This is a genomic window from Amycolatopsis xylanica, assembly GCF_900107045.1.
Taxonomy (GTDB): domain Bacteria; phylum Actinomycetota; class Actinomycetes; order Mycobacteriales; family Pseudonocardiaceae; genus Amycolatopsis; species Amycolatopsis xylanica.
Map to the genome: position 1 here is coordinate 344,396 of NZ_FNON01000008.1, position 56,531 is coordinate 400,926.

Sequence of the window (56,531 nt, forward strand, 5' to 3'; positions counted from 1 at the left end):
CGCGGACCGGGTGCCGGAGCGATACAGCTCGGCAAGGCTCACGGCCGCGAACTCGGCGGCGAGCCGGTCCGCCCAGTCCGGGCGGCCGACCAGCTCGTACATCACGCAGCCGGCGGCCGCGCCCGGCGGGCCCGCGATCGCGGTGAGCACGGCGGTGACGGCGTCGACAGCCCGGTCCATGCCGAGCTCATCGAGCAGGCAGGCGATCGGCTGCGTGAGATCCGCCCGCGCCGCACCGGCGTCGCGAGCCCGGCGGCGCAGTGCGCGGCGGACCACCAGCCCGGCCTTGACCTGGATCGACACGGGCCGCCATGACCGCCACCACGGCGGATCCTCCGCGTCCTCGCCCAGCAGCCTGGCGAGTTTCGCGATCGCGTCTTCACTGATCTTCGCGCTGTCCGATGTGGAGAGTCCGTCGAGCACGATCGGTAGCAGGGAACGGAAACTGACCTCGTGCGCGAGCCACGGCAGGTTCACCGGCGCGCCCGTCCGCGCGCGCAGCAGCGAGTCCATCCGGGCGTCCAGCGCCGCCAAGCCCTGTTCGCCGCCGAGGGTGCGCAGCTGGGTCATCCACGCCGACCGCACGCGTTTCCACGAGACCGGCGTACTCGGCCGGCGAAGCAGCAGGTCGCGCAGGCGGTCGGGCAGGGTGAGATCGGCGAAGTTGTCGGTGTTGGCCTGGGCGGCGGCATCGGCGTCGAACACCATCAGCTGCCGCTCGGTCTGCCAGAACACGCCGCCCGCGGCCGCGCTCGGCCCGCGCAGGTCGCGCAGCACATCGGTGTCCATCGGTACTCCGGTCGCCGGGGGCGGGGAGCGGACCGTGCGGCCGCTCCCCGCCGGTCGGTCAGATGTGGTGGTAGTAGTACCAGCGGTAATGCCGGTCGGACTTGCGGATGTTCAGCGCGGACAGCGTGGCGCGGAAGATCTTCGACAAGGTGCTCACCTCCCCTCGGGCAGGGAAACCAGGACCAGGGTGAACTTCGGTGGCGCGAGCGCCGCCGAGACCTGGGGCCGCGGCGACGCGGCGGCGACCTCGAGCCGGTAGGCCGAGGTGATCAGCCCGACGAGAGCCTCGACCACCTGCGTCGCGACGCCGGCGCCGGTGCAGGCGTGCGGTCCCCAGCCGAACGGGATGAACGCCTCCTGCCCCGCGCCCGAGGCCCACCGGTCCGGCCGGAACTCGTCCGGTTCGCTCCAGTGCGCGGGATCCCGGTGCACGAGGTAACTGCACACGACGACCTCGTCGGCGGGCTTCGCGGTGTGCGAGGCGAGCTGATGCTCCCGGGTGGGGACACGGCCGAACTGCCACGCCACCGGCCACAGCCGCAGCGCCTCGCGCACCACCCAGGCGGGGTGCGCGGGCTCGGACGCCGCCGTGCCCACGAGGTAGAGCGACCAGCCGAGCAGGAACCCGACCGAACCGGCGACCGCGAACAGGCAGGACAGGAAGACCTCGGCGAGGTCGGCGTCCCGCGTGCGCGCGGTCGCCGCGTCCGCGACGACGTCCAGCAGATCGGCGGGCTCGGCAGGGCGCCGAGCCCGCCGGGCGGCGAGCTCGGCGCCCAGAACCCGGGTCACGCGGGCGCGGAACCGGTGACGGGCGAGCCGGGAATACCGCTCGCGCGCCCCGGCCAGCACCGCCCGTTCGACGACCTGGTCCACCGTCTCCCGCAAGGCGGCCGAAGGCGTGTCCCCGATCAGCGCCGGGCGGAAATGCTCGTACACCAACCGGTTTCCCGCGTCCGGCCAGTCACCGCCGGGCGCCAGCCGGGAGACGAGCGCGGGCAGTTCGCCCGCGTGGGCGGCGGCGTACCGCCGCAGCAGCACCCGCGCCGCCCGTCCGATTTCGACCTGCGCCGACCGCGGGGCGAACATTCCCGTCCTGATCCGGAAGAAATCGGAATGCTCCCGGAAAAGACCGTCGTTGTTCGCCAATATCTCTTTCGCGAGCACCGGATCGGAAACGTAGATCTCACCCCGGCGCCGGGTGAACACCGAGCCGCGATCGTGCCGGAGTTTCCGGAGCACGTCCAGCGGATCAGCCGTCATGCGCACTCCTCGGAGAAACCCGGCAGGCAAAGGAAAACTGCCGCTCAGCTAACCTCCGCCGCCAAGAGGCTGTCAATACCCCTTCACACTGGCGGCCGAATGGGCTCCGAGCGCTTTCCTGCGTTCAGTTGCGGTTATTCTCGGCCAAATGGCGTCACCCGGAATTGCTTGGTGTCCGACCACTCGCTCTGCGTATCCGAACCCATTTCCGGATACGATGAATAGCATTCCCGCGACGGTATTTTTCCCGTCCGCTACCACGGGTAGCTCTTCTGGAGTGCCGCCGAGATCGGCCCGAGGTCGGCCGCGAGCTGCTCGATCTCAGCAGGGCTCAGAGCGTTGTACGGGGCCTCCGCGAGCCGATCGGTCAGCGCCTCGACCCGCTCCTTGGTGGCCCGGCCCTCGGCGGTGAGCCACCCGTCGGCCCCGATGAGCCCGCGGGCGCGCATACCGTCGATGACCGCGTCCAGCTGCGCGGCGGGCAGGTGATGGACCCGGCCGAACTTGTGCGCCGGCATGTCCATGGACAGCGCGAAGAGCACGTGGGCCTCGGTCCCGCCGATACCCTCGGTCAGCAAAGCGGCGTTGTGACCGTCACCGCGGTGCTCACGCACCAGGTTGGCCGCGTGCCACAGCCGGGCCACGGGCTCCTCCGGCACCGGCAGCGCGCGCACGGCCGCGTAGAGGGCACGCCCCTCCACCGGCGCGCTGGTCGCCGCCCGCGTCAGCAGCTCGGCGGCCCGCGCGACACTCGGGTCGTCGGCGAGGTCCCCGAGGATCCGCCGGATCGCCGAGGCACAGCCCCGCTCGCGCGCCTCCAACGCCGCCTCGGGCGTGGTCAGGTCCCACACCTTCGGCAGGTGGCGCGCCACCTCCCCCGGCGCGAAGTTGTAGAAGATCGCGTGAATCACCTCGGCGGGCGCCGCCGGACCGAACGGCGCGGCCCGCCCGGCGAAGTAGGCGTCCCACTGATTGCGCAGGCCCAGCGCCATCAGGGCGTCGTCGGCCCCATCGGCGAGGTAGGGCACGAGGCCAATGGGCTCGACCAGGTCGAACATGCGGCGGGCGACGGGCTCCGGGTGCGACATCTCATCCCCTGTGGTGGGTCGTGGCGGCGCTCTCGTGGCGGCCGCTCACCTACTCCACGATCGGCATACGCGGCATTCGACATCCGGTCCGAGAAATTTTCTCCGAGGTCACCCAGGTAATAATTTCACCCACGACCGAGGGGAGCTGACACCAGTGCCACGTCTTCACGTCGGCTGCGCGATGTGGACTCACAAGGCATGGCCGGGACGCTTCCTGCCGCAGTCACTGCCCGCCAAGGAGCGCCTGCGGGCCTACGCGGGCTGGTGCAACGCGGTCGAAGGCAACACCACCTTCTACGCGACCCCCACCCGCGACACGGTCACGACCTGGGCCCAGCAGACCGGCCCCGACTTCCGGTTCGTCCTGAAAATCCCCAAGGTCGTCACCCACGAGCGCCGCTTCACCGCGGTCGAGACCGAGATGCGCGCCTTCCTGGACGCGATCGAGCCCGTCGCCGACCGAGCGGTCCTCTGGACCCAGTTACCCAGCTCGTTCGGCCCATCGGACGTCGAAGCCCTCACCCGCTTCCTCCGCCGCCTCCCCGCCAACCGCCACCGCGCGGTCGAGGTCCGCCACCCGGCATTCTTCACGGACGCCAACGCGACCTCACTGCTGGAAGATGCACTCGCCGTAGCACAGGCCGAGTGGGTCCCCTTCGACACCACAGTCTTCTTCCAAAGCCCGCCGACCAGCGAAGCCGAGCAGGACGCCTGGGCCAAGAAACCCCGCCTCCCCCGGCGCACGCTGGCGCTGACCGGCCAGCCGATCGTCCGCTACCTGGGCCGCGACTCCGTCGAGGAGACGGTCAAGGGCTGGCAGCCCTGGTCCGAGCTGGTCGCCGGCTGGCTGAGCGAGGGCCGGTCGCCGACGGTGTTCCTCCACACCCCCGACAACAACGAGGCCCCCGCCTTGGCCCGCCGGTTCCACGACGACGTGCGAGCGCTGGTCCCCGATCTCGAGCCATTGCCCGAGCCGGAGCCGATCGAGCCCGCGACGCTGTTCTGAGCGTTTCGCTCAAGGGGCGAGCAATCCCAGAATGACCAGGTCGATGAATTCCCCGTTCACCCAGGCGGCGCCGCGCAAGGTTCCTTCGAGCGCGAACCCCGTCTGCTCGGCCGCCCGGATCATCCCGGCATTGTGGGCCAGCGTCTCGATCTGTAACCGGTGCAGGCCGCGCACCGCGAAGCCGTAGTGGCACAGCACCCGCACCACGTCGGTGCTCAGCCCACGACCACGGAAGGCCGGACGCAGCGAGAGTCCGAGGTGGGCTGTCCTGTTGTGCACATCGATGCCCCACAACAGCGCCTCACCCACCAGTTCGTCATCGGCGAGCTGCACGACTGAGAAGGCGACCACCTCGTCGGAGGGATCGGCGACGGCATAGGGCGACACAGCGGAACCCGGTGCGATGGGGCGCCACGGGCGTGAGCTGGCCAGTGCCTGCGTCGCGACATCGTCATAAAGCTCGGCGTGCAGAACAGGAACGTCGGTCTCGTGCCGGGCCCGCAACCCGACCTTGTCACCACGGAGCATCCCGTGTTCTTACCCGACGTGATCGAGCAGGACCAACCCGTTTTAATCGAACGCCATCACGAGGCTTTCAGGTGAGGACGTAGCGGTCGAAACCCAGCGCCACCAATCGCTCGTACGCGGCCCAGACAGCGGCCGGAATTTCCATCGGGGCCTGAAAACCGCGTTCGGCGTAGACCTTGATGCGCTGGAGGTCGCCGACCAGCAGCTCGATCGTGCGCGACTCCGAAACGTCGCCTTCGGTATAACCGGGCAGCGTGACGTCGGCCGTGCTGACCAGCCAGTCCACCTCGGGCCACTGCTTGCGTGCGGTCGCGACCGCACGCCTGGCCATGTACGGCTTGGCCACCAGTATCGCCCGCCGGACCTCGACGCCACGCGCTTCGAGCAGCGACCGGGTGCGGGTGATGTTCTCGCCGGTGTTGGTCGCCTCCTCCTCCAGCACCATCGCGGAACGGGGAACGCCAAGGCGTTCGGCGACGCCCGCGAACACCGAGGCTTCGGTCTCCGCCCAGGTTTCGGTGACCTTGCCCCTGCCACCCGAGAGCGCGACGAGCGGCGCCCAGCCGTCATGCCACACCCGGGCGGCGTGCTCGGCGACGCGGACGTCGTGACTGCCGAGCACCAGGATGACGTCGCTCTTCTCCAGCTCGGGCGCGAGCCGGTGGTACTCCCAGAGCACACCGGCGAGCGCGCGGACCTCAGCGGTGATGGTCATGCGTCCAGCCAGATGTAGGCGGCGAACCGGCCGGTTCGCCGGTCGCGCCGATACGAATAGAGCTCCGCGGATTCGATCGTGCACCGATCGTCGTGCCGGACGTCGCCGACGCCCGCCGACGCGAGCTGCGCGACGATACCGGCCCGGATGTCCAGCGACGGCTTACCTTCGCGCGTGGCCGACCACGCTTCCGGCAGCACGGCGGTGAATTCCGCGCGCACCTCATCGGAAAGCTCGTAGCAGCCACCACACGCCGACGGCCCCACGAGCGCGACCATCCCGGCGGGATCGGCGCCCCGCGCAGCCATGGCCCGGACCAGCGCGGGGACAACGCCTGCCGCCGTGCCTGCCCGGCCGGAGTGCGCCGCGCCGACCAGGCCGCCGCCCGCGATCAGCACCGGCGCGCAGTCGGCGACCAGCACGCCCAGCGCCAGGCCCGGCTGATCGGTGAAGATCGCGTCCAGCTCCGGCGCGTCCGCGCCGTACGGCCCGGTCACATACCCGACGTCCGCGCTGTGCACCTGCCGCATGAACACCACCCGCGCGGGGTCGATGCCCAGTTCCACCGCGGTCTTCGCCCGGTTGGCCAGCACGGTCCGCGCGTCATCACCGACCGCGCCGCCGAGATTGCGGCTGCCGAACGGCGCGGTGCTCCCGCCGCCATGCCGATCGGTGATCGCGACCTGGACTCGGTCAGTCAGCAGCAACCGCGGTTCCTTTCACTCGGCACCGAGGCTATCAAGCAGCTCTTCGAGCCGTTTCGTCGTACGCGCGCCCAGATCCGCGCTCAACGCCCTCGCCCGTTCCGCGTACGCGCGAGCGTCCTGGTGCTCCCCCACGGCGAGCAGGCACCCCGCGATCTCCGTCAACGCGCCGGCCTCCCCGCCTCGGCTATGCACATCGGAGCGGTAGGTCTCCAGCGATTCACGAGCCAGCTCAAGCGCTTCGCCAGGTCTGCCCGATTCACGGAGCACGGTGGCGAGCTGCCTCAGCGCGCCCGCCGTACCGAACCACGCCCGCGTCGACCGGTAGATGCCGAGTGCCTCGCGCAGCTGTGCCTCGGCATCGGCGAGCTTGCCGAGATCGGCGTTCAGCCCGGCCGCGACCCGGAGCACATCGGCCACGCCACCCGGGTTCCGGATCGTGGAGAAAATGGCCGCCGCCTCTTCCAGCAACGGCATCGCGTCATCCGGACGACCGGCCTGCACCAGTGCGGAGGCCATGTTGTTGAGCGTGTTGGCGATCCCGCGTTGATCACCGGCGTCCTGATAGACCTCCAACGCGCGCGGATAGCACTCCAGCGCCGCGTCGTAGTCTTCCCGCATCCGGTGGATCACCCCGATGTTGGCGAGGCTGCGTGCCTCCCCCAACGCGTAATTCAGGCTTCGGTACCGCTCGATGGCCTGCCGGTGGTGGTCGAGTGCCACCGGGTACTCGCCGACGACCCGGTGCACCATCGCGATCAGGTAATGCGACTCCGCCTGACCGTAGACGTCGCCGAGCTCGGTGTGCTCGGCCAGCGCGCGCCGGTGCTCCTCGAGCGCGCGGCCGTTCTGCCCGTTCATGCGGTGGCCGACGCCCGCGCGGTTGAGCATGTCCGCGGCTGCGACCAGATCGCCGAGCCGGAGGTAATGTTCCCGCGCGCCAAGGAATCCGTCGATCGCGGCGGCGTGGTTGCCGTGCGCGTTGTTGATGTCGCCGATGCGCGCGGTCATGTCGGCGACGGCCTGCGGGTCGTTGCCGATGCTGGCCACGCTCAGCCCGAGCCCGTACTGGTTGCCCGCGTCGGCGAGGTTGGCGCGCAGCCCGAGATAGTGCGCGATGGCGCGGGGAATCCGCCAGAAATACGGCTGCAGGTCGAACTCCGCCGCCATGCTCCGGCAGCGCAACAGGTTGTCCAGCTCCAGGTCGCACCAGCTGATCGCGGCCTGCTCGGAGTCGAACGACCTGGCCAGCGCGGGCACCTCGGTAACCTCGTCCTTGACCGGCCGGTGCGGCACCAGCGTGGCGTGCGCGGTCAGCGCGGTGTGCAGATAGCAGTCCAGCGCGCGGGCGGTGGCACGCTTGCGGTCCGGCCGTGGATCGGTCTCGCTCGCGCATTCCCTGGCGAACTGGCGCAGCAGGTCGTGCAGCCGGTACCGGTGCCGCGCGGGCTCACGCACCAGGCTGTACTCGACGAGCCGGTCCATCGCGTCCCGCCCGGCCGCCGGGCCGACCCCGCCGAGCGCCACCGCGACCGGCAGCCCGAGTTCACCGGGAACGTGCAGGCCGAGGCGCCGGAACACGATCTGCTCCGCCTCGGTCAGCCGCCGGTACGACAGCTCGAACGCCGCGCGGACCGACTTGTTCTCCGCACGCATCGCGCGCAGCCTGGTCTGCTCGTCCCTGAGTTCGTCGGCCATGTCGGCGACCGTCCAGCCGGGGCGCGCGGCCAGCCCGGCGGCCACCACCCGGATGGCGAGCGGCAGCCCGCCGCAGAGCCGGACGATCTCGTCGATGATCGCCGGATCGTCGCCGGGGCGCCGCGCGACGCCGGTGAACAACGCGACGGCGGGCTCGTGCGGCAGCACGTCGAGGCTGTAGCTCGCGGCGCCGCGGATGCGCAGACCGTCGAGACGGCGGCGGCTGGTCACCAGCACGAGTGAGCCGGTCGAGCCGGGAAGCAGCTGTTCCACCTGCTCGGTGGACGATGCGTTGTCGAGCACCACCAGCAGCCGTTTGCCGACCAGCGCGGCCCGCCAGACCTCGCCCCACTCGGCGTCACCCGACGGCTGGCTGGCCGGGCTCTTCTTGAGCATGGAAAGCAGGCGCGCCAACGCCTGCGACGGCTCGAGCTCCTCGTCGGTGTTGGCCTGCAGGTCGATGAACAACTGCCCATCCGGGTAGCGCCCCGCGAGCCGCCGAGCCAGTTCGACGGCCAGCGTCGTCTTGCCGATGCCCGCCATCCCGTCGATCGCGAGCACCGTCTTCGCGGTGACGAGCGCTTCCAGCTCGTCGAGCTCGTCCTGCCGTCCGGTGAAGTCCGGATCGGCGCCGATCAGCGTGTTCACCCCCTGCGCCTGCTTTTTCCGGCGGGCGCCGGAAACGCGGAACCAGGCGTTCGCCCATTCGCGCTGTTCTTCGCCGGTGGCGCCGAGCGCGATCACCATCGCGTCGAGCGTTTCCGACGGCACCAGCGTTTTCCCGCTGACATAGCTGTGCACAGTGGATTTACTCGACGGCGGCAGGCCGAGGCGTTTGGCCAATTCGGCCAGGCTGACCTTGGGTTTCCCGCTGCCCCGCGCGGCGCGCGCGGACAGCAGTGCGAGTTCGCGGACCAGGTCGTCCAGCTTTTCGACGCGCCGTGGATCGGGCCCATCGGTGTCTGCTGGACCGCTGCTCACATCACCCTCCCCGCTGGAGATCATACGTCCGGAATCGTCCGGGAACGTCCCGGATCGGCCGTCCCGGACGCCGATCGCGCGCCTACTGACGCCATGAACTCAACCGATTTCCCCAGCGCTCGATGGTTCAAGAGCAGCCGCTGCCTCGGTGCGACCGACTGTGTCGAGGTCGCTTTCCTGCCCGGTGGTGTCGCGGTGCGCGATTCCAAGGATCCCGGACCGGCCTTCGGTCTCAGCACCAGGCAATGGGCGGCGTTCACCGATGCGTGCCTGCGATCTCCGCGATGAACTCCGCCGATTCGGCCGGGCCGAGCGCGAGCGCGCCGACCCGGTCGAAGGTCGAGACGTAGCGGGCGACGCGGTCGGGATCGTGGATCAACTGCGCCTCGGTGAGATTGTTGGTATAGGCCACTTCCGGGTCCTCCGGGTCGGCGAAGCCGAGCACGATGAAGCCACCCGACTGCGCCGGATGCATCCCGGCGGCCAGTGGCAGCACGCGGACCGTCACGTCCGGCGCCGCCGCCCGCGCGATGAGCGATTCCAGCTGCGGACCCATGATCCCGGGCGCCGGTCTGCGCAACGCGGTCTCGTCGATGACGACCGAAAGCCGAGGCGGGTTCGCCCGGCGGAGGATCGCCTGCCGGGCGTGCCGCAGCTCGGCGAGCCGTTCGGCTTCGTCCTCGGTCGACCCGTACGCCAGCGCCAGCGCGTGTGCGTACTCGCGCGTCTGCAGCAGACCGGGGATCCACGAAGGCTGGTACTCGCGGATCTCGGTGGCCTCCTCCTCGTAGCCGACGTAGTGGTCGTAGCCGTCGAAGATGATGTCGGCGTAGGTGCGCCACCAGTCACGCTGACGCTGCCCGCGCGCCACCGAGAGCAGGGCCGTCTGCCGCGCGCCGAGCACGCGGTAGCAGTCGAGCATCTCGCGCAGATCGGGCGGGCGGACCGCGACTTGCCCGGTCTCGATGCGGCTCAGCTTGGCGGCCGAACAGTCCAGCCGTGCCGCCACCTCGTCCAGCGTCTTGCCCGCCTGTTCGCGCAGCCTGCGCAGTTCTTTACCCAGCCGGGCGCGGCTGGTCACCTGATCGGCCGAACCAGTCATGACGCTGAGTGCAAAACCCGGAAAAATGCAAACCTTGCAGGTTTCCGGCCTCGGCGATACCTTGATTTCATCGTGCAAGTCTTGCATAAAGAGGGGTTTTGATGAGCGAGGGCCTGCGCAAGCTGATCGAGGACCGCCTACCCGGGCTGATCGAGGACCACACGTCCTACCGAGTGCTGCAGTGGGTGTTCTGGCCGGTCACGGCGCTGTTGACGCTGGCGTTCGTCGCGACCGACCCGGTGTCCGGGTCGCTGATCATGGGCGCGCCGCTCCTGCTGATCGCACTCACTCGCCGGCAGGGGCTGGGCAAGGTACCCAAGCTGATCCTGATGGCCACCGCGGTGCTGTCGATCGTCCCCGCCGCGTTCCTCGGCCGGTACGAAGCGTCCGAGGAGCTGTCGACCGGCCTGATCTTCTTCGGCTTCGTGGTGTTCCTGGTCTGGGTGGCGGCGTTCCCGACAATGCTCGACAAAATCGACGACCTCCACCATTCCGTACGGAAGCCGGGTACGGACGAGTGGTACCGCGACGATCGCGCCGTCCACCGTGTGCTGCTGATCAGGCTGTGGATGGCGACGATCATCATGGTGATCGTCGGCGGGTTCGTCGCACCCGTCCTGTGCTTCGCCGCGCTGGTGTTCCGGCGCCGCTGGACCGCCGCCGTCGCCGGGATCGCCTGCGTGGTGGATGCCCTTGTCTCCTATCGATACGGCGCTTTCGAGTTCACCTCCGAGCCGATCGAGATCGTCGCGGGGCTGCTTGCCGGGCAACAGTGGAAGCAGGCGTTCTCGCACCCGCTCTGGGACCCGCGCGACCAGGTCGTCTACCTGTGACCGGCGCCGAATGGGTCCGCTCCGCGCTGGCTTCGATGCCGATGCCCCAAGCGCCGTCGGCCGGGCCATGGGATTGCTCGGCCGCGGCGTTGATCGCGCCCCGCCTGCCCGCGGGCGTCCGGCGGGTGGCCGGTTCGCTGGACCGCTTCGGCGCGGTACGGCTGAGCCCATGGCACATCGGGATCGACACCACGCGGGCGGTGCCGTGGCAGGCTGTGCTCGAGGTCAGGACCCGGCCGCTGCTCGACGTCATCGCGACCACGATCGGCGAGCAGGCCGCCAAGTTCGCTCCGCCGGTGCCCGGGATGCGGTACGCCGCGAACAAGGTGCTGCCCTATGTCGCCAACACGATCGCGTCGACTCTGCTCGTCTCGCTGCTCGACCGGCACGACGGGGCCGCCGTCGCCCAAGTTCCTTACGCGATAACGGTTCGCGGCAGGCGGAAACCGGAGACCACCACCGCGGGTCCGGTGTCCGCCGCCATCCTCTGCCTGCCGCAGGTGTCGGCCTGCCTGATCACCACGGCCGGGTGCTACGGGATCCCGATCGTCGGCGCGCAGGCGACCCTGCCGCCAGGCAGCGTCCACAGATTCGCCGAAAAACTACGCGACCGCGCGACCCAAGGAGGATCAGACGACCACACGGCCATCCCCGCCCAGGCTCCCGGACATCGACGAGGTGGGCCGGCTTTCCGATCCCGGCCAGGCCTGCACCGCTGACGTCCGCGGTGTTCGCATCGCGTCACTGGGCGTCCCGGTCGAGGTTGCCGTGGGCCGCCACCGAAAGGTACTGCCCGTCGGCCCAGGTCTTGAGGCGGTCGGCGTAGACCTGCTGGATCATGGGGTAGAAACCCTGTCCGAAAAGGACTCGAAGCGGCGGGTTGTCCATGTCGGCGATCTTGAGGAGCGTCTGGGCCGCGGCGGCCGGGTCGCCGGAGGGCTGTTTGTTCGTGAAGCCGGCCAGGCGCTGGCGGACGTCGTCGTAGGCCGGGTTCAGCTGGGCCAGGTGACCATTGTCCAGCGGGTTCGGGTTCTTGCCGTCCCTCGTGGCGAAACCGCCGGGCTCGATGATGGTCACCTTGATGCCGAAACCGGCGATCTCACCGGCGAGGGCCTCGTTCATGGCTTCCACAGCCCACTTGGAGACGTGGTAAGCGCCACCCAGCGGCACCGCGATGAGCCCGGCGGCCGAGGACAGCTGGATGATGTGCCCCGCGCCCTGCTCACGCAGGTAGGGCAGCGCGGCCTGGATGACCCACAGCGCACCGAACAGGTTGGTCTCCAGCTGATCTCGCATTTCCTGCTCGGTCAGCTCCTCGATCGCACCGACCTGGGCGTAACCGGCGTTGTTCACGACCACGTCCAACTGGCCGAAGTGTTCCTTGGCCCGCCGCACGCTCTCGAAGACCGCGGCTTTGTCGATCACGTCCATCTCGAGCGGGAGCACCGCGTCGCCGTACTCGGCGACCAGGTCGTCCAGGCTGCCGGCCTTCCGGGCGGTCGCGGCCACCTTGTCACCGCGGGCCAGTGCGGCCTCGACGAACTCGCGACCGAGACCGCGGGAAGAACCGGTGACGAACCAAACCTTGCTGTTCATGTCTTTCCCTTTCAGTGGAAGTGGTTACCAGGCCACGGGGCCGAGGCGGTCGATGAAGATCCCGGTCGGTCCGTCGGCGCCGAGCGTCGCGAGCTCGATGAACGGGTCGGTGCCCTCGGTGACCGTCAGCTGGCCTGTGTGGTTGTTCATGTCGGTGGCGGTGAACTTGCGGTTCGCGATCTCGCCGGGCGTGAGGGCGTTGAACTTGATGTCCGGGAACGCCTGGGCGTACCGGACGGTGATCATGTTCAGTGCCGCCTTGGACGAGCTGTAAGCGAGCTCGTGCATCTTCGAGACGGCCTGGTCCGGATCGGTGACGACCGCGAAGGAACCGCCACCGCTGGACACCATCACCACCCGCGGCTGGTCGGCTGCCTGCAGCAGGGGCAGGAACGCGTGCGTGACCCGAACCGGCCCGTACACGTTGGTGTCGTAGACGGAGTGGATCTCGTCGGCCGTCGCCTCCGCGGGGTGAACGACCCCGCCCGGCGCGCCTGCGTTGTTGATCAGCACGTCCAGCCGGTCGGTGTGCTCGCGAACCAGCCGTACGGCGTCGGCCACCGATTCGTCCGAGGTCACGTCCAGCGGGACCAAGACCACCCGCGCGCCGCCCGCGGCCAGCTGGTCGGCCGCCGCCTGTCCGCGACCTTCGTCGCGCGAGCCGAGAAAGATCGTCCAGCCCAGCTCGCCGAGCCTGCGGGCCGCCTCGAGACCGAGTCCCTTGTTGCCTCCGGTGATCAACACCGTGGTCTCTTCCGCGTTCGTCATGCCCACCAGACCCCGCCCCCCGCTCGGCTGTGACCAGTTGTGAACCACTTCACAGCCGGACACCTCTCGACCACATCGGCACGGCACGTGCCGTGCCGTTTGCACGATCCCGCGGTCGCCGCCGCCCTCAAGGAGCGCTTCATCCGCCCGCAAACGGAACGGACCGCCGCCCGGCTCAGGGGGGCGCAGGAGCAGGGGCAGGTCTCGCCCGAGACCGACCCTGGGGGCTCATTTTCCTGGCCGCATTGGTCATCCCCATTTCCTCGACCGCGCCGATACTGGCGGCGGTCCCCGCTGATGTCCTTCGCGGGCACGCGGTTGCGGACGCGCGCACCGAAACTGAAGCGGACCCGGCGCCGCCGGAAGCCGCAGATCACGCGCTGGTGGATGCGCACCGCGACGAAGGCACCTCTGGTCACCGTCGTGGTCGTGGTCGCCGGGCTGGCGATCTGCGCGATTCCGGCGCTCAGCCGCAGACCCAGCAATTTTGCCTCGAAGCCCCACGTCTGCGCCGCGCCAGAACAGGAGCCACAGCCTCACTTCTTTGATCGGCAGCAGGCCAGAGGTGCCGTGCGACCACTTTCAGTCACTGAGTCGAGACCAAAGTTCACCTTTACTGTCTAACTGACAATATGTAGGGTCGACGCCATGCCCGACGACGACTGGACCCCTCCGCCGGTACTGCTGGCCGTCGACCTGGTGATCTTCACCCTGATCGATTCGACGCTCCATGTGCTGCTCGTAGAACGGGGCATCGAACCGTTCCAGGGCGACTGGGCGTTGCCAGGAGGCTTCCTTGAGGACGAGCGAGAGGCTGTCCTCGCGGCCGCCCACCGCGAACTGATGGAAGAAGCGAATCTCGACGCAACCCAACTCCACCTCGAACAGCTAGGCGCCTACGGCGAGCCTGATCGCGATCCAAGGGGCCGTGTCGTCTCGGTGGCCTACCTGGCCATCGCGCCGGGGCTGCCGGAGCCACGGGCGGGCACCGACGCCGCTCATGCGAGGTGGGTACCGGTTCCCGATGTTCTAGGAGGCAGCATCAAACTGGCCTTCGACCACGAAACCATCCTCCACGAGGGTCTCGAACGGGCCCGCGCCCAACTCGAACACACCGCCATCGCCACGGCGTTCTGCGACGAGACCTTCACCATCAATGAGTTGCAACGGGTCTATGAAGCCGTGTGGGGTGTAGCACTCGACCTGCGGAACTTCTACCGGAAGATCCAGGCCGTCGACGACTTCATCGTGCCCGTAGGCGCTGAACGACGCACGGGCAAGGGCCGACCGGCCCGGCTGTTCAAGGCCGGGAGCCGGACCACGCTCTACCCACCTCTGGTACGCCCCAGCCCGGCCACCGCAAGTGAAGGGAACGGATGAACGACGACCTGGTGGTGATCCTCACCGCCTTCAACGAGGAGTACAAAGCCGTCCTGGACCGACTCGACAACGTGGAACAACACGTGCACGATCGCGGCACGCGCTTCGACATCGGCACCGTTCGCGGAACGACCTGCCACGTCGCGGTCAGCCTGGCGGGCAAGGGGAATCAACCAGCCGCGGTCATGGCCGAAAGGGCGATCGCGCACTTCTCACCGACCGCGCTGATGTTCGTCGGTGTCGCCGGCGCGTTGTGGGACACGCCGCTCGGCGACGTCGTGGTCGCTACACACGTCTACGGCTACCACGGCGGCACCAGCGAGGACGACGGGCTCAAGTCCAGGCCCAGGAGCTGGGAACTCGCACATGAGATAAGTCAGCTCGCCCAGCACATCGCGCGTACAGGAAATTGGAAGGACACCGCACCCGACGGCGCGGAAGTGCGTTTCGGTCCCATCGCCGCAGGCGAGATCGTGCAGAACTCTCGCTCTTCCAGGGAAGCGCGGTGGATCCGCGAGCACTACAACGACGCGCTGGCCGTGGAGATGGAAGGTGCCGGTGTCGCGCAAGCGGGACACCTCAACGGTGCCCCTGTGGTCATCGTGCGCGGCGTCAGCGACAAAGCGGACGGCTCGAAGACCTCCGAAGCGGACCAGAACTGGCAGCCGCGAGCCGCAGCCAACGCAGCAGAGTTCGCTACCTATCTCGCCACTGAACTGATCAAGGAAGGGAAACACGGCGCCATGAACACCAGAGCCACTCCTCCTCGCGAGCACGTCAGCGTCCACGGCACCGGTAGCACAATCGGCATGGTGGCGGGCAGTATCAGCAACAGCACAGTCTTTCAGAATGTATCCGGCCAGCCCGGCACCACCTCTGACCTCACCGCGGAACTCTCTTTGCTGCGCAAGGACTTCGAGGCAGAACACGCACGCGGGCAACTCGACGACGAAACGTACGAGATCGCATGCGGCCACCTCGACGCCGCAGGCAAAGCCCTCGCGTCCACTTCCCCGGAAAGCAAGAAGAAATTCGTGCTGGCTCTCAAGCAGTTCAGCGGACTGGTCGCGGAACTCACTGGACTAGTCGCGAAGGTCACCATGCTCGTCGCCGCCGCGAAAGGCATCTCATGACGCCACCCACAAGCCCCCTGCCGAACGTGAACGCGACCGACTCACACATCGGAATGATCGCAAGCGAAATCCACGACTCGACCGTCTACTTCGTACTTCCGGACGCTCCGCCCGAGAAGAAATACCGTGTCGGCGTCGCATACCTGCGCGACGGTGTCCCTTCGCGGGCGCGAGAGCTAATCGACCAAGCGCGCGCACTGGGACACGACAGCGCCGAAGTACGGTTCCACTGGATGCTGGCCATGCTCAGCAAGCGTTCATATCGCGACCTCACCGTCGACGAGCGGGAACTGCTGATCTCCACGTCGCGTGCCAGCGAGGCGTTCGCAGCCGACGACTGGACGAGGTCCCTGGGCACGGTGCACGACTTGCTCAGCTGCCTGGGCGACACGGGCAGCGACCCCGAGGACGCGCTACGGCAGCTGGCCGAGCTACCTCAACCGCAACGCGACCAGATAGTGCGGCACCTGGACCTCGTACTCACGGGCAGTCTCAAGGACCGGTTCTGGGCCGGAATCCGGCGCAACGCGGCCGAAACCCGCTCAAGCATGAACCGCGAGAATCGGGTTTGGGCCTACTTCGAAGTGCCACCAAGCAAACCCCGGACCCGTAAACCAGAACCGTCGCAGGTCACCCGGCGTGACCGCGTCCGCGCCCTGCTCGGCGAACTGGTCGCCGCGCTCGGCGCCGGCTATCTCGCCAAGACACTCCTCGTGGCCGCTCGGCCTCTGCCGATAGCCGCTTACCTGCTCGCGGCAATAGCCGCCTACTACGCCATCCAGAGCGGATTCCACTGGCGCTACCAAGTGCAGCGTCTCGCGGTCAAAGAGCGTCAATTCCGGAAAAGAGTCGAAAGCGGCTCACCTGGCGGGTTCGCCAGGAACGTGAGCGACTCATTCGACCACTACTTCCACCGCTACGCGCCCGACAAGGTTCACCGTGGGACCTGGCTAGCCGAGACAGCCGGCGTCCGCGCAGCACTCCGCAACGAGATCGTTGACGTCTACCGGGACCAGCGGGTCACCGTCGACAACGTCAAGTGGCTCATCCGGTACTGCATACGGGACGTGCGCGCCAAATGGCGCAATGACACGCTGTTCGAGCATCGAAAGCGCTATCGGGCTTCAGCCAAGACCAAGACCATCTGTGTGCTGTCTACGACCACGTTCGCGGGCATGGCCACCTATGTCGCCGCAGCGGCGTTGGATAGCGACCTGCTATTCACGCTGGTCGCTGCTCTGCTCTTCATGGTCGGCACGGCGACCAGCGTGCCCGCCTGGTCGTTCATCGTCAGTGAGCGTCGACGCGAGATCGAGGACACCGGCGACTACTGGGACGTACAGAACGCACGACAGCAGGAGTATGAACGCTGGAGCCGCAAGTTGGCGGACACCATGCCATCGGAAGCCGAGATGGAGAACTGGCTTAACGCCGACAAGACCATCGTGCTCGACGAGGCACTGAAGCACTACCGGCTGGCCTGGCGCGACGTGCTCACTCACGCGTTCCTGCAAACACCCGCCGAGAACTCCAGGCGAGCCCGGGTCACCGGCGGTCCGTACCGCTACTCGAACTACGACATCCGTCTGTTCCTGATCACCCTCGACGGCGTGCGTGAGGTGACCACCGGGCTCGATTTCGAGCACATCAAACTGGTCTACCTTGAGCGCACCAACTTCCGCTTCGATGCCGTCTCCTCAGTCCACGTCGTGACCCCGACAGAGCTCAGCTGCAACCTCGCGCTCACACTCATGAACGGCGAGCCGCGCGACATCCACGTCAGCAGTTACGTCCCTGCCGACAACCTAGCCAACGGGGTTGAGGGCTCGGTGGTAGAGATGAGTCTCGATGCCGCAGGGTTCGCTCACACTCTTCACATCCTCGAAGGCATCGCCGCGGAAGGAAAACACTGGATCGAACGCGACCCCTACCTCACGAAGCCCACGAACAGCCTGCACGAAGAGCTCAGCAGTACCAGCTGATCAGGTCTCGACCGCTACGCTCGTCGATGCCCAGCGCGGGCCGAGCCAGGCTCGTCCGTTCGACGGATGATCTTAAATCTATGAAACATTTCGCTCCTTTTGGCGATATCTACGCGAGCGGGTTGGCCGAAGTCGGAGGGGAAGTCTATGGGGCGTCGTCGGGGGTTTTTCGCCGAGATGCAGTATCAAGCGGCGAAAGCGCAACAAGAGCGAGCGCGGCAAGCCGCCGCGGCGGAACGTCAGCGGGTGCGGCTCGAACGTGAAATGCACCGCGCTCAAGTAGCCGCCGCTCAAGCCCACGAGCGTATGGTGCGGGCAAACGCGCAGGCCGCCGCGCAGGCAGAACGCGAAGCCAAACGTCTCCACATCGAAGCTCAGCAATCCAAGGCCGAGTCGCTCAACGCGAACCTCGTCGAAGAGCTCTCTGCCATCGATGGAATTCTCGAGTCGACGCTGGCTGTCGACGATTACGTCGATTTGGAAAAGCTTCGACGGATCGCCGAACACCCGCCTTTCCGGTCAGCCAATTCCGCGGCGATACCCCCGCCTGCTCCGGCCGCTGCGCCGCCGGAGCCGTACTTCCAGCCTCCGCCGGCACCGACTGGTCTTTCGGCGGTCTTCGCCAAGAAGAAGCACGCCACCGCAACCGCAGAGGCCCAGGCCCGGTTCGAGCAGGCACACGCGGCCTGGCGGGGCGTGGTGGCGGAGATCCCTCGTCGGCAGCTGGTCGCGTTGGAGCAGCACCAGGCGGCGGAAGCCGAGCGGTTGCGGCGGCTGGCCCGAGACCAGCAGCAGTACGAAACCGAGTGCGACGAGCGTCGTCGGGTTGTCGACGAGGAAAACGCCCGCCTCGAGGACTTGATCGCCCGGCTGGCGAGGAACGAACCGGCGGCCGTCGACGAATACATCGGTATCGTGTTCAGCAACTCCATCTACCCCGATGCGATCAGCGCCAACAGCGACGTCGACTTCTCCTACAGCTCTGACCTGCGGGAACTATCCATCACACTGGTATTCCCGCCACCCGAGGCGATCCCGGCGACCAAGTCGTTCCGGTACGTGCGGGCCAGTGACGAACTGGCGGAAACCAGGCTGACGCAGAAGGACCTCACAACCAGGTACGCGAATCTGATTGACAACATGACGTTGCGCACCCTGCACGAGATCTGGGAGTCCGACCGCGCGCGCCGGATCGACAGCATCTCGCTAGTCGGCGGTGTCAACCACGTTGACGCTGCGACCGGCCAGGATGTGTTCGTCAGACTCATCGCACTCGCGGTGGCCCGCGAAGACTTCGCGCGGATCGACCTCGCGCGGATCACCCCGTCCGAAACGATGAAGCACCTTCGCGCGGTCGTTTCGAAGGCCCCGTTCCGTCTGACTCCGATCGACGACCGCAAGGGTGTCCGCGGATGAGCCACGCAGCCGGGTTCCGGTTTGTCACGCCGCCGGGCTGGCCGGAGCCGGAGCCCGGCTGGGTGCCGCCGACCGGTTGGCGACCGCCGGCGTCGTGGCCACCCGCGCCGCCCGGGTGGGAGTTCTGGGTCGCAGACGCCCCAGTCGAGGAAAGGGTGGCAAGCGGTCAACTGCCGCAGGAAGACCCCCCGGATCCGCTCGTTGACATCGTCGGTACACCCGCACCGAGGCAAGCGGAACTCGAGGATGTTCGTGAGCAGATCGAGCAAGCCCGCCGCGAGCTCGTCGAGCTGAACGACGCGATCCTTCTCCAGCAGGTCGGGATCTACGAGTATCACCATCCGCTCGAGAACGCCGAGCAGTACAAAGAGACGCTGGCCGCACTCCGTCAAGAGGTGAAGGACTTCGTCAAGCAGGGCAACGCGATCCTGGCCGCTGACAGATTCGCCTACAACAACTCGTTGGCACAAGGCCGCAAGATGATTGCCGACTTCTCCAAGCTGATGTTGCGCGCTTACAACGCCGAAGCCGACAACTGTGTCCGCTCGGTTCGTGCGGGCACGGTCGCCTCCGCGAAGCAACGCCTCGAGCGTTCGGTCGAGTCGATCGCCAAACTGGGCAAAATGATGGAGATGCGGGTCGCACCCGAATACCACCAGGCCCGGTTGCGGGAGATCGAACTGACCGGGGACTACCAGATCAAGGTCCAGGAGGAGCGTGAAGCGGCAAGAGAGGAACGTGAGCGTCTACGCGAAGAGAAGCGCGCGGAGGCGGAATTGCAAGCCGAACGCGAGCGGCTGGAAAAGGAACGCGACCACTATGCCAACGCCCTGGCGCAGCTCGAGGCGCAAGGCAAGCCTGAACAGGCGGACGCCCTGCGCGAGCGGTTGTCCGCGATCGCGGAAGCGATCGCGCAGAACGACTATCGGATCGCGAACATCCGAGCTGGCTACGTCTACGTCATCAGCAACATCGGCGCCTTCGGCGAGAACGTCGTCAAGATCGGGATGACCAGGCGGATCGAACCGAAGGTCCGTATCGTCGAGCTGGGTGACGCGTCGGTTCCGTTTCCCTTCGACACTCACTTACTACATTTCTCTGAAGACGCGATCACGCTCGAGAACGAGCTGCACAAGATGTTCGCAGATCGCCGGCTGAACCACGTGAACTCCCGACGGGAGTTCTTCTTCATCACCCCACAGGAGATCCGGACAGCCTTGGCGGAAAAGCTCGGAAATATCCTTGAGTTCACCGAGGCGCCCGAGGCAACGCAGTACTTCCAGAGCCGCTCCTCCTGGCCGGAAAACGCCCGCAGTCGGACTGACAGCGCGACGACCTCCCGATAGCATCCCTCAAGGCTGGTCGGCGATGCGCCGCCTTCCCCCGCCTGCGAATCGCAGTGTTGCGGGTCCAAGCCCTCCCCGGGACCAGCACCGAAAAGCCACCGCCGAGCAGCGTTCCACCTGCTCCACGCTGCTCCAGAAACGCTCCAGCAGGGGCACGCCAGAAACACGAGAAACGATCGCGCAAGATGGGGAGCGAAATGTAGAAAACCCCTCCGACCAGCCGAAACGGCTCAATCGAAGGGGTTCTTCACGATGTGGAGCTAAGGGGACTCGAACCCCTGACCCCCTCACTGCCAGTGAGGTGCGCTACCAGCTGCGCCATAGCCCCGGAGCGGGTTTCCCCCGCATCTCGTAGGTACAGACTTTACAACACCCACCTGAGGGCTCTGCGACGGGGGTACCTACCGGTCTGACCTCAGCGAAGCTGGACCGCGTGACTCCCAGTAGTTGTCGGTGGCGGGGATGGGCGCGGCGGGGAACGCTCCCCCCGAAGAGCACCCTGGGTACGGACCGAGCCACTGTCCGTACCCAGGGTGGGCGAAACAAGGGTTACTGGCCGAGCCAGCCGGGCTTGACGTCGACGACCTTGCCGTCGCGTACGACGGTGGGGGTCTGGAAGCCCTGGGCTCCGGGGTGCCAGAGCTGCTGGTTGTCGGCGGTCTTGTCGAACTCGCTGGTGATCTGGGCGGAGTAGGTGCCCACGGTCACCGCGTTGCCGAATTCCGGGCCGGTGATGCCCAGGTCCTGACCTAGTTTGATGAGCTGCGCCTTGTCGTAGCCGCGCTTGCCCTCTTCGGGCTGGGCGCGGAAGAGGGCGTCGTGGAAGAGGGAGAACTTGCCGGCGTCGGCGGCCGCGAGGGCGGCGTTCGCTGATTCGACCGAGTAGCCCGGGGGGCTGGATGCGCGGTTCAGCATGGGCAACATGTGGTACTTGACCTGGAGTTTCCCGTCGTTGACCTGCTGATGGATCTGCTCGCCGTACAGCTTCTCGAAGTTGCCGCAGGCCGGGCACAGGAAGTCGGCGTAGATGTCGATGGTCTTCGTGGCGCCGGGCTTGCCGACGGTGACGACGACGCCGTCGCGCTTCTCGACCACGCCGGGGCCTGGTGCGGTGAGTCCCGCGGTCGGGATGTCCTGGCCTTCGGTCTTGTTCTTGGACGCGTTGGTCCAGAGCACGCCACCGATCACCAGTGCGGCGAGTACCACCACGCCGGCCACGATCGCGATGATCTTCTTGGTATCGCCGCCGCCCCTGGCCTGCGTTATCGCCCGTGCCGCTTGCTGCTGCTGGCGCTTTTTCCGAGCGTTGCGCTCAGCTCCACCCACTGCTCATGTCCTTTCCGAACTTGCCGTTTCACCGGACGAGTCGTCCGGGACGGCCTTCGAGTTCCAGCCGAGCCAGCCGTCGACCGACGCCAGGGTCGACGGGCGCAGCGTCAGCCACACCGCGAGCAGGAGGAATCCGGTGTCTCGTGCTATCTCCTGCGGATACTGCGTCTGCCCGGCCGCGACCTGGCCGCCGCCGCCGAAGCAGCCGCAGTCGATGGTCAGCCCGCGTGCCCAAGACTGGGCGATCACCGCGATCAGCAGGAGCAGCAGCACGATCGAGCCGATGCCCGCGAGCCTGGTGCCGAACCCCGCCAGCAGCATGATGCCGAGCACCAGCTCGAGCAGGGGCAGCATGGTCGCGACCGGGCTGATGAGCCCGTCCGGGAGTAGCTCGTAGGCCTTGACGGCGATGAACGTCTGGCCAGCGTCGCTGATCTTCAGCCAGCCGGAAACCAGCCACACGGCGGCGAGCCCGATCCTGACCAGAGTGCCGATCAGGTCGAGCACGCGTGGAGACGGTTTGGGCACGCACTTAGGCTAACGACCGCACCTGAGAAAAACGTGAGGTCGGCCGATCGGTGGAAGGAGGTCAGCTGTGCGGGTGAAATCGCTCACCACGCTGGGCGTCGTGCTCGTGCTGCTCGCCTCCTGCGGATCGGGTGGCTCCGCCTTGGACTCGCTCGTGAAGCGCGCGAGTGACCGGAACCACCTCACCATTGGCACGCGCTTCGATCAGCCGGGGCTGTCCGAGCGGACGCTCGATGGCCGGGTCGTCGGGTTCGACATCGACGTCGCGAAGTACGTCGCGAACGAGCTCGGGGTCTCCCCCGACGAGATCACCTGGCGTGAGACCGAGCCGAAGTCCCGCGAGCCCGACATCAGCTCGGGCGCGGTGGACATGGTGGTCGCCACCTACTCGATCACCCCCGCTCGCAAGCAGGTCGTCTCGTTCGCGGGCCCGTACTTCGTCACCGGGCAGGACCTGCTTATCCGGCTGAACACCCCCGACATCACCGGTCCCGAGAGCCTCAACGGCAAGAAGCTGTGCTCGGTGCCGGGCACGACCTCGGCCGACGAGGTGAAGCGCCGGTACGCGCGTGCCGTCGAGCTGAGTGAGTACCCGCGTTATCCGGCCTGCGTGACAGCGCTGCTGGCCGGTCAGGTCGACGCGGTGACCACGGACGCGCCGATCCTGGCGGGCTATGTGACGCAGAACCCTGAGCTGCTGAAGGTCGTCGGGCAGTCGTTCACCGTCGAGAAATACGGCATCGGCCTGCGCAAAGGCGATGTGGAGGGGCAGAACGCGGTCAACGCGGCGATCCGCAAGATGATCACCAGCGGCGAGTGGATCAAGTCGCTCAACGCCAACATCGGCCCGTCGGGGTACAAGCTGCCCGCGCCGCCGGAGGTCACCGAAACCCAGTGAAGCTCCCCGACCTGCCCATTCGCGCGGTGCTCGGCGAACTGGGCGACCTGCTCGACGCGCACGGCACCGCGGTGCTGGTCGCGCCGCCGGGCACCGGCAAGACCACGCTCGTGCCGCTCGCGCTGGTGGAGCGGGCGCCGGGGAAGATCGTGGTCGCGGAGCCTCGCCGGATCGCCGCGCGGGCCGCGGCCGCGCGGATGGCCGCGCTGCTGGGTGAACGGGTCGGCGAGACGGTCGGCTATTCGGTGCGCGGCGACCGGAAGGTGTCCGCGGCGACGCGCATCGAGGTCGTGACGTCCGGGCTGCTGGTGCGCCGCGTGCAGGGCGACCCGGAACTGCCCGGCGTGTCCACGATCCTGCTCGACGAATGTCATGAGCGGCATCTCGACGCTGACCTGCTGCTCGCGCTGCTGCTCGACGTGCGCGCGGGCCTGCGTGACGACCTGCGGCTGCTCGCGACGTCGGCGACGGTCGCGTCCGGCAGGCTGGCCACGCTGCTCGGCGACGCCCCCGTGCTCACCGCGGACGCCAGGACGTTCCCCGTCGAGGTCTCGTACCACCCCGGCGCGCGGGGTGAGCGGATCGAAGCGACGGTCGCGAGGACCATTCGCACCGCGCTGTCCGAAGTGGACGGTGATGTGCTCGCGTTCCTGCCCGGCGTCGGCGAAATCGCGCGGGTGTCGGCGATGCTGTCCGGTGTCGACGTGTTCCCGCTGCACGGCAGGCTGACCGCGGCGCAACAGGATCTGGCGCTGCGCAAGGGCGAGCGGCAGCGGGTGGTGCTGGCGACAGCCGTCGCGGAGTCGAGCCTGACCGTGCCCGGGGTGCGCGCGGTCGTCGACTCCGGGCTGGCCAGGGTGCCGCGCGTCGATCACCGGCGCGGGCTGCCCGGCCTGGCGACGGTCCGGGTCTCCAACGCCGTGTCCGAGCAGCGCGCCGGCCGGGCGGGCCGCGAAGCACCCGGGCGTGCCTTCCGCTGCTGGGCGGCACACGAGCAGGCGAGCCTGCCCGCGTATCCCGAGCCCGAGATTCGCACCGCCGAGCTGGCCAGGTTCGCACTCGAGCTGGCCTGCTGGTCCACCCCGGACGGCAGCGGCCTGACGTGGTGGGACCCACCCGGCGAAGGCGCGCTCGCCGCGGGCCGGGCGCTGCTGGTGACGCTCGGCGCGACCGACGCCGACGGCACGGTCACCGCGCGCGGGCGCAAGATGGCCGGGCTCGGCCTGCATCCCCGCCTGGCCAGGGCGCTGCTCGACGGGGCCGCCGCGGTCGGCGCCACCTCGGCGGCCGAGGTCGTCGCGCTGCTCGACACCGGTGGCACGCTGACCGACGTCGAAGCCGAGATCCGCCGCCTCCGGTCGGCGTCGGAACGCTGGAAGGCGGAGGTCAAACGGCTGGCGAAGCTGGTGCCCGGCGGACCGGAGAACCCTGATCCGGCGCTGGTCGTCGCGCTCGCACACCCCGAACGGCTCGCCCGGCGCCGTGGTCCCGGTTCGCCGGTCTATCTGATGGCGGGTGGCACCGCGGCGGAACTCCCGGCGGGCAGCGGCCTCGGCGACACCGAGTGGCTCGCGGTGGCCGAAGCGACCAGGGATCCCGGCCGTGTCAACGGCATCGTCCGGCTCGCTGCTCGTGCCGACGAGCGGCTGGCCGTGCGCGCGGCCCCGGCGTTGCTGTCCGAAGTGGACGAAGTGACCTGGGCGGGTGACGTGGTCGCCAGGTCCGTGCGCAAGCTCGGCGCGATCGTGCTTTCGGAGCGCCCGCTCCGCGATTTCGACGCACGGGAGGCACTGCTCGCCGGTCTGCGTGCCGAAGGGCTCGGGTTGCTCAGGTGGTCCGAGGACGCGAAGCGGCTGCGCGAGCGGATGGCGTTCTTGCATCGGGTGCTCGGCGCACCTTGGCCGTCGCCGGACGACGAGGCGATCTTGTCCACTGTGGACTTGAGCAGTGCGCGGCGCAAGTCCGACCTGGCCAAGATCGACGCCGGGCAGGCGTTGAAGCAGCTGCTGCCCTGGCCTGCCGCGTCCCGCTTCGACGAGCTCGTGCCGGATCGGCTCGAGGTGCCGACCGGTTCGCGGATCCGGGTGGACTACACCGCTGACGAGCCGGTGCTCGCGGTCAAGCTGCAGGAGACCTTCGGCTGGACGGCCACCCCGCGCGTCGCGGACGGCCGGGTGCCTGTCGTGCTGCACCTCCTCTCACCGGCCGGTCGCCCGGCGGCGGTCACGGCGGACCTGGAATCGTTCTGGCGTAACGGTTATCTGGCCGTGCGCGCCGACCTGCGCGGGCGGTATCCCAAGCATTCCTGGCCGGAGGACCCGCTGACCGCGGCACCGACACGACGGACCAAGAAGAGCGGGTCGTGAGTGGTATGGCCGGTTCTAACCGGCCGTACCACTCACGACCCCTTAGGCCGAGCCTTTTAGCTCTTGGTGCCTCGGACCGCGAAGCGCTGGATGTCCATGAAGACGCAGCCTGCTGAGGTGGGCTGCGGTGTGCAGGAGACCTGCGGGTAGAAGGACAGCTGGTTCGACAGCACGGTCAGCCGGAGGAAGCGCACGCCGGCCGTGGTGCCGGGGGCGAGCGTGAGCGGGTGGAGGGCGTTCAGGTCGGCGGGCTTGAAGTCGGCGCTGCCCGCCTTCACCCAGGTCGTGCCGTCCACCGAGGTCTCGACGGTCACCTCCTTGGCCGCGGCGGGCGGGTCGTCGCCGCAGTTGTTGGAGGGGTCGATTTCGATGGCGCTGACGTTGACCGGCCCGCCGAGCTTGACCGTGACGAAGCGCGACTGGATCGTGCCGTCGGGGTTGACCTTCTTGTCGGTCGACCAGCCCGCGCCGCCGAGTGGTGAGGACCGCAGCAGGTCGCCAGGGCCGCAGCCGAACGGGGTCCAGTCGTCGCCGTTGAAGGCCGCCACCGTGGCGCCCGCCGTGTCGGACGCCCAGTTCTGGCGCAGCTTCCAGTCCACCGTCGTGGTGCCCGACCGGACGGAGACCGCGCGGATCTCGCTGTCCGCGCCACCTCCGAAGGCGTAGACCTTCGGGTACGTGCCCGGCAGCACTCCGGTGATCTTGTAGGTGCCGTCTGCTCCGGTCACCGCGGCGAAGGAGCCGCCGAATCCGGAATCGTGGCCACCGAAGCGGACCGCGACACCGGTCAGTGGGGCGGCCGAGTCGGCGTTGACGACCTTGCCCGTGACGGTCGCGGTCGGCGTGCCGGCGGGCGGGGGCGTCGAGAAGTCCTCGGCGGGCGCGGTGTCGTCACCGGTGACCGAACCGGCGAAGAAGCCCATGCCCCTGGCGGCGAACGTCTTCCAGATCTTGGCGGCGGCCTGGCCACCGTTGATCACGACATCGGCCTGCAGGATCGAGTTGCGCATGTCCAGGAAGGACGGGGACGCGGGCGAGAGCTCCATCGCCCTGGTCACCAGCGCCCGGGTGAGCGTCACGCCGAGCGCCGAGCGCAGGTCCCACAGCGTGCCGGCCCAGATCTCACCGTCGGCGTGCACCTCGGGGAACGGCAGGATGTGGCCGAGGTCGCCGTACGTGTAGCCACCAGGACCGGCACCCGGCGTACCCGGGCACTTGGCCGAAGCGACACCGACCGCGCAGTCCAGCGGCTGCGACCGGGCCAGGCTCTCGCCGTTGCCCACGTAGTCGCCGACGATGATCTCGCCCGGCGCCGCGGTGTCCTTGACCAGACCCTTGCCGACCAGGTAGTCGAAGGCGTACCAGTCGCTCCAGGCCTCACCCATCGCGCCGGACTGGAACGCGTTCAGCGTGGAGTTGCCCAGCGCGTCGACGACCAGCCGGTTGGACAGGCCGTGCGTGTACTCGTGCTCGATGATGCTCGCGTCGTCGGCGGAGTTCGACGCGAGGAACGGGTCGGTCGGGTCCTTGGGGTTGTGGAACAGGAACATGCCCATGAACGGGGCCTGCCCGTCCGGCGGGGTCCCCATGAACGCGTTGTCGTACGAGCCGGGGTTGCCCGCGGCGTTGAGCAGGGTGTGCACCTCGACCGCGTCGCCGTCGACCTTCTCGAAGTTGCCCGCGGCGCGGGTGAACCCGATCGGGAAGGAGGCCAGGTGGTCGTGGAAGGTGCCGACGTAGGCCAGCGCCTGCACGGCGTTCTGCTCGCGGTTCTTCGCCCAGGAGCCTGGTGTCTTCGGGTCCCACGAGCACTGCCTCGCCGCCGAGCACGGCGCGCCGACGACGGCGTTGAAGTCACTGAACTTGTAGCGGAAGCTGCCGTCGGCGTTCGGCCCGATCTCTTCTTCCGGCTGGAACTTCTGGTCGCCGTTGACGTCGGCTCCGACGTGCGCGACATTGCCGTCCAGCGTCTTGGCGTCCGCGGGCAGCCAGCCCTTCTGGGTCAGGTTGACCTGCTCCTGCTTGCCGCCTGCCGCGGCCCCGGGACTGACCTGCCAGGCGAGGCCCTTGGCGCCGTCGGCGTCCTCGTGCCGGTTCACCAGGTTCTTGCGGTAGAGCAGAGCGCCGGTCTGGGCGTCGGTCACCTGCTGGAACAGCTTGTCCGCACTCGGCCTGTCCAAAGTGGACCAAGCAGGGCGCACACCGTCGGCCGTGAGGAAGCCGACCCGCTGCGACTCCTTGCCGGGAGCGGCCAGAGTGGACGCGCCGAGCGAGGCAGGCAAGCCGCGCACGGGCGAGCCGTCCAGCTGGATCAGCCTGCCGTCCTTGGCGACGTGCGCCTTCAACCCGTTGCCGAACAACGGGATCCCGTCGACGACCTGGGTGAACGAGAGGTGGTGGATGCCCTCGACGTCGACATAGTCCTTGCGCAGGTTCAGTTTCGTTCTGTCACTCGCGGATAGCCCGACCAGTCCTTCGTGTTCGGTCAAATAGCGCAACACGATGTCGCGCGGCGCCTCACGGCTCGGCCCGGTCAGGAAACCGTCCGTACGAGCGAGAACCCTGGGCGTGCCGGTCAGTGCGTCGATGTCGATGCGTGCCTGCTGCCCGAGTTCGGCACGGGCTTGCGCGGTCACACCTGCTTGAGACGCCGAGAACAGCGCCTGCGCGTTCAGCGCGCGTGGGCTGGATCTGGCGGTGTCGCGCACGTCGAAGTCCTGATCGGACCTGCTCGGCACGGCCTTGTCCGATGTCGACGGCGGAGCGGCGTTCGCGACCGGCACGGTGGCCAGCCCGAAGATCATCACTGCGGTCGCGGCGTACACCGAGGCACGCGGACGCGACGACTTGAACGTCACGAAGACCCCTCTCTCAGTGGTGACGTAGACCTTTCCTTCGTACCGACACAGTCCCGGCGCACATCAGCGCCGATCGGGTACGGGTGTGGTGCCTGACCGTGATCAGGGCACTTTCACCTGCGAGAACACGCAGGAATCAGCGGACGGGCACGCCTGCCCGACCTGACATACTCTCCGCACCATGATCCGGTGATCGGTACATGACGCGGGGCGGCGACCGCCCCGCGACCCGTTTTCGGGGCCGCGCAAAGGGGGTGACGACCCCTCTCTCGATTTCGTTGACGGTTAAGCGAAGTGTGCCCGGTGATGCCGGGGAAGAATTTGTGAACATGCTCCGAGATTACGAACTCGGTCGCTTCGCCACACTGAGGAAAACCGCAATCCTGGACTGTGGCTTACCTCAGTCTCGGACGCTGTTTCGCCCTAATCCTTTGCTATGAAGCCAAAACGCGGCTTGGCGTGCTCGGCCGAGCTTCGGGAGAAAAACTTCGCCCAGGGCGCTGAGGATTGGTTGCGACCGGCGACGGAGGGTGGGTGCCGTACACGGATGGACGGCACCCGTGCACAGCTGGACGACACGCGTGCACGAATGGACGACGCGCGTACATGGATGGACGACACGCCGATCAGCGCGGGGCGGGAGCGCGAGGTTAGGGGGTGAGGTACTGGGGGCGGGTGGGGAGGGCGGCGGCGCGGTCGGGGTCTTCGGTTTCGTTGAGGCCTAGCTGGACGGCGAGGCGGATCTGCTCGCGGTTCTCACGCACGACGTGCGCGAAGAAGTCGTCGATGCGGGGGTCGGTGAGGACCTCGAGGGTGACGCGCATGACCGTGTCGATCACCGAGCCGACGATCTCGTCGTGGAAGGGCAGTTTGGCCAACCGCCCCGCCTGCCGGTCGTTCTTCAGCTTCTCCGCGACGATCGTGCGCAGCAGCGCGTGGTTGTCGCCGAGCGACCTGGCCAGGTTCTGCGGGTAGTTGCCGGTTTCGACGACCTTGACGACCTCGTCGAGCACCGCGATGGTGATCGGCTTCTTGATCGCGAGCACGATCGGCCTGGACAGCCGCTCCACGAGCCGCTGGGTGAACAGCTCGCCGAACGCGCGGTCGGCCGTGCGCGCGAGCCGCACCAGCACCACGATGATCCGCAGCAGCCGGAAGCCGCGCAGCGCCGGGTGCGCGATCGGGATCATGCCGAGTACCTCGTACCAGTTGCGCAGCGGGAAGCCCTTTTCCCAGCCCCGCTCGCGCCAGCGCCACAGGAATTCGAGCGCGAAGATCCCGCACACCGACGTGTCGATGACGAAGATGGTGTGCGCGGTCCGGTCCGTATGCGGGAAGAACGTCACGTACACGAGCAGGCCGACCGAGAAGACGGCCAGTATGAGCATCGCCAGGTCGACCGGGCTCACCCGGCGCTCGGTGGTCATGACGCAGGGTAACCCTGACGAAAGTAAGGGTCCGCACCTGCCCGAAGTCCGCTGCCCCGTGACCCGCCTCCGAAGAACACTGAGCCGCATGATCACAGTGAGCGGCTTGACGAAACGTTATGGGGAGAAGACCGTCGTCGACGGCTTGGGTTTCCTGGTGGAGCCCGGAAAGGTCACCGGCTTCCTCGGGCCGAACGGCGCCGGCAAGTCGACGACCATGCGGATGGTGGTCGGGCTGGACGAGCCGACCGCGGGGCACGCGCTCGTCGGCGGCAAGCGGTACGCCGAGCTCGCGTATCCGCTGCGTGAGGTCGGCGCGCTGCTCGACGCCAAGGCACTGCACCCGGGCCGCAGCGCGGGCAAGCACCTGCTGGCGATGGCGCGCAGCAACGGGATCCCGGCGAGCCGGGTCGAGGAAGTGCTGGCGACCGTCGGGCTGAGCGACGTCGCGGGCAAGCGGGCCGGGCAGTTCTCACTCGGGATGGGCCAGCGCCTGGGAGTCGCCGGCGCGTTGCTGGGTGATCCGCAGGTGCTGATGTTCGACGAGCCGGTGAACGGGCTCGACCCGGACGGGGTGCGCTGGATGCGCCAGCTGATGCGATCACTGGCCGCGGAGGGGCGGACGGTGTTCGTGTCGAGCCACCTGATGAGCGAAATGCAGCTCACCGCCGATCGGCTCGTCGTGATCGGCAAGGGGAAGCTCCTGTCCGACGCGCCGATCGACGAGTTCATCGCGGCCAACTCGCGCAGCGTCGTCTCGGTGCGGCTGACGCGGCGCGACGACGTGGACACGCTGGCCGGGCGCCTGCGCGCCGACCGGATCCGCTTCGAACCGGGCAGTGAGAACGAGCTGCTGGCGCACGAGACCTCCGTCAAATACCTGGGGGATCTGGCGTACGACCTCGGCCTGCGGCTGCACGGGCTCGCCGAGCGCACGGCCTCGCTGGAGCAGGCCTACATGGAATTGACCGCGAGTTCGGTGGAGTACGGAGCGGCGGCATGAAGATCTTCGCGCTCGTCGCCGCTTTGCTGCTGACGCTGGCCGCACCGGCCTCGGCGGCCCCGCTTTCGCTGCTGAAGCCGGCCGGGCATTACCCGATCGGGCTGCGGACCATGGCGCTGACGGATCCCGCCCGCGCCGATCACTGGCATCCCGAAGAGCGGCGCACGCTCATGGTTTCCCTGTGGTACCCGGCGATCCCGGTCGGCGAACCCGGCCGCTACATGACGCTCGCCGAGTCCGCGGCGACCGTCAAGCCATACGGGCTGCCGGACGACACGCTGTACCGCCTGCGCACGCATTCACGGGCGGACGCGCCCGCGCTGCCGTCCGCCAAAGGCAAGGGCTGGCCGTTGGTCGTGCTCTCGCCGGGCGCTGGCAACAGCCGGACCACGCTGACCACTCTCGCCGAGCAGCTGGCTTCACAAGGCTTCGTAGTCGCGGCGATCGACCACGCTTACGAAGCGTTCAACGTCGAGTTCCCGGGTGGACGGATGCTGACCTGCGTCCCCTGCACAGCAGAGGGAACGCCGTGGCCTGCCGGGATCGAAAGCCGGGCGGGTGACGTGTCGTTCGTGCTGGATTCCTTGCTGGGGCAACGTTCCCCGCGCCTCGACGGCTCTCGGATCGGCATGGCGGGACACTCCGCGGGCGGCGCGGCGGCGGCACTCGCGATGGCGGCGGACCGGCGGATCAAAGCCGTCGCCGACCTCGACGGGCCGTTCTACCGCCCGACCGCGCTCGACCGGCCGTTCGCGTTGTTCACCAGCCCGGTCGGTGAGCAGGAGTTCGGCGCGGGCTGGGACGAGAACTGGCCACGGCTCACCGGCTGGAAGGACCGCCGGTTCCTGCCGGAGACCGGGCACTCGTCGTCGACGGACACCGGCTACCTGATCGCCGCGACCGGGCTGAAGGACAAGGTGCCCGCGACCACGTGGAGCAGGCTGTACGGCTCGATCGACCCGGCCGCGGGGCTGAAGTTCTTCCGCGCCGAACTGACCGATTTCTTCGAAGACAAGGTGGGGGCATGACCAAGCCGGGTGACGCGATCGCGTCGGAATGGACGAAGTTCTGGTCGGTGCGGGCGACCTGGTGGTCGCTGGCAGCGGCGGCGGTACTGATGGCCGCGTACAGCGTGATGGGCGGCTGGGCCATCGCGCGGGCCGGTGAGACGGGCTCGGTGCGTTCGATCGCGATCAACGGGGCGTTCTACATGGCGCAGTTCCCGGTGATCGCGGTCGCGACCCTGTTCGTGACCAGCGAGTACGCCAGCGGCAGCATCCGGTCTTCGCTGTTGTGGGTACCGGTACGCAATCGTTTGCTTCTCGCCAAGTCCGCCGTGCTGCTGCCGGTGCTGTCCGTGCTGGGCGCGGCGCTCGCCGGGCTGGCCATGGTCGTCGGCGGCTTCGTGGCGGGCGACCACGCGAGCAGGATTCCGGCGGGCGAGGTGGTGCTGACGATCGCCGGGATGGCGGCGTACTTCGCGCTGCTCGGGCTGCTGTGCCTGGGTATCGGCACGGCGTTGCGGTCCACGGCAGGCGCGATCGTCTCCGTGATCGTGCTCCTGCTGATGGTGCCGATGCTCGTCGGGGCGCTGGGCGCGGACGCGCTGATCGACTACTTCCCCGGCTTCGCGGGAATCAACGGGATGCTGCCCAAGGGTGAGCTGAACCCGGTCTTCCACACGCCGACGGTCTACGCGCCTTGGATCGGCATGCTGTCTTGCGCGGCCTGGAGCGTGGGTGCGCTTGCGGCGGGCAGTGTGCTTCTTCGTAAGCGCGACGCTTAACCGACCAGACCTGCTTCATAAGCCACGATGGCCGCCTGGACCCGATTCTTCGCGTCCAGGCGGCCTAAAATACTGCTTACGTAAGCCTTGACAGTGCCTTCGACAACGAAGAGCTTGGCCGCGATGTCCGCATTGGACAGTCCGGAGCCCAGCAACGCCAGCACTTCCTGCTCGCGCGGCGTCAGCGAAGCGACCTGCGCACGGGCCGCGGCTCCCCGGCTCAAGCGTCCGCCCGACAGCTGCGCGATGACCCGTTGCGCGATCTTCGGCGAGAGGAAGGCCGCACCGTCGGCCACCGCGCGGATACCCGCGAGCAGCTCGCGCGGATCACCGGACTTGAGCAGAAACCCTGACGCGCCAACCGAAAGCGCGCGCTCGATGTAGGCGTCCTCGCCGAACGTGGTCAGCATGATCACCCCCGTCCCGGGACGGACCCGGCGGATCTCCTCGGCCGCGGCCAAGCCGTCCAGCTTGGGCATCTGGATGTCGAGCAGCGCGACGTCGGGCCGGGTGCGCAGCACCTCGTCGACGGCCGCGCGCCCGTCCGAGACCTCCGCGACCACTTCGACCCGCTCGTCACTCCCCAAGATGGCCGCGACGCCCGCTCGGATCAACGGTTCGTCGTCAGCCAGGACCAAGCGAATCACTGCGCTCCTTCAGTACGTCTTTGGACACGAGCTTGCCACCGGTGAAACACAGCCGATACGCCTCGTACGTCGCGGTGAACAGGCTGCGGCCGTTGCCGTAGTACACGCACTCCGCGCCCGCCGGAACCGGCGGCTGGCCGCTGTACGGCCGCGCCAAGCGTTGCCTGCCGGGGAACAACGGGTCGATCTCCGCGCGTGGCTGGCCGATCCGGAACGAGTCGTAGGCCGTCGGTTCCAGTTCCGAGCCATACCAGCCGTACAGGAACGCGATCCCGCTGACCGCGCCGACGCCCAGGAACAGCGACGCGGGCACCAGTACCGCCTGCAGCAGGCTGCGCCGCACCTCACGGCGAGCGCGTTCGAGGCCGAGCACGGCATCGGAAACCTCGACCGGGCCCGGCGAACCGGCATGCGGCAACGTCGCTTCGACCACGAAACCGCCGTTCGTGGGCTCGGCACGGAAGGTGCCACCGACGACGCGCACACGCTCTCGCAGCCCGACCAGCCCGTGACGGCCCGAGGCCGCGCCCGGCAGCGGCCCGGCGGGCGCTGGCGCGTTGACCACCGACACCGTCGTCTCATTCGGCCCGCCAACCACCGTGACCACGGCAGCAGCACCGGGCGCGTGCTTCGCGACGTTGGTCAGCGCCTCCTGCACCACGCGATACGCCGCACGCTCGACCATCGCGGGCGCGCCGCTCAGATCGTCCACAGTGGACGTGATGGCCAAGCCGGACGCCACCGAACGCTCGACCAGCTCGGGGATGCTCTCGTGCGCGGCGGGCACCTCACTCTCCCGCAGCACCCCGATGATCTGGCCCAGCTTGTCCATCGCGGTCGCCGCGCTCTCGCGCAGCTCACCCGCCGCCCGGCTCTGCGCCTCCCCCAGCCCGCCCGCGACCTCGAGCGCGGCGGCACGCACGGCGATCAGCGAAAGCTCGTGCCCCAGCGAATCGTGCATGTCACCGGCGATCCGCGCCCGCTCACGCAGCCTGGCCTGGTCCGCGACCAGGCGCTGACGGCTCTCGATCTCCTCCGCGCGCTCCCACCCGCTGCGCGCCATCTCGTCGCGCAGCCGCACATAACGGCCCAGCTGCCAGGGGAACAGCGCCGCGAACCCGATGACGCTCAGCATCATCGCCCAGCCGTCGAGCCCCCGCGTACCGGCCGCGTACGCGACCGGTACACAAAGGACGCACACGACCACGAAGATCACCAGCGCCGGTTTCGCCGTGCGCATCCGCCGCCCGGCGAAGTAGGCCATCGCGACCATGACGAACACCGGCCAGATCGGCACCCGGCCGCCGTGGTCGACCACCATCGCGACCCCGGACGAGGTGGCCGCCGCCAGCGAGACCACCGGATATCGCCTGGTCGTGGCCACCGCGGTGGTGATCGTCACGATGCCGAAGACGAACTCCCACGGCGAGGTGCCGTGCACGCTGTCGACGAAGAGCAGCCAGCTCAGCGCGAGCCAGAGCAGCGCGTCGAGCACCAGCCCGCCCCGTCGTTTCCACCAGTCACGCACGGTCCCGACGCTACAAGCTCAGGTCTCGCGCCGCCCTGGACGAAAGTAAGGACTTCACGTCGTGGCCTTGACGAACGCCAGCACCTGCGGCCACGAGACCGCGTACGCCGCCGCGTTGACGGGATTCGCGTGCCTGCTGCGGTTGCTGAACCCGTGCTCGGCGTCCGGATAGACCTGCGCGATGGTCGCGCCTGTCGCACGGGACTCCAAGGCGTCGCGGAGCCGGACGTAGACGGACCGCGGCACCAGCTCGTCGGCCGTCGGGTACAGCACCATCGCGGGCGCGGCGATCGACGGAACCTCGGCGACGGTGTCGAGCACGTGGTGCGGCGGAAGTTCCGGGTAGACGGTCGGGTGGTACGCGACGACGTTCGACACCCGCTCATCGCGAGCGCCGAGCAGCAGCGCGAACCGGCCGCCGAGGCACCAGCCGATCACCCCGGCGCGAGTGCAGCCCAGCTCGCCGAAGAGATGGTCGAGCAGGGCACGCTGCTCACTCAGGCACTGCTCGTCGTCCTGCGTGCCGAGCAGGTCGAACAGCTCGGGCATGGGCGTGTCGTCAGCGCTCTTGCCGTGCCAGGTGTCCCACACCAGCGCGGTCACGCCTTGCTCGGCCAGTTCGTCCGCCCAGTCACGCAGCTGCTGCCCGATACCCGTGATCATCGGCAGCAGAAGCATCCCCGAGGCCGACCCACCGGCCGGCCTGGCGAGATAAGCGCTGAGGTCTCCGACACGGACAGTAGCCTTCTCAACGGCCTTATCAACGGTCATGTCGCCGAACTTAAGGCATGATGATCGACCATGGCGGCACGTCCTCTGGCCGAGCAACTCGGCGGCGCGGTACCCGCGGGCATCGAAGCACTCGAGCCCGCCGAACGCGACGATCTCGCCCAAGCACTGCACGACGCCAGGAAACGGCAGTCCAGAGCACTCGCGAAGGCGGGCGAAGAGGGCCTCAAGTACGTGCCGGCGCTGCTGCGCGGCGCGGTGCGCAAAGTGGTCGGGCTATGAGCGAGGCCGAGGTCCTCAAGCTCGCCAGGCTGCTCGGCGACGCACCGGGCCGGTTCGCGTACCTCAACGACGTCAACCCCGATGACCTGCGGAAATTCCGCGAGCAGGTCACCGATGTGCTGTTCGACGCCGACCTGCACGTCCTCCAGCGCATGGCGATGGCCACCCGGGTCATCCCGGCGCCGGTGCTCGCGAAGATCGGCGAGAAGGTGTTCGGCCCGCTGCTCTGCGCGCGGATCGCGGGGCTGGTCGACGTCTCGCGCGGTGTCGACGTCGCGAAGCGGCTGACGCCGAAGTTCCTCGCGGACGTCGCCGTCGAGCTGGACCCGCGGCGGGCCAGCCGGATCATCGCCGACATCCCGCCCGCGACCGTGGCCAAGGTCGCGGCCGAACTCGTCGGGCGCGAGGACTGGATCACGGTCGGCCGGTTCGTCGGACATCTGCCCGATGGCACTGTCAAGGCTTGCCTAGCCGTCATAGACGACCCAGCGCTCCTGGAGATCGCCTACGTCATCGACGACAAGAGCCGTATCGACCACGTCGTCGGTCTCTTGCCGCCCGCGCGGCTGGAAGGCCTCGCCGAGAACGCCGACGAGGCTCTGCTTGAGAACCTCGTAGAGCACCTCAGCGAGGCCAACCTGGCCAAGCTCACACGACGATGAGATAGATCCCGTAGAGCACGATCGCCGCGCAGACGGCGAAACACGCCACCGAGGCGGTCAGCGCGACCGTCCCGGAGCCGCCCTCGGCTCGCGCGTCCGCGTGGCTCGAAAGCCCGCGGACGCCGAACGAGAACAGCGTGGTCACCACCAGCACGGTGCCCAGCGCGATCGCGAAGACCTCGAACAGCCCGGCCCAGTTGATCGTCATGCCACACCTGCCGGGATCGGCTCGGGCTGCTGCTCACCGACGCTCGCCGGGTCGACCGGGTTGCGCTTGGACGCCAGGTAGATGCCGATCGCGATGGCCACGCCCGCGAGACCGACCAGCAGCGTTCCCCAGTCGCCCTTGGTGGCGACGGAGGCCGCGATCGCGCCGACGATCGCCGCGGCGGGGAGCGTCAGCAGCCAGGCCAGCACCATCCGCCCGGCCACGCCCCAGCGGACCTCGGCGAGCCTGCGCCCGACGCCCGAGCCGATGATGCTGCCCGAGCAGACGTGCGTGGTCGACAGCGCGAAGCCGAAATGCGAGGACGCGAGGATCACCGCGGCGGCACTCGCATCCGAAGCGAACCCCTGCGGTGTATGGATTTCGGTCAGTTTGCGGCCCATTGTCTGGATGATCCGCCAGCCACCGAAGTAGGTGCCGAGCGCGATGGCGACACCGGCGCTGAGGATCACCCACAGCGGCGGGCCCGACCCCGCGGCCAGCGAGCCGGACGAGATCAGTGTCAGCGTGATGATGCCCATCGTCTTCTGCGCGTCGTTCGTGCCGTGCGCGAGCGAGACCAGCGAGGCCGACATGACCTGGCCGCCCTTGAACGTCTTGCCGACGACGTCCTTCCTGGCGCGCTGCGTGATCCGGTAGACCACGAACGTCCCCACGGTCGCGATCACCCCGGCGACGATCGGCGAGGCGACCGCCGGGATCAGCACCTTCTCGACGACCTTGGCGAAGTGCACGGCGTCGGCGCCGGAGGCGATGAAGGTCGCGCCGATGAGCCCGCCGAACAGCGCGTGCGACGAACTCGAGGGCAGGCCGACCAGCCAGGTCAGCAGGTTCCAGATGATGGCGCCCACCAGTCCCGCGAAGATCACCGCGGGAGTGATCTTCGCTTCGTCGACTATCCCGCCGGAGATCGTCTTCGCGACCTCCACCGAAAGGAAGGCGCCGACGAGGTTGAGGACCGCGCACAGCGCGACCGCGACCTTGGGTCTGAGAGCCCCGGTGGCGATGGAGGTGGCCATCGCGTTCGCCGTGTCGTGGAAGCCGTTGGTGAAGTCGAATGCCAATGCCGTGGCGATGACCACGATGACGATCAGCGAATAGTCCACAGTGTTCCAGGCTACCGATCGGGTGACCTTGGCCCGATAGCGTCAGGGTGTCGGCTTGCTGAACACGAGATGAATTCGCTTACGGCTCAACGAATCCGTTGCCCGAGCCGCCAGACATTCTTTGTCAAAGGTACCCCCGGGCGGTAAGCCAGATGAGTGACCGAAGGCGCTTCCAAAACCTGGAAGTCGGCACGCGCGCCGACGCTGAGCACGCCGACGTCCTCGCGGCGCAAGGCTTCCGCGCCGCCCGCGGTGGCTGACCATACGGCCTCGTCGATGGTCATGCGCATCTGCAAAACGGCCGTAGCCACACAAAACGCCATCGAGGTCGTGTACGAACTGCCCGGGTTCGCGTTGCTAGCCAACGCCACGGTCGCCCCGGCGTCGAGCAGCCTGCGTGCGGGAGCAAGCGGTTGCCTGGTCGACAAATCACAGGCGGGCAACAAGGTCGCGACTGTTTCCGAAGCCGCCAAGGCTTCGACATCGTTATCTGTCAAATAAGTGCAATGGTCGACACTGGCCGCGCCGAATTCGACGGCGAGCCGGACACCGGGACCCTCGCCGAGCTGATTCCCATGCACTCGCAAACCGAGCCCGCGTTCCTGAGCGGCCTTGAGCACCCGCGCGGTCTGCGCTTCGTCGAACGCGCCGGTCTCGCAGAACACGTCCGCCCAGCGGACCTGGCCGGCGACCGCGTCGAGCATGTCGCCGCAGACGAGATCCACATAGGATTCCGCGTCCGCGCCGGGCGGCACCAGGTGCGCGCCGAGGAAGGTCACCTCGTCGGCGACCTCGGCGGCGATCCGCGCCGAGCGGGCCTCGTCTTCGACGTTCAGGCCGTACCCGGTCTTGGTCTCCAGACACGTGGTGCCTTGATAAGCGGCCTCGTCGACATGACGGCGCAGATTCGCGGCCAGTTCCTCGTCGGACGCGGCGCGCGTGGCGCCGACGGTGACGGCGATCCCGCCCGCCGTGTACGGCTTCCCGGCCATCCTGGCCTCGAACTCGGCGGTGCGGTCACCGGCGAAGACGAGGTGCGTGTGGCTGTCGACCCATCCGGGCAGCACCGCGCGGCCTTCGACGTCGACGCGCTCGTCGGCCGCGGGCGCGTCGGCGGCCGCTCCCGCCCAGACGACCCGGTCACCCGAAAACACCAATGCGGCATTCGTCAGTTTCCCCAGCTCGGGGTCATTGGTGGTGAGCTCGCCGATCCCGGTTACGAGTGTTGCCACAGTGCGTCGATCTCCTTCGCCAGCACGGATTCCGGTGCTTCGACCGTGAGGTGCACGCGGTCGCGGACGACCCAGCGGCCTCGGGCGAGCACGTCGCGCACATCCGCCCCAGACGCCGCGTAGACCGTACCCGAAGGTTCGGTGCCCACGGTCCTGATCGAGTCGAGATCGATATTGACCAGATCGGCGCCGTGGCCCGCGGCGAGCGCGCCGACCTCGTCCCAGCCGATGGCCGCGTGGTCGGTCGCGGCCGCCATCAGCTCGTCGACGCTGAACCGTCCGCGTGACTCACTGGCCAGGCGTTCGTTCAGCTCCAGCGCCCTTGTCTCCTCGAAAGCGTCGACGACGGCGTTGCTGTCGCTGCCCAGGCAGAGCCCGACCCCGGCGTCGAGCAGCGCACGCGCCGGGCCGATGCCGTCGCCGAGATCCCGCTCGGTCGTCGGGCAGAAACACGCGCGGGCCCGCGCGGCGCCGAGCTGGCGGATGTCGCTTTCGGTGAGGTGCGTGGCGTGCACGGCGGTGAGCCGTTCGCCGAGCGCGCCGTGCTCCGCGAGCAGGCCGGTCGGGGTGAGGCCGTACGCCGCGAGGCACTGCTCGTTCTCGGCGCGCTGCTCGGACAGGTGCACGTGAAGTGGCCTGTCCTGCTTGCGTACCAAGGAGATCTGGTCGGCGGGGACCGCGCGGACCGAGTGAATGGCCGCGCCGACACGGAAGCCGTCGGTCTCCTCGAGCGCGCCGGCCCGCTCGGCCCAGCGCTCGGCGGAGCCGTCAGAGAAGCGCCGCTGGACCTCATCGGGGGCGACGCCGATGCCGCCCGCGAGGTAACAGGTGTCGAGCAGGGTCAACCGGATCCCGGCGTCGGCGGCGGCGCGTTCGAGCGCGGCGCCCATCGCGTTCGGGTTGGCGTACGGTGTGCCGCCTGGCGCGTGGTGCAGGTAGTGGAACTCGCCGACGCTGGTGTACCCGGCGAGCACCATCTCCGCGTAGACGCCGCGCGCGAGCCGGTAGTACGCGTCGGGGTCGAGCCTGGCGGCGAGCGAATACATCCGCTCGCGCCACGTCCAGAACGTCCCGCGCTCGTGGTGCGTGCGGCCGCGCAGCGCCCGGTGGAAGGCATGGGAATGGCCGTTCGCCATGCCCGGCACGGTCAGCCCGGTGAGGATGTGACCCTCGCGCGGCTGGCCGGGCAGCACGGAGTCGAACCGGTCGCCCTCGACCTTGATCAGGACCTCACTCGCGACCCCGTCCGGGAGCCACGCGTACTCACACCACAGTGTCGTCATGTCGACATGTGCTCCAAAACGGTCGCCAGCGCCCGCGCGCCGTGGTCGACGTCTTCGGCTTCGGCGAACTCCTCGGGCGCGTGGCTCACGCCGGTCGGGTTGCGCACGTACAGCATTCCGGCGGGCACGAACCCGGCGAGGATCCCGGCGTCGTGCCCGGCGCCGGTGGGCAGCTCCGGCGCGCCGCCGAGCCACTTCCCGAGGTCGTCGCGCAGCTTCGCGTCGAAGGTCACCGTGTCCGAATAGGACTCTTCGGCGATCTCGACCAGGCAGCCCTCCTCGGCGGCGGCTTCCTTCGCCAGCGCGCTGAGTTCGGCCACCAGCGCACGCGTCCGGTCACCGCCGGGCACCCGCGCGTCGAGCCAGAGGTCCACAGTGGACGCGATGACGTTCGTGCCGCCGGGTGTCGGCACGAGACGGCCGACCGTGGCGCGCCCGTCGCCGGTCGCCTTCGCGACGCGGCGGGCCGCGCCGACCACGGCGGCGGCGGGCAGCATCGGATCGTGGCGGTCGCCGATCAGCGTCGCACCCGCGTGGTTTCCCTGTCCGGAGAAGGAAAACCGCCAGCGGCCGTGCGCGATGACCGTGTCGCCGACGGCCACCGGCGAGCCGAGGTCGATGAGACCGCGACCCTGTTCGACATGCAGTTCGAGGAACCGGCCGATGCGGCCGAGCGCCTCGGGGTCGGCGCCGAACCGCTCGGGATCGTGTCCGGCCTTGGCCGAAGCCTCGGCGAACGTGATGCCGTCGGGATCCTTCAGCGCCCGCGCCTTGTCGGCGTCGATCGTCCCGGTGAGCAGGCGCGAACCGAGACACGGGACGCCGAAACGTCCGCCCTCTTCTTCGGCGAACACGACGACCGCGAACGGCTTGCCCGGCCGGAAACCCTTGGCCTGCAAGATCTCCACCGCGTCGAGCGCGCTGACCACGCCGAGCGGGCCGTCGAAGGCGCCGCCGCCGGGTACCGAGTCGAGATGGCTGCCGGTGACGACCGCGTCCGGGCCCGGGGTGCCCCACCAGGCCCATATATTGCCGTTGCGGTCGGTCTCGACGTCGAGCGAAAGGCGCTGCGCACGCTCGACGAACCAGGTGCGCAGCTCTCCCTCGGCCTGATCGAAAGCGTGGCGGGAGTACCCGCCGCGCTTGCGATCGCGGCCGACGTCGGCGATTTCGCCCAGCAGCGAAGTCGCGGTCACTCGGTGCCCTTCATCGGGATCTTCACGCCGCGCTCGTCGGCGACATCGGAAGCCCGGTCGTAGCCCGCGTCCACGTGGCGGATGACGCCCATGCCCGGGTCGTTGGTGAGCACGCGCTCCAGTTTCTGCGCGGCGAGCGCGGTGCCGTCGGCGACACTGACCTGGCCCGCGTGGATGGAGCGGCCCATGCCGACCCCGCCGCCGTGGTGGATGGACACCCAGCTGGCGCCGGAGGAGGTGTTGACCAGCGCGTTCAGCAGCGGCCAGTCGGCGATGGCGTCGGAGCCGTCGGCCATGCCCTCGGTCTCGCGGTACGGCGACGCGACGCTGCCGGAGTCGAGGTGGTCGCGGCCGATGACGACCGGGGCCTTGAGCTCGCCGCTGGCGACCATCTCGTTGAACCGCAGGCCCGCGAGGTGACGCTCGCCGTAGCCGAGCCAGCAGATGCGCGACGGAAGTCCTTGGAAGGCAACGCGTTCCCCGGCTAGGCGGATCCAGCGGGCGAGGGATTCGTTCTCGGGGAACAGTTCCAGCATCGCGCGGTCGGTGGCCGCGATGTCCTCGGGGTCACCGGACAGCGCCGCCCAGCGGAACGGGCCGTTGCCCTCGCAGAACAGCGGGCGGATGTAGGCGGGCACGAAGCCGGGGAAGTCGAACGCGCGCTCACAGCCGCCGAGCTTCGCCTCGCCGCGGATCGAGTTGCCGTAGTCGAAGACCTCGGCGCCCTTGTCGAGGAAGCCGAGCATGGCGTCGACGTGGTCGGCCATCGACTCGCGCGAGCGGTCGGTGAACTCGTCGGGCTTCTTGGCGGCGTAGTCGTGCCAGTCGTCGACGCTGATGCCCTTGGGGAGATAGGAAAGCGGGTCGTGCGCGGAGGTCTGGTCGGTGACGATGTCGACCTCGACACCCCGGCGCAGCAGCTCCGGCAGGATCTCGGCGGCGTTGCCGACGACACCGACGGACAGAGCGCGCTTTTCCTTCTTGGCCGACTCGACGCGGCGGATCGCGTCGTCCAAGTCGTCGGCCACCTCGTCGAGGTACCGGGTCTCGACGCGGCGGTGCGCGCGATGCGGGTCGACCTCGATGCAGAGCGCGACACCGTCATTCATGGTGACGGCGAGCGGCTGGGCGCCGCCCATACCGCCGAGGCCGGCGGTGACGGTCAGGGTGCCTTTGAGGCTGCCGCCGAAGCGCTTCTTCGCGACAGCGGCGAAAGTCTCGTACGTACCCTGCAGAATGCCTTGCGTGCCAATGTAAATCCAGGAGCCCGCGGTCATCTGGCCGTACATGGTCAGGCCCTGCTGCTCCAGCCTGCGGAACTCGGGCCAGGTGGCCCAGTCGCCGACGAGGTTGGAGTTCGCGATGAGCACACGGGGCGCCCACTCGTGCGTGCGGAACACGCCGACCGGCTTGCCGGACTGGACCAGCAGCGTCTCGTCGGCTTCCAGCGAGGTCAGCTCGCGGGTGATGGCGTCGAAGCTGGCCCAGTTGCGGGCGGCCTTGCCGGTGCCGCCGTAGACGACCAGGTCGTCGGGGCGCTCGGCGACCTCGGGGTCGAGGTTGTTGTGGAACATCCGCAGCGCGGCTTCGGTCTGCCAGTTCTTGGCGGTCAGCTGCGTGCCTCGGGCGGCGCGGACCGGGCGGGCGGTGCTGGTCATGTTTCCTCCAGATGAGCGGGATTTAGCGGGCTTTATCCCGGCGCTTTTCCGGGATAAAGCCCGCTAAATCCCAGCGGCGTCGAGCACGGCGCCGGAACGGACGAGTTCTTCGGCGGCGGCGATCTCCGGCGCCAGGTGACGGTCGGGCCCGGGGCCTTCGACCTTGGTACGCAGCAGATCCCGGACCCGGCCGGTGACCGGCGACGGCTCCAGCGGCGCGCGCAGGTCGAGCGCGCGGGCGGCGGTGAGCAGCTCGATGGCGAGCACGGTGGTCAGCCCGTCGACGGCCTTGCGCAGCTTGCGCGCGCTCGACCAGCCCATCGAGACGTGGTCCTCCTGCATGGCGCTGCTCGGGATCGAGTCGACCGACGCGGGCACCGCGAGCCGCTTGAGCTCGCTGACCACGGCGGCCTGGGTGTACTGCGCGATCATGTGCCCCGAGTCGACGCCGGGGTCGGCCGCGAGGAACGGCGGCAGGCCGTGCGAGCGCGTCTTGTCGAGCATCCGGTCGGTGCGGCGCTCGGCGATGCTGGCGACGTCCGCGAGCGGGATCGCCAGGAAGTCGAGCACGTAGGCGACCGGCGCGCCGTGGAAGTTGCCGTTCGACTCGACCCGGCCGTCTTCCAGCACGACCGGATTGTCCACAGCGGACGCCAGCTCGCGGCTCGCGACGAGCTCGGCGTGCGTGAGGCTGTCGCGGGCGCCGCCGTGGACCTGGGGGCTGCACCGCAGCGAGTAGGCGTCCTGGACGCGGTTGCAGTCGGGGCCGCGGTGGCTCTCGACGATCTTGGAACCCTGGAGCGCCGCGAACATCCGCGCGGCGCTCTCGGCCTGCCCGGGGTGCGGGCGCAGCGCCTGCAGGTCGGCGGCGAACGCGCGGTCCGTGCCGAGCAGCGCCTCGACGCTCATGGCGGCGGTGATGTCGGCGATGTCGAGGAGCTTGCGCAGATCGGCGGCGGCGAGCAGCAGCATGCCGAGCATGCCGTCGGTGCCGTTGGTGAGCGCGAGGCCCTCCTTCTCGGCGAGCACGACCGGCTCGATGTCCGCGTGCTCGAGCGCGTCGGCGGCGTTGACGATGTCGCCGTTGTACTCGACCTCGCCCTCCCCCATCAGCGCGAGCGCGACGGCGGCGAGCGGCGCGAGGTCACCGGAGCAGCCGAGCGAGCCGTACTCGTGCACGATCGGGGTGATCCCGGCGTTGAGCAGCGCGGCGAGCGTGTTCGCGGTACCCGGCCGCACGCCGGTGAACCCGCTGGCGAGCGTGCGGAGCCTGAGCAGCATGAGGGCGCGGACGACCTCGGTCTCGACGGGCGCGCCCGCACCGGCGGCGTGCGAGCGGATGAGGCTGCGCTGCAGCGCCGTCCGGCTCTCGCGGGGGATGTGCCGGGTGGCGAGCGCGCCGAACCCGGTGCTGACGCCGTACGTGGGCGTGACGGCATGCGCGAGGTCTTCGATGTGCTGGCGTTTCTCGGCGAGCCTGGCTTCGGCGGCCCCGGTCAGCCCGACCGGCGCGTACTCCCGCGCGACCGCGACCACCTGCTCGGCGCTGAGCGGCTCCGACCCCAGTAACACTTTTTCCGGCATGCCCCTATTGGACAACCCCGCCCACCCGGGTGAACATCACCCGAAGGCGTCTTCCGTCTGGTATCCCAGACGAAGGCTCGCGATACCCCGAAAGTGGCTTTCGTCAGGTGCGATCTGACAAAAGTGGCTTTCGGGGTATGGCATCTGACGAAAGTGGCTTTCGGGCTAACGGGAGGTGAGCGCGTGGGCAGGAGCAGCGATGTGCCCGCACTGAGGCATGGGCTGGCGATACTCCGGGTGCTCGCCAGCAGGCCCGGGCCGGTGAGCGCGGCGACCATCGCCAGGGAGCTGGAACTCCCGCGCTCCACGACCTATCACCTGCTCGCCGAACTCACCGAAGCCGGGTTCGTGGCGCACCTGCCCGCGGAACGCCGGTACGGCCTCGGCATCGCGTCGTTCGAACTCGGCTCGGCCTACCTCAGGCATGATCCGCTCGAACGGCTCGCCGGGCCGTTGCTGCGCAAGCTGGTCGACAAGGTCGGGCACACCGCGCACCTGGGTGTGTTGCACGGCAACGAATCCCTGTACCTCATCAAGGAACGGCCCGTGAAACCCGAGACGCTGGTGACCGAGGTCGGCGTGCGGCTGCCCGCGCAGCTGACCGCGTCCGGCCGCGCGATACTCAGGCATCTCGAAGCGCCGCACGTGCGCGCGCTTTTCCCATCCGCAAGCGCTTTCGTGTTGCGGACCCAAAGAGGCCCCAAGAGTCTCGCCGAACTCCGCCGGACGCTGACCGCCGAGCGCAGGCTCGGCTGGGCGGTGGAGGACGGCAATGTCACCGAGGGGTTCGCTTCGGTGGCCTGCCCCGTTTTCGATCACGGCGGACGGCCGCTGGCGGCCATCAGCGTCACCCTCCGGCATCACTGTGCTACCGAAGGGTGCGCTGAAACGTGGCCTGATCTCGCGGGGGAGGTCGGGAAGACGGCGCAGGAGCTGACGCGCCGGATCGGGGGTCAGCCGGCGTGAGCCGCGCGGCGGCCCTCTGCGGCCTCGAGGCCCAGCATGGCGAGCAATTCCGCGCACTCGATCGCATCCGAGGCGTGTCCTGCCACGGTGCGGGCCGCGCGGCCGTTCTGCACTGACATGTGTGCGTGTTCTTCGGCGCGGATTCCCGCGAGAAGACCCTGCTCTTCCGTCGGGGAGGAATGCCTAGCCCAGGTCATCTAGCACCTTCTTCCGGCCCGCGACACTGATCGCGGCGGGCCATGGTCGGGACCTCAGCATGACACTCGACCACCCGAATGTCCTAACGTCGTGCCAAAGCGAGATCAAACGATTAGCCCAACTCAGCGAGCAGGACGGACTTTCCCAGCCATCTGCAGGCGCTCAGCGCGACCTCGACGTTGAGCCGGTCGTCGCGGATCGACCAGCCGAGGACCTCTTCGGCCTTGCGTAGCCGGTACTGCACGGAATTCTTGTGAATTCCCAGCTGGACGGCCGCAGCGGCGTAGCTCCCGCCACACGATAGGAAGGCGTGCACGGTCTCTCGGAGGCGCGCGTGCGGCTCGTCGTCGAGCGCCAGATCACCGAGCACGTCCTGGACCCAGTGACGGGTCGCTTCCAGGTCTGAACACATCAGCGCGACCGGCCCGACGTCACCGAAAGCGGTGAACGACGGCGCGGGTGCGCGGCCCGCGACGGCTACTGCCTGTGCCTGAATGGCTTGCTGGTGTGACCGCCGGAACCCGCGTACCCCGCCGCCGGGCGCGCCGACGGCGACCCGCACCGGGGTCTCGCCGAGGTCGGCCGCCGCGGCCATCGTGTCGGTGTCCCAGCCCGCGCGCTGGCCGAGTGGCAGCCAGACCCACGCGCTCAGTTCGTCCCAGGGCACGAACAGCGGGCGGATGAGGCAGCCGAGCCGCTCGCCGAGCGTGCGCACCACGCGTTCCAGTGTCGGCAAAAGACTTTCGCCCGCGGTGTCGCGGTCGCCCCACAGGACCAGCCCGAGATGCTGCTGCCGGAGCCGGTAGCCGAGCACGTTCTCGGTCGCGTCCAGATCGAGGTTGCGGCCCTCGACCAGATCCCGCACCCTGGCCGCGCGGACCGCGCCCTGGTTCAGCGCCCAGCGGTCGCGCTCGTCCTCGTATTCCGCGACGACCCGCTGCGTCGCGCGGTCGATGTACGCGGACGTGACGCCCACAAGTTCTTGCGCCGCAGCGGAAACAACCGTTCCCTCGCCGCTCTGGTGCTTGAGTTCCTCGAGGCACCAGCGCAGGAAACTGTCCTGTCCCAGGCGATAGCACCGCACGAGCGCGTCGACCGGGATGCCGCGCTGGGCCAATCGCCGCGCGTAGTCGACGGCCGCTGCGGGGGTCTCCGCGCGCGTGACATCGGTGCGATGTCCCAGCACGTAAAGCAAAGTGGCCACGTTGGCCTCGACGCTCGCGGACAGCGCCTGCAGCAATCGCTCATCGCCGCCGAGGTACTCGATCTCGGCGGACAGCCTGCCGCGCAGATCCTCGGCGATGGATGGCAGGTTCGCGCTCATCGCGGAGGCGATCGCGGTCACCGTCTCCGCAACCTCCGCCGATTCGTCGGCGGCTTCGTTGCGAATAACGCGCACAGGCTCACCGTACGCCGCTCCGCCGCACCAAGTAAGGTTCGTCACGCTCACCGCGGCCCCCGCTTCACCTGCACCAACGACACGGATAATCACACCGCGTCGCCAATCACACTCCCACTGTGACAGTCGGGTTCCACTGTGCGCACAGCACGGCTTTGCCGAAAATCTTGGTCCCCGCGACCAAAAACCGGGTTTGCGCAGACCAGGATCGGATTCCGGGCACCGGGCGACCGGCTCCGGTGCCGAAGACGATCACCCGCAGTCCCGGCCCGGCTTTTCCCTGTTTCACCCCAATAGCCGAGTCATCGGCCCGGCCCGAGGCACCCGGTTGGCCTATCGGAAGCCGATCATCGCTCCGATGTGGACGCTCGCATCCCGTCGAGGATGAGCGCCAGCCCGTGCTCGAAGCGCCGGTCGTGGTCACTCGCGGCGAGCACCGCCGCGTGCGCCGCCGGGAACCTCGCCGGATCCGGCGCCGCGGGCACCTCCGCGCGGTTGGCCGCCTGCTGCTCTTCGAGCGTCGTGCCGAGCACAAAGTCGGTCAGCACGCCGATCCCGCGCAACGCGGCGTCCGGTGTGAAGCCCGCTTTGCCGAGCATCTCGAGGACGCTTTCGACGTGCTCCCAGCGTTCCCCGATCGGCCGGGCCGCGCTCGCGAGCAGCGCGCCGTCGCGATGGGCGAGCATGCCGCGGCGGATCCGCCGGGCCATCCAGGCGAGCCAGGCATCCCACTCGGCTCCGGGCCCCGGCGCGCCGTCGAGGCCGTCCATGGCGGCCATGGCCGCGGCGTGCATCTCGTCGAGCAGATCCTGCTTGTTCTTGAAGTGCCAGTAGAGCGTCGGCGCCTGGATGCCGAGTTCCCTGGCGAGCTTGCGCAGCGACAGGTTCTCCAGCCCGACCTCGTCGAGCAACCGCAAGGCCGTCTTGACGACCTCTTCGCGCACCAGGGCCATAACACTCCTTCCATAACCCGAAACATTAATCTAACAGTGTTCGAGAAGGATCGCCGACCGGGTTCGACCGTCTATTCCGGACCACGCCGGGTAATGGTCCGCGAAATTGCGCGACAGGTTTCTCACCTAGCGATAATCCGCACCGGTGCGCTCTCCGCAACGACCCGGCAAGAGCATGTCCAGTGGGCTGGAACGGTTCAGCGACTTTGGTCGGATGACAGCACGTGATTCCTTGACCAAACGGACATTCGGACTTATGGTCTAGACCACATTCACGTGAGCCGCTCCCCTATTCGCCGAACACCGTTGTTCCGCCGTTTGGAGCCTGCAATGAACCTGAAGCGCAAACTCGCCGTCGCCGCTGGGGCATTACTAGCCCCGATCGTCGTGATCACCGTTCCGGTGGGAACGGCCAGCGCGCACGGCTACGTTTCGTCACCGCCGAGCCGCCAGGCCTTCTGCGCACAAGGCAAGGTCTCGAACTGTGGCCCGATCATTTACGAACCGCAGAGCGTGGAAGGCCCCAAGGGGCTGACCAGCTGCAATGGCGGACTTTCGCAATTCGCGCAGCTCGCGGACGAAAGCAGGAACTGGCCGACCACCTCGGTCAGCGGAACCGTCAACTTCACCTGGACGCTGACCGCGCGTCACGCGACCAGCACCTGGGAATACTTCATCGGCGGCACCAAGGTCGCCTCGTTCAACGACGGCGGCGCGCAACCGGGGGCCACCAAGACCCACGCGGTCAATCTGAGCGGTTTCTCCGGCCGCCAGAAACTGCTGGCCCGGTGGAACATCGCCGACACCGCCAACGCGTTCTATTCGTGTGTCGATTTGCAGATCGGTGGCGGAAACCCGACAACCCCCACGACACCGCCGACCTCCACGAGCACTCCCACCACTCCGCCGACCACTCCGACGACGTCTCAACCGCCCGCCGGTGGCACGTGGCAGGTGAATACGCCTTACTCGGTCGGCCAGACGGTCACTTACGGTGGCGCGACTTACAAGTGCATTACCGCGCACACTTCGCTGCAGGGCTGGGAACCGCCCAACGTCCCCGCACTGTGGCAGAAGCAGTGAAGTTCCGCATCGCGCTGGCCGCCGGTCTCCTCACCCTCGCCGGGTGCGGGTCCGGCGGCCCCGCCGCGCCCGCCACCGAGTTCAACCAGACCGACGTGATGTTCCTGCAGATGATGATCCCGCATCACCAGCAGGGCATCGATATCGCGCGGCTGGCCAAGGAACACAAGCTGCGCCCCGAGATCCAGGTGCTCGCGAACGCCATCGACGTGACCCAGGTCAACGAGGTCGCGGACATGAAGGCCTGGCTCGAAGGCTGGGCACAGCCGCAGACCGCGGGCGCGGCGCCGGAAATCCACGCACACCACGGCGGCACGCGCCTGACCCCGCCGGACGAGGTGGCCGAACTGAAGGCGGCCAAGCCGGAGGAGTTCGAGAAGCTGTTCGTCAACATCCTCACGGCGCACCAGCACAACGCGGTCGAACTCGCGCAGACCGAGGTGGCGGGCGGCGCGGCCTTCAAGACGAAGGACCTGGCGAACCGGATCGTCCAGTCGCGCACCGGGGAGATCAAGCAGCTACTGGGTTTTCTCGGCTGAGGGCACCAGGAACTGGCCGACCAGCGGCAGCAGTTCGCCTGCGACGTGGAGCGCTTCGGAGGTTTCCACGTCGGGCACCGAGTAGTGCTGGTGCCCGGCCGCCGTTGTGGCGGTCAGCGTCGCCAGCCCGGCGCGGCGCTGGAAGAACGACCGGCGCACGTTCCAGCCGACGATCCCCTCGCGGGTGAGCACCACACGCCGCCGCACGAGTGAGCCGTGCCCGCTGACCAAAGCCGAGCCGACGACCGCGTGCCCGAGGTTGCGGTAGCGGTCGAACGCCAGCGCGGCCGCGATCGGCACCACGATCAGGGAACTCAGCGCGACACCGATCGTCACGAGATCGATGGCCCACAAGAGGAAAGCCAGCCCGATCAGCACCGCGGCGCCGGCGAAGGCCCTGGTGTACCGGCGACGGCGGGCCTGCGGGCCGTGCTCGACGAGGTCCGCGCTGAGCGGCTCCGGCGCGCCGACGATTGCCGCCACGCGAACGGCTTCCTCACGGGGCGCGGGTGGCAACAGCACCGTGCCGCCCCGCTCGGTGCCGCGGCCGACGCGCAACCCGGTGGTGATCGCCAGCAGCTTCGCGCCGCGCACCAGCCGCAGCAGCAGCGGTTCGCTGACCTCGACGCCGCGCAGCCGCCGCTCCTCGATGGTCGTGGACCGCTTGTTGATCAGCCCGCGCGAGATGTGCAGCGTGCCGCTCTGATGCCTGCTGAGCCGGAAGTTCCAGTACGCCAGCACATAGCCCGCCGTCGACGCGACGATCACCACCACGGCGAGCACCCCGACGATCTCGGCGATGTCCTGCGCGAGCGGCGCGTTCTCCAGGTGCCGGAAGAGCACCCGCAGCGGGCCGAAGCGGTCGAGGTCGCCCTCCGCCTCGGACAGCACCCGCGACAGCGCGGCGCCGAGGACACCGACCGTGACCAGCCCGGACAGCGTGAACGGCCCGAACCGGATCCATTTCGGATCAAGCTCGGCGAGCGTGGTCTCCGGCGGCTTGAGGTCGGCGACGTCGGTCTCAGCCGTGACAGGACTCCGATGCAGCAACTCATCGCGCAGCCGCTGGGCCTCGTCGGCGGTCAGCGCGTCGAGCTTGATGCCCTCGTTCCCCTTGTCGGACCGCCCGGTGCCGACGGTGACCGCGGCCAGCCCGAGCACCCGGTGCAACGCCTGCGCGTCGATGTCGACGGTGCGCACCCTGTCGGTCGACACGGTCAGCACTTGCTTGCGCAGCAAGCCTTTCCGGATCTGCACCTGCCGCGGCGTGACGCGGTACGTGGTCGTGAACCAGCGCAGCACGCCGAGCACCACCAGCACCCCGACGCCGAACAACGTCCACCACGGGCCACGTCCGGTCGACGCGCCGACCACCAGGATCGCGAGCAGGCCTGGCAGCGCGCGCACGACCTCGTTGAGCGGGTGCACCAGCAGCATCTTCGGGCTGAGCTTGCGCCAGTCCGTCTCGGTCTCGGCCGACGCTTCCGGCGGCGCCCACGGCGACGTCACGTCGCGTCCCCTTCGGTGGCGACGGTGTTGCCGGTGAGCTCCTCCGCCGCACGCCGCGCGGTCTCCTGGTCAAGGCCGTGGATCTTGATCGGGCCCGCCGACGAGGCGGTGGTGACCGTCAGGTTCGCCAGCCCGAACATCCGCTCCAGCACACCGCGTTCGCTGTCGACGGTCTGGATGCGCGAGACCGGCGCGATCCGCCATTCCTGGTCCAGCCAGCCGGACCGGGTGTAGACGGCGTCCGGGGTGATTTCCCAGCGGTGCACGGCGAACCGCCACCGCGGCATGACGAGGATGTGCGCGAGCGCGACCACCGCCGAGACGAGGAAGACGACCAGATGCGGGGTGGCGCCGGTCTCGTCGTCGACCAGCAGCCACACCACCTGCGCACCGAAAAAGAAGACCCAGCTGAACGCGGCACGGCACGCCCAATACAGCTTCGCCTTCGGACTGACACGGTTGCGGGGCTCCCGTAGCTCGACCGCGCCCCCTGACTCGCTCATGGCGTCACCCTAACACTGTTCGGGACGCCGGTGGTGAAGATCAGCGATCACCCCCGCGAACAGGTCGTTCTCGGGCACGGTCGTCTCGACCAGGGACCGGGCGAGGTGGTAGTCCTCGGTCGGCCACGCCCGCTGCTCGATCTCCAGCGGGCACGACCGTTCCGGCCCGTCCGGGTTCACCTGGGTCTCGTGCGCGAGCAGCGCGCGCAACCGCGTCGGATACCACTCGGCACACGAGACCTGGGACGTGATGTCCCAGGTGCGCATGGAGTCGTCCCAGCCCGCGAGCACTTCGGCATGCGGCGAGTACAGCCCGGCGGCCGTCATGCCGTCGTAGAGCGCCTGGAAGTACGCCTTGCTGAACGCGCAGATGTAATACAGCTTCAGCGGCTTCCACGCCTCGCCGGTTCCCGGGTAGCGCTCCGCGTCGCCCGCCGCGTCGAACGCCGCCATCGTGACCTGATGGGTCTTGATGTGGTCGGGATGCGGATAGCCGCCGTTCTCGTCGTAGGTCATCACGACATGCGGCCGGAACTCGCGGATCGCCCGCACGAGCGGCGTCGCGGCGGTCTCGACGTCTTCCAGCGCGAAACTGCCGTCGGGCACCGGCTCACCGTTCTTGGGCAGGCCGGAGTCCATGAACCCGAGGAAACGCTGCTCGACTCCGAGGATCTCGCGGGCCCGTTCCATCTCGGCGCGGCGCAGCCTGGGCAAGTCGGCCCAGACCTCGGGCCGGTCCATGGCCGGGTTGAGCACGTCGCCGCGCTCGCCGCCGGTCATGGTGCAGACCAGCACCTCGGCGCCCTCGGCCGCGTACTTGGCGAGCGTCGCGGCGCCCTTGCTGGACTCGTCGTCGGGGTGGGCGTGCACGGCCATCAGCCGGAGGCCGGCACGCGGCCGGGAAGTGGATTCGGTCATCGGCCCTCCTAGGTCGAGCCCGAAAGCTAGCCCGATCCAAAAGTTATGTCAAACCTAACTATTGGCGCGGCCTAAAGTTGCGCGTATCCTCTGATGCCATGGAGACACACGCCGCGGTCGGGTTGCGCGATCGCAAGAAGCAGGAGACCCGCGACCGCCTGGCCCACGTCGCGACGCTGCTCTTCATCGAGCGCGGCTTCGAGAACGTGACGATCGCCGAGATCGCCGCGGCGGCCGACGTGTCCAAGATGACCGTCACGAACTACTTCCCGCGCAAGGAAGATCTCGTCTTCGACGCCCACGAAAACGTGGTGGACAGCCTCGCCAAGACGCTGCGCGATCGGCGTCCCGGCGAGTCCGCGCTGCGGGCGCTGCACCGGGAGTTCGTCGGCTCACTCGACGCGAACCGGCCGTTGAACGGCCTTTGCACCACCGGCTTCGCCCAGCTCGTCCACGACAGCGAGCGCCTGCGCGCCCGCGAACGCGAACTCGACGAAAAGCGCGAAGCCGCACTGGCGGACGCGCTCGCCGCGGAAGCGGGCGCCACCGACCCGGCGCCCGTGCTGGTGGCCGCCCAGCTCGCGGCCGCCCACCGCGTCCTGGTCCACCGCGGGCGCGCGCTCATCCGCGAGCGCACCGGACGCCAAGCCGTGCGCGCCGAACTGACGGAACTGGCCGAGTCGGCGTTCACACTGCTCGAACCCGCACTCGGCGGCTGCTACGAGCGCTGACCGTGGAAGGCCTCGATCACTTCCTGAACCCGCAACCCGCTCGCGAAGTCCGCCAGCGCACGCGGATGCTTGCCCCGGATCGCCTCGGCGAACAGCGAAAGCCTTTCCGCGTCGGATCCCCGTGGCCCGCTCAGCGTCACCGGCGTCCACTCCCCGCCGTCCGACACGAACAGCTGCGCCCAGTTCCGCAGCAGATAGGACCGCCGCGTCCCCCACAGCACCCACTCGTACAGCTCAGGCGCCGCGATCCCGGCGAACCCTGAAACGTGCACCGGCACGTCCCCGGCCCGCAGCAGGCCACGTGCCGCGACCTCGCCCTCCTCAGGCGCGTCAAGACCGACGTCGACCGCCTCAAGCGGCCCGAGCAGCCGATCCGTCAGGTAGACGAAGTGCGAAAGCACCTCGCGCACGAACCCGCCTTGTTCTTTGCCTGCCACCCAGGTCGCCGTCGCCTGGAAGTCCCTCGGCCAGCGCGGGAAGTGCAGCCGCACATCGACGCCCCGCACCTCGCCGACCTCCCCGTCGGCGAGCGCGCGCTCGACCTCGAGCACGGCGTCCCGGTTCGACAGCGCGAAGTTCACCGCGGCCGCCACGCCCTGCTCACCGGCGGCCTCGACCATGCGCCGCCCGTCCTCCAGGCTGACGGCCAGCGGCTTCTCGCAGAACACGGCCTTACCGGACCTGATGGCCGCGATCACCGGCTCGGCATGGAACTTCGGCGGCGTCGCGAAGTAGACCGCGTCGACGTCACCCGCCTCCACGATCTCCCGCACATCCGCGGCGAACGGCACGTCGACCCGTCCCGCGGCCTCCGGGTTCACATCGAAGACCCGCACGACCTCGAACTCGTCCAACGACCGGGCCGCGGCGACCATCTCCGTGCCCATCACCCCGAGCCCGACCACACCGAGCCGGACCGGCTCACCCCGAATTCCCATGCGCGGAGTCTCTGCGAAACCCCGCCCGACTTCAAGATCCTTACGATGTGGGCTTGCACTTAGGCGCACTAGCCGCCGCGGCCATCAGCTCAGGCGACCCTGCGATGGGCGACACCGGATCGACGGCCTCCATCACCGCGTTCTGCGCGGCGTTCATGGCCTCGATGGCAGCATCGAGCGCCTTCGAGTCCCCCGCCTTCGCCGCCTCCAGCTTCGCCTTCCCGTTGGCAGCGGCATCACGAGCGGCCGTGAACTTGTCCACAAAGGACTTCCTGGCACTTTCCCCCACCGGCACAGCCGAAGCCCCGATGGCGTTCAGCTCCTCAACGGCCTTCCCCGCCAGCTCGGCATACCGCCCCAGACTCTCCCCAATCGTCTTGGCGGTAGCCACCTCGGACTTCGGCCGCTTCTTCGCATCCTCATTGACGGCCAGCCGATACCCATGAACAGCCCCGCAAAGCCCATCCATCCAGGCAACAGCCTTCGCATCAGCCCCCGGAGCCGAAGTAACCGTCGACGTGGCCACAGTCACACTCGTAACCGGCGCGGGAGCCCCACCCCCAGAGCACCCACCAACGACCGCCCCTAGGAGCCCAGCCACCCCAGCAACCCCCACCCAGCGCAAACCCATCCCAAGTCTCCCCTTCAAGAGCTCAACCTGAGACCAACACGCACCCCACGACCCCCAGGTTGCCCCCAACCCGAAAAACCTCCCCCGACCGCCATCCACCCACCCGAAGGAGGTCGTGAGTGTTTAGACCGGTTAGAACCGGCCGGAACACTCACGACCCCAAACCCCGGCTGACCGAGTTGAGGATCTCGCAAGGTGGGCCGGTGAATCTCGCGGTGGGAAGGGTCACCCTTGCCGGTCAGCGACATATGCGACGACCGGGGCCGTCATCTCACTCGGTTCTTCGCGATGTTTCGTATCTTCTTGGTCCTGCCGGACTCGGCGAGCAGGCCGAGTACCGGAGCCGACGTCGATTCTTCGGCAAGGAGGCGCTGCATCCAGTCCGTGACCTCCGCCAATTCCTCCGGGGTCGGCACTTGACCGTCCTCGACGGAGAGGTAGAACAGCCAGTCGCGAATGCGCTGGCGGATGAACTCGCGGTGTCCCTCCGCTTCGAGCCGATCCAGTTCCGGCAGGACGGCAGCGGCCCACCGCTGGAAAGAGACGGGATCGGTTGCCTTCCTTGCGATCTCGTCCACGAGCGCCACGATCGCGGTCTTGGCGGTCAGCTCTTCAGGGTCACGCAGAATCGTGGCCACGATCGCGCGGTCACCCGCGCGGTCTTGCGAGTCGGCCACCGCCGAAACCACGCGCTGATAAGCAGCGGATCGTACATGCTCGTCCGCGACGGCCTCGTCAATGTCCACATCGGCGATCCCGGCGCCCGCGAGCAATGCGGTCAGATCCGCGCGTAGTGTCATTCCCTCATCACCCATCGCAAGGCTTATTGGCGGCGGCTTTCCTTGCCTCTTCCTCCCGCTGTGCCGCCTGGTTCCGCTTGCCCAGTTTCCTGACGGCCTTCCTGATCTCCTTTTTGTAGTGTTCCACGATTTGCCTCTGCTGACTTGAGAGGTCTGGCTGGTTGTGGAGCGGGTAACCGTTCGGGCCGATCCTGACTTCCCGCCCCCGGCCGGTGACATGGGCGTGCGCCGGCTTGTCGGCGTCGTATTCGTGAACGACGATGTGCACCCCGTTCTTGATGACATCGAGAAGGGACAACCCGAGCGGGTCGAGCCACGTAAGCGGGTTGGGCACATAGCTGTGCGGCGCGTAGCCACCGGCGAGGCCGAGCGGATCAGGACTGAAGTACCGTGCGGTTTCCGGGTCGTAGTACCGGAAGTAGTTGTAGTTGAGCCCGGACTCCGGATCGGCGTACTGGCCGGGGAACCGCAGCGGCGTCGCCGCGGTGCCACCGCGGGCGATCGGCAGCCCCCACGCCGTGGTCTGCCCGAACCACGCCAGGTTCCCGTACTCGTCCACCAGCTCGGTCGGTGTGCCGACCAGGTCGGTGACGATCGCGTAGAACCTCTCGTCGGTGCTCCCCGAACGCTCCACCTGGACGAGTGGCCTGTGCGATTACGGGTCATAGTCCCAGGTCACCGATTGTTCGTCCGTGATCTGTTCGGCG

At 68.5% G+C, this 56,531-nt stretch carries 55 protein-coding genes and 1 tRNA gene (2 of these 56 running past the window's edge); 20 read left to right on the forward strand and 36 right to left on the reverse strand.

All coding sequences use genetic code 11. From position 1 onward, the window contains the following. From BLV57_RS33085 to BLV57_RS33095, 4 genes are all read right to left on the reverse strand, one after another. A protein-coding gene (locus BLV57_RS33085) for a cytochrome P450 (protein ID WP_091295840.1) crosses the window boundary here: on the reverse strand, positions 1–789 show its 5' portion. It extends 429 nt beyond the left edge of the window; 789 of the gene's 1,218 nt are visible here — the first part of the coding sequence; its start codon is at positions 787–789; its stop codon lies off the left edge, out of view. A gap of 58 nt (positions 790–847) precedes the next feature. Continuing rightward, complete coding sequence (locus BLV57_RS44480; RefSeq protein ID WP_483860471.1) at positions 848–937, reverse strand: hyalucidin A family RiPP precursor; 90 nt, start codon at positions 935–937, stop codon at positions 848–850. Between the two features lie 5 nt (positions 938–942). Further along, a complete protein-coding gene (locus BLV57_RS33090; RefSeq protein WP_245757617.1) occupies positions 943–2,052 on the reverse strand; it encodes a cytochrome P450 in 1,110 nt (369 codons plus the stop codon). Between the two features lie 254 nt (positions 2,053–2,306). Further along, the gene (locus BLV57_RS33095; RefSeq protein WP_091295842.1) at positions 2,307–3,140 is read right to left on the reverse strand and encodes an SCO6745 family protein; all 834 of its coding nucleotides are present in this window, start codon (positions 3,138–3,140) and stop codon (positions 2,307–2,309) included. 181 nt (positions 3,141–3,321) lie between these two features. Here BLV57_RS33095 and BLV57_RS33100 point away from each other — a divergent pair, with 181 nt between their 5' ends. After that, the gene (locus BLV57_RS33100) at positions 3,322–4,146 is read left to right on the forward strand and encodes a DUF72 domain-containing protein (RefSeq protein WP_091295844.1); all 825 of its coding nucleotides are present in this window, start codon (positions 3,322–3,324) and stop codon (positions 4,144–4,146) included. 9 nt (positions 4,147–4,155) lie between these two features. Here BLV57_RS33100 and BLV57_RS33105 read toward each other — a convergent pair whose 3' ends face one another. From BLV57_RS33105 to BLV57_RS33120, 4 genes are all read right to left on the reverse strand, one after another. Beyond that, positions 4,156–4,674, reverse strand: a complete 519-nt coding sequence (locus BLV57_RS33105; RefSeq protein WP_091295847.1) for a GNAT family N-acetyltransferase — start codon at positions 4,672–4,674, stop codon at positions 4,156–4,158. Positions 4,675–4,741: 67 nt separating this feature from the next. Continuing rightward, positions 4,742–5,389, reverse strand: a complete 648-nt coding sequence (locus tag BLV57_RS33110) for a YdcF family protein (protein WP_091295849.1) — start codon at positions 5,387–5,389, stop codon at positions 4,742–4,744. Beyond that, entirely contained in the window at positions 5,386–6,096 is a 711-nt protein-coding gene (gene pgeF, locus BLV57_RS33115) for a peptidoglycan editing factor PgeF (protein ID WP_091295851.1), read from the reverse strand. Before pgeF ends, BLV57_RS33110 begins: the two co-directional genes overlap by 4 nt. A 12-nt stretch (positions 6,097–6,108) precedes the next feature. Next, positions 6,109–8,772, reverse strand: coding sequence for a tetratricopeptide repeat protein (locus BLV57_RS33120; RefSeq protein ID WP_143047208.1), 2,664 nt, complete (start codon positions 8,770–8,772; stop codon positions 6,109–6,111). 93 nt (positions 8,773–8,865) lie between these two features. On the opposite strand from BLV57_RS33120, the gene BLV57_RS33125 reads away from it, so the two are divergent. Further along, positions 8,866–9,060, forward strand: coding sequence for a DUF397 domain-containing protein (locus BLV57_RS33125; protein ID WP_091295856.1), 195 nt, complete (start codon positions 8,866–8,868; stop codon positions 9,058–9,060). On the opposite strand, the gene BLV57_RS33130 is transcribed toward BLV57_RS33125, so the two are convergent. Continuing rightward, on the reverse strand, positions 9,029–9,874 hold the full coding sequence (locus BLV57_RS33130) for a helix-turn-helix domain-containing protein (RefSeq protein ID WP_091295859.1): 846 nt from the start codon (positions 9,872–9,874) through the stop codon (positions 9,029–9,031). The genes BLV57_RS33125 and BLV57_RS33130 overlap by 32 nt on opposite strands. Positions 9,875–9,975: 101 nt before the next feature. Between BLV57_RS33130 and BLV57_RS33135 the strand changes: the two genes are divergently transcribed. After that, a complete protein-coding gene (locus BLV57_RS33135; protein WP_091295862.1) occupies positions 9,976–10,707 on the forward strand; it encodes a hypothetical protein in 732 nt (243 codons plus the stop codon). Next, positions 10,704–11,426: a hypothetical protein gene (locus BLV57_RS33140; RefSeq protein ID WP_091295864.1), complete on the forward strand. Its 723-nt coding sequence runs from the start codon at positions 10,704–10,706 to the stop codon at positions 11,424–11,426. The genes BLV57_RS33135 and BLV57_RS33140 overlap by 4 nt, the downstream gene beginning before the upstream one ends. 22 nt (positions 11,427–11,448) lie before the next feature. Here BLV57_RS33140 and BLV57_RS33145 read toward each other — a convergent pair whose 3' ends face one another. Then, positions 11,449–12,303 (reverse strand): SDR family NAD(P)-dependent oxidoreductase, encoded by an 855-nt coding sequence (locus tag BLV57_RS33145; RefSeq protein ID WP_091295867.1) that lies wholly within the window; start codon positions 12,301–12,303, stop codon positions 11,449–11,451. Between the two features lie 24 nt (positions 12,304–12,327). Further along, complete coding sequence (locus BLV57_RS33150; protein WP_091295868.1) at positions 12,328–13,071, reverse strand: SDR family NAD(P)-dependent oxidoreductase; 744 nt, start codon at positions 13,069–13,071, stop codon at positions 12,328–12,330. 648 nt (positions 13,072–13,719) lie between these two features. On the opposite strand from BLV57_RS33150, the gene BLV57_RS33160 reads away from it, so the two are divergent. The 5 genes from BLV57_RS33160 to BLV57_RS33180 all read left to right on the forward strand — a co-directional run bounded on the left by BLV57_RS33160 (position 13,720) and on the right by BLV57_RS33180 (position 20,328). Further along, positions 13,720–14,451 (forward strand): NUDIX hydrolase, encoded by a 732-nt coding sequence (locus BLV57_RS33160; RefSeq protein WP_091295871.1) that lies wholly within the window; start codon positions 13,720–13,722, stop codon positions 14,449–14,451. Then, positions 14,448–15,584, forward strand: coding sequence for a 5'-methylthioadenosine/S-adenosylhomocysteine nucleosidase family protein (locus BLV57_RS33165; RefSeq protein ID WP_091295873.1), 1,137 nt, complete (start codon positions 14,448–14,450; stop codon positions 15,582–15,584). The genes BLV57_RS33160 and BLV57_RS33165 overlap by 4 nt, the downstream gene beginning before the upstream one ends. Before the next feature lie 26 nt (positions 15,585–15,610). Next, positions 15,611–17,566 carry a hypothetical protein gene (locus BLV57_RS33170; RefSeq protein WP_091295876.1) on the forward strand — a complete coding sequence of 652 codons (1,956 nt, stop codon included), beginning with the start codon at positions 15,611–15,613 and terminating at the stop codon, positions 17,564–17,566. A 147-nt stretch (positions 17,567–17,713) separates the two neighbouring features. Beyond that, a complete protein-coding gene (locus tag BLV57_RS33175; RefSeq protein ID WP_143047211.1) occupies positions 17,714–18,982 on the forward strand; it encodes a hypothetical protein in 1,269 nt (422 codons plus the stop codon). Beyond that, positions 18,979–20,328: an SNIPE associated domain-containing protein gene (locus BLV57_RS33180; protein WP_091295881.1), complete on the forward strand. Its 1,350-nt coding sequence runs from the start codon at positions 18,979–18,981 to the stop codon at positions 20,326–20,328. Before BLV57_RS33175 ends, BLV57_RS33180 begins: the two co-directional genes overlap by 4 nt. Positions 20,329–20,583: 255 nt before the next feature. Here the strand turns inward: BLV57_RS33180 and BLV57_RS33185 are convergent. From BLV57_RS33185 to BLV57_RS33195, 3 genes are all read right to left on the reverse strand, one after another. Then, a tRNA-Ala gene (locus BLV57_RS33185) sits at positions 20,584–20,656 on the reverse strand. A 221-nt stretch (positions 20,657–20,877) separates the two neighbouring features. Continuing rightward, complete coding sequence (locus BLV57_RS33190; RefSeq protein ID WP_091295883.1) at positions 20,878–21,654, reverse strand: DsbA family protein; 777 nt, start codon at positions 21,652–21,654, stop codon at positions 20,878–20,880. 3 nt (positions 21,655–21,657) lie between these two features. Next, a complete protein-coding gene (locus BLV57_RS33195) occupies positions 21,658–22,185 on the reverse strand; it encodes a DoxX family protein (RefSeq protein WP_281244452.1) in 528 nt (175 codons plus the stop codon). 67 nt (positions 22,186–22,252) lie between these two features. Between BLV57_RS33195 and BLV57_RS33200 the strand changes: the two genes are divergently transcribed. Then, positions 22,253–23,083 carry a glutamate ABC transporter substrate-binding protein gene (locus tag BLV57_RS33200; RefSeq protein WP_091295888.1) on the forward strand — a complete coding sequence of 277 codons (831 nt, stop codon included), beginning with the start codon at positions 22,253–22,255 and terminating at the stop codon, positions 23,081–23,083. Continuing rightward, positions 23,080–25,449: an ATP-dependent helicase HrpB gene (hrpB, locus tag BLV57_RS33205; protein WP_091295891.1), complete on the forward strand. Its 2,370-nt coding sequence runs from the start codon at positions 23,080–23,082 to the stop codon at positions 25,447–25,449. The genes BLV57_RS33200 and hrpB overlap by 4 nt, the downstream gene beginning before the upstream one ends. Positions 25,450–25,505: 56 nt before the next feature. Here the strand turns inward: hrpB and BLV57_RS33210 are convergent, their stop codons facing one another. Both BLV57_RS33210 and BLV57_RS33215 read right to left on the reverse strand, forming a co-directional pair. After that, positions 25,506–28,307, reverse strand: coding sequence for a M36 family metallopeptidase (locus BLV57_RS33210; protein WP_245757618.1), 2,802 nt, complete (start codon positions 28,305–28,307; stop codon positions 25,506–25,508). A gap of 650 nt (positions 28,308–28,957) precedes the next feature. After that, positions 28,958–29,734 (reverse strand): ion transporter, encoded by a 777-nt coding sequence (locus BLV57_RS33215; protein ID WP_091295894.1) that lies wholly within the window; start codon positions 29,732–29,734, stop codon positions 28,958–28,960. 88 nt (positions 29,735–29,822) lie between these two features. Between BLV57_RS33215 and BLV57_RS33220 the strand changes: the two genes are divergently transcribed. Genes BLV57_RS33220 through BLV57_RS33230 form a run of 3 tightly spaced genes read left to right on the forward strand, consistent with a single transcriptional unit; the run spans position 29,823 to position 32,523 of the window. Then, positions 29,823–30,737: an ABC transporter ATP-binding protein gene (locus BLV57_RS33220; protein WP_091295897.1), complete on the forward strand. Its 915-nt coding sequence runs from the start codon at positions 29,823–29,825 to the stop codon at positions 30,735–30,737. Then, complete coding sequence (locus tag BLV57_RS33225; RefSeq protein ID WP_091295898.1) at positions 30,734–31,765, forward strand: alpha/beta hydrolase; 1,032 nt, start codon at positions 30,734–30,736, stop codon at positions 31,763–31,765. Before BLV57_RS33220 ends, BLV57_RS33225 begins: the two co-directional genes overlap by 4 nt. Continuing rightward, entirely contained in the window at positions 31,762–32,523 is a 762-nt protein-coding gene (locus tag BLV57_RS33230) for an ABC transporter permease (protein WP_091295900.1), read from the forward strand. The genes BLV57_RS33225 and BLV57_RS33230 overlap by 4 nt, the downstream gene beginning before the upstream one ends. Here the strand turns inward: BLV57_RS33230 and BLV57_RS33235 are convergent. From BLV57_RS33235 to BLV57_RS33245, 3 genes are read right to left on the reverse strand one after another with little or no spacing between them, the layout of a single operon-like run. Continuing rightward, positions 32,520–33,170 carry a response regulator gene (locus BLV57_RS33235; protein ID WP_091295902.1) on the reverse strand — a complete coding sequence of 217 codons (651 nt, stop codon included), beginning with the start codon at positions 33,168–33,170 and terminating at the stop codon, positions 32,520–32,522. The two genes, BLV57_RS33230 and BLV57_RS33235, sit on opposite strands and share 4 nt — an antisense overlap. Further along, complete coding sequence (locus tag BLV57_RS33240) at positions 33,148–34,698, reverse strand: sensor histidine kinase (RefSeq protein ID WP_245757619.1); 1,551 nt, start codon at positions 34,696–34,698, stop codon at positions 33,148–33,150. The genes BLV57_RS33235 and BLV57_RS33240 overlap by 23 nt, the downstream gene beginning before the upstream one ends. Positions 34,699–34,752: 54 nt before the next feature. Continuing rightward, complete coding sequence (locus BLV57_RS33245) at positions 34,753–35,469, reverse strand: dienelactone hydrolase family protein (RefSeq protein WP_091295905.1); 717 nt, start codon at positions 35,467–35,469, stop codon at positions 34,753–34,755. 30 nt (positions 35,470–35,499) lie between these two features. Here BLV57_RS33245 and BLV57_RS33250 point away from each other — a divergent pair, with 30 nt between their 5' ends. Then, positions 35,500–35,709 carry a hypothetical protein gene (locus BLV57_RS33250; protein ID WP_091295908.1) on the forward strand — a complete coding sequence of 70 codons (210 nt, stop codon included), beginning with the start codon at positions 35,500–35,502 and terminating at the stop codon, positions 35,707–35,709. Continuing rightward, the gene (locus tag BLV57_RS33255; protein WP_091295911.1) at positions 35,706–36,371 is read left to right on the forward strand and encodes a hypothetical protein; all 666 of its coding nucleotides are present in this window, start codon (positions 35,706–35,708) and stop codon (positions 36,369–36,371) included. The genes BLV57_RS33250 and BLV57_RS33255 overlap by 4 nt, the downstream gene beginning before the upstream one ends. Here BLV57_RS33255 and BLV57_RS33260 read toward each other — a convergent pair. From BLV57_RS33260 to hutH, 7 genes are all read right to left on the reverse strand, one after another. Next, the gene (locus tag BLV57_RS33260) at positions 36,358–36,579 is read right to left on the reverse strand and encodes a hypothetical protein (protein WP_091295914.1); all 222 of its coding nucleotides are present in this window, start codon (positions 36,577–36,579) and stop codon (positions 36,358–36,360) included. The two genes, BLV57_RS33255 and BLV57_RS33260, sit on opposite strands and share 14 nt — an antisense overlap. Next, entirely contained in the window at positions 36,576–37,703 is a 1,128-nt protein-coding gene (locus BLV57_RS33265) for an inorganic phosphate transporter (protein WP_091295917.1), read from the reverse strand. The genes BLV57_RS33260 and BLV57_RS33265 overlap by 4 nt, the downstream gene beginning before the upstream one ends. A gap of 86 nt (positions 37,704–37,789) precedes the next feature. Further along, positions 37,790–38,935, reverse strand: a complete 1,146-nt coding sequence (hutI, locus tag BLV57_RS33270; protein ID WP_091295919.1) for an imidazolonepropionase — start codon at positions 38,933–38,935, stop codon at positions 37,790–37,792. Beyond that, entirely contained in the window at positions 38,920–40,218 is a 1,299-nt protein-coding gene (locus BLV57_RS33275) for a formimidoylglutamate deiminase (protein WP_091295922.1), read from the reverse strand. The genes hutI and BLV57_RS33275 overlap by 16 nt, the downstream gene beginning before the upstream one ends. Beyond that, positions 40,215–41,414, reverse strand: coding sequence for an allantoate amidohydrolase (locus tag BLV57_RS33280; protein WP_091295925.1), 1,200 nt, complete (start codon positions 41,412–41,414; stop codon positions 40,215–40,217). The genes BLV57_RS33275 and BLV57_RS33280 overlap by 4 nt, the downstream gene beginning before the upstream one ends. Continuing rightward, complete coding sequence (gene hutU, locus BLV57_RS33285; protein ID WP_091295927.1) at positions 41,411–43,072, reverse strand: urocanate hydratase; 1,662 nt, start codon at positions 43,070–43,072, stop codon at positions 41,411–41,413. Before hutU ends, BLV57_RS33280 begins: the two co-directional genes overlap by 4 nt. A 63-nt stretch (positions 43,073–43,135) precedes the next feature. Next, on the reverse strand, positions 43,136–44,656 hold the full coding sequence (gene hutH / locus BLV57_RS33290; protein WP_091295929.1) for a histidine ammonia-lyase: 1,521 nt from the start codon (positions 44,654–44,656) through the stop codon (positions 43,136–43,138). A 183-nt stretch (positions 44,657–44,839) separates the two neighbouring features. On the opposite strand from hutH, the gene BLV57_RS33295 reads away from it, so the two are divergent. Next, positions 44,840–45,622, forward strand: coding sequence for an IclR family transcriptional regulator (locus tag BLV57_RS33295; RefSeq protein ID WP_091295932.1), 783 nt, complete (start codon positions 44,840–44,842; stop codon positions 45,620–45,622). Between the two features lie 310 nt (positions 45,623–45,932). Here the strand turns inward: BLV57_RS33295 and BLV57_RS33305 are convergent, their stop codons facing one another. Beyond that, entirely contained in the window at positions 45,933–47,219 is a 1,287-nt protein-coding gene (locus BLV57_RS33305; protein ID WP_091295936.1) for a PucR family transcriptional regulator, read from the reverse strand. 347 nt (positions 47,220–47,566) lie between these two features. Beyond that, positions 47,567–48,172 carry a TetR/AcrR family transcriptional regulator C-terminal domain-containing protein gene (locus tag BLV57_RS33310; RefSeq protein ID WP_091295939.1) on the reverse strand — a complete coding sequence of 202 codons (606 nt, stop codon included), beginning with the start codon at positions 48,170–48,172 and terminating at the stop codon, positions 47,567–47,569. Positions 48,173–48,502: 330 nt separating this feature from the next. Here BLV57_RS33310 and BLV57_RS33315 point away from each other — a divergent pair, with 330 nt between their 5' ends. Then, positions 48,503–49,255 carry a lytic polysaccharide monooxygenase gene (locus tag BLV57_RS33315; RefSeq protein WP_091295942.1) on the forward strand — a complete coding sequence of 251 codons (753 nt, stop codon included), beginning with the start codon at positions 48,503–48,505 and terminating at the stop codon, positions 49,253–49,255. Then, positions 49,240–49,794: a DUF305 domain-containing protein gene (locus BLV57_RS33320; protein ID WP_143047212.1), complete on the forward strand. Its 555-nt coding sequence runs from the start codon at positions 49,240–49,242 to the stop codon at positions 49,792–49,794. Before BLV57_RS33315 ends, BLV57_RS33320 begins: the two co-directional genes overlap by 16 nt. On the opposite strand, the gene BLV57_RS33325 is transcribed toward BLV57_RS33320, so the two are convergent. From BLV57_RS33325 to mca, 3 genes are read right to left on the reverse strand one after another with little or no spacing between them, the layout of a single operon-like run. Beyond that, positions 49,774–51,303, reverse strand: coding sequence for a PH domain-containing protein (locus BLV57_RS33325; protein WP_245757620.1), 1,530 nt, complete (start codon positions 51,301–51,303; stop codon positions 49,774–49,776). The genes BLV57_RS33320 and BLV57_RS33325 overlap by 21 nt on opposite strands. Then, the gene (locus tag BLV57_RS33330) at positions 51,300–51,806 is read right to left on the reverse strand and encodes a PH domain-containing protein (RefSeq protein WP_091295947.1); all 507 of its coding nucleotides are present in this window, start codon (positions 51,804–51,806) and stop codon (positions 51,300–51,302) included. Before BLV57_RS33330 ends, BLV57_RS33325 begins: the two co-directional genes overlap by 4 nt. A 9-nt stretch (positions 51,807–51,815) precedes the next feature. Further along, positions 51,816–52,724, reverse strand: coding sequence for a mycothiol conjugate amidase Mca (gene mca / locus BLV57_RS33335; RefSeq protein WP_218134932.1), 909 nt, complete (start codon positions 52,722–52,724; stop codon positions 51,816–51,818). 98 nt (positions 52,725–52,822) lie between these two features. Here mca and BLV57_RS33340 point away from each other — a divergent pair, with 98 nt between their 5' ends. Beyond that, positions 52,823–53,455, forward strand: coding sequence for a TetR/AcrR family transcriptional regulator (locus tag BLV57_RS33340; protein ID WP_091295950.1), 633 nt, complete (start codon positions 52,823–52,825; stop codon positions 53,453–53,455). Here BLV57_RS33340 and BLV57_RS33345 read toward each other — a convergent pair. The 5 genes from BLV57_RS33345 to BLV57_RS33365 form a co-directional block, all read right to left on the reverse strand. After that, on the reverse strand, positions 53,443–54,393 hold the full coding sequence (locus BLV57_RS33345) for a Gfo/Idh/MocA family protein (RefSeq protein WP_218134933.1): 951 nt from the start codon (positions 54,391–54,393) through the stop codon (positions 53,443–53,445). The two genes, BLV57_RS33340 and BLV57_RS33345, sit on opposite strands and share 13 nt — an antisense overlap. Positions 54,394–54,433: 40 nt before the next feature. Continuing rightward, entirely contained in the window at positions 54,434–54,919 is a 486-nt protein-coding gene (locus BLV57_RS33350) for a hypothetical protein (RefSeq protein ID WP_143047213.1), read from the reverse strand. A 371-nt stretch (positions 54,920–55,290) separates the two neighbouring features. After that, entirely contained in the window at positions 55,291–55,824 is a 534-nt protein-coding gene (locus tag BLV57_RS33355; RefSeq protein WP_091296068.1) for a hypothetical protein, read from the reverse strand. A 7-nt stretch (positions 55,825–55,831) separates the two neighbouring features. Further along, positions 55,832–56,458: an RHS repeat-associated core domain-containing protein gene (locus BLV57_RS33360; protein ID WP_091295955.1), complete on the reverse strand. Its 627-nt coding sequence runs from the start codon at positions 56,456–56,458 to the stop codon at positions 55,832–55,834. A 21-nt stretch (positions 56,459–56,479) separates the two neighbouring features. After that, positions 56,480–56,531: the 3' portion of a DUF6531 domain-containing protein gene (locus tag BLV57_RS33365; RefSeq protein ID WP_091295958.1), read on the reverse strand. It continues 3,665 nt past the right edge of the window; the window shows 52 of its 3,717 coding nt (coding positions 3,666–3,717); its start codon lies off the right edge, out of view; its stop codon occupies positions 56,480–56,482.

What these genes read in the sequence shown, in the direction of transcription:
- BLV57_RS33090 (WP_245757617.1), bottom strand. Translation starts at nt 2,052, where the DNA reads ATGACGGCTGATCCGCTGGACGTGCTCCGGAAACTCCGGCACGATCGC.
- BLV57_RS33095 (WP_091295842.1), bottom strand. Translation starts at nt 3,140, where the DNA reads ATGTCGCACCCGGAGCCCGTCGCCCGCCGCATGTTCGACCTGGTCGAG.
- BLV57_RS33100 (WP_091295844.1), top strand. Translation starts at nt 3,322, where the DNA reads ATGTGGACTCACAAGGCATGGCCGGGACGCTTCCTGCCGCAGTCACTG.
- BLV57_RS33105 (WP_091295847.1), bottom strand. Translation starts at nt 4,674, where the DNA reads ATGCTCCGTGGTGACAAGGTCGGGTTGCGGGCCCGGCACGAGACCGAC.
- BLV57_RS33110 (WP_091295849.1), bottom strand. Translation starts at nt 5,389, where the DNA reads ATGACCATCACCGCTGAGGTCCGCGCGCTCGCCGGTGTGCTCTGGGAG.
- BLV57_RS33125 (WP_091295856.1), top strand. Translation starts at nt 8,866, where the DNA reads ATGAACTCAACCGATTTCCCCAGCGCTCGATGGTTCAAGAGCAGCCGC.
- BLV57_RS33130 (WP_091295859.1), bottom strand. Translation starts at nt 9,874, where the DNA reads ATGACTGGTTCGGCCGATCAGGTGACCAGCCGCGCCCGGCTGGGTAAA.
- BLV57_RS33135 (WP_091295862.1), top strand. Translation starts at nt 9,976, where the DNA reads ATGAGCGAGGGCCTGCGCAAGCTGATCGAGGACCGCCTACCCGGGCTG.
- BLV57_RS33145 (WP_091295867.1), bottom strand. Translation starts at nt 12,303, where the DNA reads ATGAACAGCAAGGTTTGGTTCGTCACCGGTTCTTCCCGCGGTCTCGGT.
- BLV57_RS33150 (WP_091295868.1), bottom strand. Translation starts at nt 13,071, where the DNA reads ATGACGAACGCGGAAGAGACCACGGTGTTGATCACCGGAGGCAACAAG.
- BLV57_RS33160 (WP_091295871.1), top strand. Translation starts at nt 13,720, where the DNA reads ATGCCCGACGACGACTGGACCCCTCCGCCGGTACTGCTGGCCGTCGAC.
- BLV57_RS33165 (WP_091295873.1), top strand. Translation starts at nt 14,448, where the DNA reads ATGAACGACGACCTGGTGGTGATCCTCACCGCCTTCAACGAGGAGTAC.
- BLV57_RS33175 (WP_143047211.1), top strand. Translation starts at nt 17,714, where the DNA reads ATGGGGCGTCGTCGGGGGTTTTTCGCCGAGATGCAGTATCAAGCGGCG.
- BLV57_RS33180 (WP_091295881.1), top strand. Translation starts at nt 18,979, where the DNA reads ATGAGCCACGCAGCCGGGTTCCGGTTTGTCACGCCGCCGGGCTGGCCG.
- BLV57_RS33215 (WP_091295894.1), bottom strand. Translation starts at nt 29,734, where the DNA reads ATGACCACCGAGCGCCGGGTGAGCCCGGTCGACCTGGCGATGCTCATA.
- BLV57_RS33220 (WP_091295897.1), top strand. Translation starts at nt 29,823, where the DNA reads ATGATCACAGTGAGCGGCTTGACGAAACGTTATGGGGAGAAGACCGTC.
- BLV57_RS33225 (WP_091295898.1), top strand. Translation starts at nt 30,734, where the DNA reads ATGAAGATCTTCGCGCTCGTCGCCGCTTTGCTGCTGACGCTGGCCGCA.
- BLV57_RS33230 (WP_091295900.1), top strand. Translation starts at nt 31,762, where the DNA reads ATGACCAAGCCGGGTGACGCGATCGCGTCGGAATGGACGAAGTTCTGG.
- BLV57_RS33245 (WP_091295905.1), bottom strand. Translation starts at nt 35,469, where the DNA reads ATGACCGTTGATAAGGCCGTTGAGAAGGCTACTGTCCGTGTCGGAGAC.
- BLV57_RS33250 (WP_091295908.1), top strand. Translation starts at nt 35,500, where the DNA reads ATGGCGGCACGTCCTCTGGCCGAGCAACTCGGCGGCGCGGTACCCGCG.
- BLV57_RS33255 (WP_091295911.1), top strand. Translation starts at nt 35,706, where the DNA reads ATGAGCGAGGCCGAGGTCCTCAAGCTCGCCAGGCTGCTCGGCGACGCA.
- BLV57_RS33260 (WP_091295914.1), bottom strand. Translation starts at nt 36,579, where the DNA reads ATGACGATCAACTGGGCCGGGCTGTTCGAGGTCTTCGCGATCGCGCTG.
- BLV57_RS33275 (WP_091295922.1), bottom strand. Translation starts at nt 40,218, where the DNA reads ATGACGACACTGTGGTGTGAGTACGCGTGGCTCCCGGACGGGGTCGCG.
- hutU (WP_091295927.1), bottom strand. Translation starts at nt 43,072, where the DNA reads ATGACCAGCACCGCCCGCCCGGTCCGCGCCGCCCGAGGCACGCAGCTG.
- hutH (WP_091295929.1), bottom strand. Translation starts at nt 44,656, where the DNA reads ATGCCGGAAAAAGTGTTACTGGGGTCGGAGCCGCTCAGCGCCGAGCAG.
- BLV57_RS33310 (WP_091295939.1), bottom strand. Translation starts at nt 48,172, where the DNA reads ATGGCCCTGGTGCGCGAAGAGGTCGTCAAGACGGCCTTGCGGTTGCTC.
- BLV57_RS33315 (WP_091295942.1), top strand. Translation starts at nt 48,503, where the DNA reads ATGAACCTGAAGCGCAAACTCGCCGTCGCCGCTGGGGCATTACTAGCC.
- BLV57_RS33330 (WP_091295947.1), bottom strand. Translation starts at nt 51,806, where the DNA reads ATGAGCGAGTCAGGGGGCGCGGTCGAGCTACGGGAGCCCCGCAACCGT.
- mca (WP_218134932.1), bottom strand. Translation starts at nt 52,724, where the DNA reads ATGACCGAATCCACTTCCCGGCCGCGTGCCGGCCTCCGGCTGATGGCC.
- BLV57_RS33340 (WP_091295950.1), top strand. Translation starts at nt 52,823, where the DNA reads ATGGAGACACACGCCGCGGTCGGGTTGCGCGATCGCAAGAAGCAGGAG.
- BLV57_RS33345 (WP_218134933.1), bottom strand. Translation starts at nt 54,393, where the DNA reads ATGGGAATTCGGGGTGAGCCGGTCCGGCTCGGTGTGGTCGGGCTCGGG.
- BLV57_RS33355 (WP_091296068.1), bottom strand. Translation starts at nt 55,824, where the DNA reads ATGACACTACGCGCGGATCTGACCGCATTGCTCGCGGGCGCCGGGATC.